Source organism: Actinoplanes sp. NPDC048967 (genome assembly GCF_040649415.1).
Lineage (GTDB): Bacteria > Actinomycetota > Actinomycetes > Mycobacteriales > Micromonosporaceae > Actinoplanes.
This window is the reverse complement of sequence record NZ_JBEZFL010000004.1, coordinates 263,666-320,279: the sequence shown is the minus strand read 5'-3', so window position 1 is coordinate 320,279 and position 56,614 is coordinate 263,666. Positions and strand designations below refer to the sequence as shown.

53 protein-coding genes (1 of these 53 only partly in view) are annotated in these 56,614 nt (G+C 71.9%); 30 read left to right on the top strand and 23 right to left on the bottom strand.

The window, feature by feature from the left end; translation table 11 throughout:
• Positions 1 to 2,488 carry the 3' portion of a vitamin B12-dependent ribonucleotide reductase gene (locus tag AB0C12_RS19210; protein WP_360549660.1) on the top strand. Its footprint begins 395 nt before the window's first position, so the window shows 2,488 of its 2,883 coding nt (coding positions 396-2,883); its start codon lies off the left edge, out of view; its stop codon occupies positions 2,486 to 2,488.
• 72 nt (positions 2,489 to 2,560) lie between these two features.
• On the opposite strand, the gene AB0C12_RS19205 is transcribed toward AB0C12_RS19210, so the two are convergent.
• The gene (locus AB0C12_RS19205) at positions 2,561 to 3,106 is read right to left on the bottom strand and encodes a TIGR03086 family metal-binding protein (RefSeq protein WP_360549658.1); all 546 of its coding nucleotides are present in this window, start codon (positions 3,104 to 3,106) and stop codon (positions 2,561 to 2,563) included.
• Between the two features lie 64 nt (positions 3,107 to 3,170).
• On the opposite strand from AB0C12_RS19205, the gene AB0C12_RS19200 reads away from it, so the two are divergent.
• From AB0C12_RS19200 to AB0C12_RS19190, 3 genes are all read left to right on the top strand, one after another.
• Complete coding sequence (locus AB0C12_RS19200; protein WP_360549656.1) at positions 3,171 to 4,217, top strand: helix-turn-helix domain-containing protein; 1,047 nt, start codon at positions 3,171 to 3,173, stop codon at positions 4,215 to 4,217.
• A 136-nt stretch (positions 4,218 to 4,353) separates the two neighbouring features.
• On the top strand, positions 4,354 to 5,907 hold the full coding sequence (locus AB0C12_RS19195; RefSeq protein ID WP_360549654.1) for a peptide-N4-asparagine amidase: 1,554 nt from the start codon (positions 4,354 to 4,356) through the stop codon (positions 5,905 to 5,907).
• 17 nt (positions 5,908 to 5,924) lie between these two features.
• Positions 5,925 to 7,139, top strand: coding sequence for an MFS transporter (locus AB0C12_RS19190; RefSeq protein WP_360549652.1), 1,215 nt, complete (start codon positions 5,925 to 5,927; stop codon positions 7,137 to 7,139).
• A 51-nt stretch (positions 7,140 to 7,190) separates the two neighbouring features.
• Here AB0C12_RS19190 and AB0C12_RS19185 read toward each other — a convergent pair whose 3' ends face one another.
• Together AB0C12_RS19185 and AB0C12_RS19180 are read right to left on the bottom strand one after the other, a co-directional pair.
• The gene (locus AB0C12_RS19185) at positions 7,191 to 8,105 is read right to left on the bottom strand and encodes an alpha/beta hydrolase (protein WP_360549650.1); all 915 of its coding nucleotides are present in this window, start codon (positions 8,103 to 8,105) and stop codon (positions 7,191 to 7,193) included.
• A gap of 11 nt (positions 8,106 to 8,116) precedes the next feature.
• Positions 8,117 to 8,569 (bottom strand): hypothetical protein, encoded by a 453-nt coding sequence (locus AB0C12_RS19180; protein WP_360549648.1) that lies wholly within the window; start codon positions 8,567 to 8,569, stop codon positions 8,117 to 8,119.
• Positions 8,570 to 8,633: 64 nt separating this feature from the next.
• On the opposite strand from AB0C12_RS19180, the gene AB0C12_RS19175 reads away from it, so the two are divergent.
• Together AB0C12_RS19175 and AB0C12_RS19170 are read left to right on the top strand one after the other, a co-directional pair.
• Entirely contained in the window at positions 8,634 to 8,807 is a 174-nt protein-coding gene (locus AB0C12_RS19175; protein WP_360549646.1) for a DUF5522 domain-containing protein, read from the top strand.
• Positions 8,808 to 8,869: 62 nt separating this feature from the next.
• Positions 8,870 to 9,424 carry a hypothetical protein gene (locus tag AB0C12_RS19170; RefSeq protein ID WP_360549644.1) on the top strand — a complete coding sequence of 185 codons (555 nt, stop codon included), beginning with the start codon at positions 8,870 to 8,872 and terminating at the stop codon, positions 9,422 to 9,424.
• 17 nt (positions 9,425 to 9,441) lie between these two features.
• Here AB0C12_RS19170 and AB0C12_RS19165 read toward each other — a convergent pair whose 3' ends face one another.
• A complete protein-coding gene (locus AB0C12_RS19165; protein WP_360549642.1) occupies positions 9,442 to 10,191 on the bottom strand; it encodes a metal-dependent transcriptional regulator in 750 nt (249 codons plus the stop codon).
• A 279-nt stretch (positions 10,192 to 10,470) separates the two neighbouring features.
• Between AB0C12_RS19165 and AB0C12_RS19160 the strand changes: the two genes are divergently transcribed.
• Together AB0C12_RS19160 and AB0C12_RS19155 are read left to right on the top strand one after the other, a co-directional pair.
• The gene (locus AB0C12_RS19160) at positions 10,471 to 11,655 is read left to right on the top strand and encodes an acetoin utilization protein AcuC (protein ID WP_360549640.1); all 1,185 of its coding nucleotides are present in this window, start codon (positions 10,471 to 10,473) and stop codon (positions 11,653 to 11,655) included.
• Between the two features lie 12 nt (positions 11,656 to 11,667).
• Complete coding sequence (locus AB0C12_RS19155) at positions 11,668 to 14,214, top strand: GNAT family N-acetyltransferase (protein WP_360549638.1); 2,547 nt, start codon at positions 11,668 to 11,670, stop codon at positions 14,212 to 14,214.
• Between the two features lie 3 nt (positions 14,215 to 14,217).
• Here the strand turns inward: AB0C12_RS19155 and AB0C12_RS19150 are convergent, their stop codons facing one another.
• Together AB0C12_RS19150 and sigB are read right to left on the bottom strand one after the other, a co-directional pair.
• Positions 14,218 to 14,595, bottom strand: a complete 378-nt coding sequence (locus AB0C12_RS19150) for a YrdB family protein (protein ID WP_360549636.1) — start codon at positions 14,593 to 14,595, stop codon at positions 14,218 to 14,220.
• A 154-nt stretch (positions 14,596 to 14,749) separates the two neighbouring features.
• Positions 14,750 to 15,706: an RNA polymerase sigma factor SigB gene (sigB, locus tag AB0C12_RS19145; RefSeq protein WP_360550535.1), complete on the bottom strand. Its 957-nt coding sequence runs from the start codon at positions 15,704 to 15,706 to the stop codon at positions 14,750 to 14,752.
• Between the two features lie 310 nt (positions 15,707 to 16,016).
• Here sigB and AB0C12_RS19140 point away from each other — a divergent pair, with 310 nt between their 5' ends.
• Complete coding sequence (locus AB0C12_RS19140) at positions 16,017 to 16,802, top strand: sporulation protein (RefSeq protein ID WP_360549634.1); 786 nt, start codon at positions 16,017 to 16,019, stop codon at positions 16,800 to 16,802.
• On the opposite strand, the gene dtd is transcribed toward AB0C12_RS19140, so the two are convergent.
• Genes dtd through AB0C12_RS19125 form a run of 3 tightly spaced genes read right to left on the bottom strand, consistent with a single transcriptional unit; the run spans position 16,799 to position 18,206 of the window.
• Complete coding sequence (dtd, locus tag AB0C12_RS19135) at positions 16,799 to 17,221, bottom strand: D-aminoacyl-tRNA deacylase (RefSeq protein WP_360549632.1); 423 nt, start codon at positions 17,219 to 17,221, stop codon at positions 16,799 to 16,801. The two genes, AB0C12_RS19140 and dtd, sit on opposite strands and share 4 nt — an antisense overlap.
• Positions 17,209 to 17,853: a phosphotransferase gene (locus tag AB0C12_RS19130; protein ID WP_360549630.1), complete on the bottom strand. Its 645-nt coding sequence runs from the start codon at positions 17,851 to 17,853 to the stop codon at positions 17,209 to 17,211. The genes dtd and AB0C12_RS19130 overlap by 13 nt, the downstream gene beginning before the upstream one ends.
• 17 nt (positions 17,854 to 17,870) lie before the next feature.
• A complete protein-coding gene (locus tag AB0C12_RS19125) occupies positions 17,871 to 18,206 on the bottom strand; it encodes a hypothetical protein (protein WP_360549628.1) in 336 nt (111 codons plus the stop codon).
• Between the two features lie 280 nt (positions 18,207 to 18,486).
• Here AB0C12_RS19125 and AB0C12_RS19120 point away from each other — a divergent pair, with 280 nt between their 5' ends.
• The gene (locus tag AB0C12_RS19120) at positions 18,487 to 19,053 is read left to right on the top strand and encodes an HhH-GPD-type base excision DNA repair protein (RefSeq protein WP_360549626.1); all 567 of its coding nucleotides are present in this window, start codon (positions 18,487 to 18,489) and stop codon (positions 19,051 to 19,053) included.
• Here the strand turns inward: AB0C12_RS19120 and AB0C12_RS19115 are convergent.
• Positions 19,019 to 21,400: a bifunctional diguanylate cyclase/phosphodiesterase gene (locus tag AB0C12_RS19115; protein WP_360549624.1), complete on the bottom strand. Its 2,382-nt coding sequence runs from the start codon at positions 21,398 to 21,400 to the stop codon at positions 19,019 to 19,021. The genes AB0C12_RS19120 and AB0C12_RS19115 overlap by 35 nt on opposite strands.
• A 141-nt stretch (positions 21,401 to 21,541) precedes the next feature.
• On the opposite strand from AB0C12_RS19115, the gene AB0C12_RS19110 reads away from it, so the two are divergent.
• Positions 21,542 to 21,883, top strand: coding sequence for a DUF3099 domain-containing protein (locus tag AB0C12_RS19110; RefSeq protein ID WP_360549622.1), 342 nt, complete (start codon positions 21,542 to 21,544; stop codon positions 21,881 to 21,883).
• On the opposite strand, the gene AB0C12_RS19105 is transcribed toward AB0C12_RS19110, so the two are convergent.
• On the bottom strand, positions 21,880 to 22,761 hold the full coding sequence (locus AB0C12_RS19105; RefSeq protein ID WP_360550533.1) for a PfkB family carbohydrate kinase: 882 nt from the start codon (positions 22,759 to 22,761) through the stop codon (positions 21,880 to 21,882). The genes AB0C12_RS19110 and AB0C12_RS19105 overlap by 4 nt on opposite strands.
• 2 nt (positions 22,762 to 22,763) lie before the next feature.
• Complete coding sequence (locus AB0C12_RS19100; RefSeq protein WP_360550531.1) at positions 22,764 to 23,708, bottom strand: pseudouridine-5'-phosphate glycosidase; 945 nt, start codon at positions 23,706 to 23,708, stop codon at positions 22,764 to 22,766.
• Between the two features lie 205 nt (positions 23,709 to 23,913).
• On the opposite strand from AB0C12_RS19100, the gene AB0C12_RS19095 reads away from it, so the two are divergent.
• From AB0C12_RS19095 to AB0C12_RS19085, 3 genes are all read left to right on the top strand, one after another.
• Positions 23,914 to 24,132, top strand: a complete 219-nt coding sequence (locus AB0C12_RS19095; protein WP_203765641.1) for a DUF3039 domain-containing protein — start codon at positions 23,914 to 23,916, stop codon at positions 24,130 to 24,132.
• 16 nt (positions 24,133 to 24,148) lie between these two features.
• Entirely contained in the window at positions 24,149 to 24,763 is a 615-nt protein-coding gene (locus AB0C12_RS19090) for a TRIC cation channel family protein (RefSeq protein ID WP_360549620.1), read from the top strand.
• Between the two features lie 99 nt (positions 24,764 to 24,862).
• Positions 24,863 to 26,584 carry a DEAD/DEAH box helicase gene (locus tag AB0C12_RS19085; protein WP_360549618.1) on the top strand — a complete coding sequence of 574 codons (1,722 nt, stop codon included), beginning with the start codon at positions 24,863 to 24,865 and terminating at the stop codon, positions 26,582 to 26,584.
• An 816-nt stretch (positions 26,585 to 27,400) separates the two neighbouring features.
• Here AB0C12_RS19085 and AB0C12_RS19080 read toward each other — a convergent pair.
• Complete coding sequence (locus AB0C12_RS19080; RefSeq protein ID WP_125803548.1) at positions 27,401 to 27,640, bottom strand: hypothetical protein; 240 nt, start codon at positions 27,638 to 27,640, stop codon at positions 27,401 to 27,403.
• A 290-nt stretch (positions 27,641 to 27,930) separates the two neighbouring features.
• Entirely contained in the window at positions 27,931 to 29,505 is a 1,575-nt protein-coding gene (locus AB0C12_RS19075) for an RNA polymerase sigma factor (protein WP_360549616.1), read from the bottom strand.
• 276 nt (positions 29,506 to 29,781) lie between these two features.
• Between AB0C12_RS19075 and AB0C12_RS19070 the strand changes: the two genes are divergently transcribed.
• Entirely contained in the window at positions 29,782 to 30,603 is an 822-nt protein-coding gene (locus tag AB0C12_RS19070) for an inositol monophosphatase family protein (protein WP_360549614.1), read from the top strand.
• A 19-nt stretch (positions 30,604 to 30,622) separates the two neighbouring features.
• Here AB0C12_RS19070 and AB0C12_RS19065 read toward each other — a convergent pair whose 3' ends face one another.
• Positions 30,623 to 31,156 carry a LytR C-terminal domain-containing protein gene (locus AB0C12_RS19065; protein ID WP_360549612.1) on the bottom strand — a complete coding sequence of 178 codons (534 nt, stop codon included), beginning with the start codon at positions 31,154 to 31,156 and terminating at the stop codon, positions 30,623 to 30,625.
• Positions 31,157 to 31,541: 385 nt separating this feature from the next.
• Between AB0C12_RS19065 and AB0C12_RS19060 the strand changes: the two genes are divergently transcribed.
• Positions 31,542 to 31,838 carry a DUF4193 domain-containing protein gene (locus tag AB0C12_RS19060; RefSeq protein ID WP_023561654.1) on the top strand — a complete coding sequence of 99 codons (297 nt, stop codon included), beginning with the start codon at positions 31,542 to 31,544 and terminating at the stop codon, positions 31,836 to 31,838.
• A 155-nt stretch (positions 31,839 to 31,993) separates the two neighbouring features.
• Entirely contained in the window at positions 31,994 to 32,851 is an 858-nt protein-coding gene (locus tag AB0C12_RS19055) for a hypothetical protein (protein WP_360549610.1), read from the top strand.
• Here the strand turns inward: AB0C12_RS19055 and AB0C12_RS19050 are convergent.
• Positions 32,841 to 33,323 (bottom strand): DUF3093 domain-containing protein, encoded by a 483-nt coding sequence (locus tag AB0C12_RS19050; protein WP_360549608.1) that lies wholly within the window; start codon positions 33,321 to 33,323, stop codon positions 32,841 to 32,843. The two genes, AB0C12_RS19055 and AB0C12_RS19050, sit on opposite strands and share 11 nt — an antisense overlap.
• A gap of 90 nt (positions 33,324 to 33,413) precedes the next feature.
• Here AB0C12_RS19050 and dut point away from each other — a divergent pair, with 90 nt between their 5' ends.
• From dut to AB0C12_RS19030, 4 genes are all read left to right on the top strand, one after another.
• Positions 33,414 to 33,905 (top strand): dUTP diphosphatase, encoded by a 492-nt coding sequence (gene dut / locus AB0C12_RS19045; protein ID WP_360549606.1) that lies wholly within the window; start codon positions 33,414 to 33,416, stop codon positions 33,903 to 33,905.
• Between the two features lie 45 nt (positions 33,906 to 33,950).
• Positions 33,951 to 34,664, top strand: coding sequence for a DUF3710 domain-containing protein (locus AB0C12_RS19040; RefSeq protein WP_360550529.1), 714 nt, complete (start codon positions 33,951 to 33,953; stop codon positions 34,662 to 34,664).
• Positions 34,665 to 34,809: 145 nt separating this feature from the next.
• Positions 34,810 to 35,187, top strand: coding sequence for an OB-fold nucleic acid binding domain-containing protein (locus AB0C12_RS19035; protein WP_360549604.1), 378 nt, complete (start codon positions 34,810 to 34,812; stop codon positions 35,185 to 35,187).
• Positions 35,184 to 36,005 (top strand): DUF3159 domain-containing protein, encoded by an 822-nt coding sequence (locus AB0C12_RS19030; protein WP_360549602.1) that lies wholly within the window; start codon positions 35,184 to 35,186, stop codon positions 36,003 to 36,005. Before AB0C12_RS19035 ends, AB0C12_RS19030 begins: the two co-directional genes overlap by 4 nt.
• On the opposite strand, the gene AB0C12_RS19025 is transcribed toward AB0C12_RS19030, so the two are convergent.
• Entirely contained in the window at positions 36,002 to 36,682 is a 681-nt protein-coding gene (locus tag AB0C12_RS19025) for a TrkA family potassium uptake protein (protein ID WP_360550527.1), read from the bottom strand. The genes AB0C12_RS19030 and AB0C12_RS19025 overlap by 4 nt on opposite strands.
• A complete protein-coding gene (locus AB0C12_RS19020; RefSeq protein ID WP_360549600.1) occupies positions 36,679 to 37,344 on the bottom strand; it encodes a TrkA family potassium uptake protein in 666 nt (221 codons plus the stop codon). Before AB0C12_RS19020 ends, AB0C12_RS19025 begins: the two co-directional genes overlap by 4 nt.
• 114 nt (positions 37,345 to 37,458) lie before the next feature.
• Here AB0C12_RS19020 and AB0C12_RS19015 point away from each other — a divergent pair, with 114 nt between their 5' ends.
• Positions 37,459 to 39,504, top strand: coding sequence for an APC family permease (locus AB0C12_RS19015; protein ID WP_360549598.1), 2,046 nt, complete (start codon positions 37,459 to 37,461; stop codon positions 39,502 to 39,504).
• The gene (locus AB0C12_RS19010; RefSeq protein ID WP_360549596.1) at positions 39,501 to 40,850 is read left to right on the top strand and encodes a TRAM domain-containing protein; all 1,350 of its coding nucleotides are present in this window, start codon (positions 39,501 to 39,503) and stop codon (positions 40,848 to 40,850) included. Before AB0C12_RS19015 ends, AB0C12_RS19010 begins: the two co-directional genes overlap by 4 nt.
• Here AB0C12_RS19010 and AB0C12_RS19005 read toward each other — a convergent pair.
• A complete protein-coding gene (locus AB0C12_RS19005) occupies positions 40,847 to 42,217 on the bottom strand; it encodes a cation:dicarboxylase symporter family transporter (RefSeq protein ID WP_360549594.1) in 1,371 nt (456 codons plus the stop codon). The genes AB0C12_RS19010 and AB0C12_RS19005 overlap by 4 nt on opposite strands.
• Positions 42,218 to 42,343: 126 nt before the next feature.
• On the opposite strand from AB0C12_RS19005, the gene dxs reads away from it, so the two are divergent.
• From dxs to AB0C12_RS18975, 6 genes are all read left to right on the top strand, one after another.
• Positions 42,344 to 44,269, top strand: coding sequence for a 1-deoxy-D-xylulose-5-phosphate synthase (dxs, locus tag AB0C12_RS19000; protein WP_360549592.1), 1,926 nt, complete (start codon positions 42,344 to 42,346; stop codon positions 44,267 to 44,269).
• A 58-nt stretch (positions 44,270 to 44,327) separates the two neighbouring features.
• Entirely contained in the window at positions 44,328 to 45,644 is a 1,317-nt protein-coding gene (locus AB0C12_RS18995; protein ID WP_360549590.1) for a PQQ-binding-like beta-propeller repeat protein, read from the top strand.
• 2 nt (positions 45,645 to 45,646) lie between these two features.
• Entirely contained in the window at positions 45,647 to 46,972 is a 1,326-nt protein-coding gene (locus AB0C12_RS18990; RefSeq protein WP_360549588.1) for a PQQ-binding-like beta-propeller repeat protein, read from the top strand.
• Between the two features lie 38 nt (positions 46,973 to 47,010).
• Positions 47,011 to 48,327: a hypothetical protein gene (locus AB0C12_RS18985; protein WP_360549586.1), complete on the top strand. Its 1,317-nt coding sequence runs from the start codon at positions 47,011 to 47,013 to the stop codon at positions 48,325 to 48,327.
• Positions 48,328 to 48,420: 93 nt separating this feature from the next.
• Positions 48,421 to 49,113, top strand: a complete 693-nt coding sequence (locus tag AB0C12_RS18980) for a response regulator transcription factor (protein ID WP_360549584.1) — start codon at positions 48,421 to 48,423, stop codon at positions 49,111 to 49,113.
• A complete protein-coding gene (locus AB0C12_RS18975) occupies positions 49,110 to 50,339 on the top strand; it encodes a HAMP domain-containing sensor histidine kinase (RefSeq protein ID WP_360549582.1) in 1,230 nt (409 codons plus the stop codon). The genes AB0C12_RS18980 and AB0C12_RS18975 overlap by 4 nt, the downstream gene beginning before the upstream one ends.
• A 102-nt stretch (positions 50,340 to 50,441) precedes the next feature.
• On the opposite strand, the gene AB0C12_RS18970 is transcribed toward AB0C12_RS18975, so the two are convergent.
• Both AB0C12_RS18970 and AB0C12_RS18965 read right to left on the bottom strand, forming a co-directional pair.
• Complete coding sequence (locus AB0C12_RS18970; RefSeq protein WP_360549580.1) at positions 50,442 to 51,404, bottom strand: DUF2637 domain-containing protein; 963 nt, start codon at positions 51,402 to 51,404, stop codon at positions 50,442 to 50,444.
• Between the two features lie 167 nt (positions 51,405 to 51,571).
• Positions 51,572 to 52,399: a hypothetical protein gene (locus tag AB0C12_RS18965; RefSeq protein WP_360549578.1), complete on the bottom strand. Its 828-nt coding sequence runs from the start codon at positions 52,397 to 52,399 to the stop codon at positions 51,572 to 51,574.
• Between AB0C12_RS18965 and AB0C12_RS18960 the strand changes: the two genes are divergently transcribed.
• Positions 52,379 to 52,594 (top strand): hypothetical protein, encoded by a 216-nt coding sequence (locus AB0C12_RS18960; protein WP_360549576.1) that lies wholly within the window; start codon positions 52,379 to 52,381, stop codon positions 52,592 to 52,594. The genes AB0C12_RS18965 and AB0C12_RS18960 overlap by 21 nt on opposite strands.
• Positions 52,595 to 52,858: 264 nt before the next feature.
• Here AB0C12_RS18960 and AB0C12_RS18955 read toward each other — a convergent pair whose 3' ends face one another.
• Positions 52,859 to 54,919 carry a 3-hydroxyacyl-CoA dehydrogenase NAD-binding domain-containing protein gene (locus AB0C12_RS18955; protein WP_360550525.1) on the bottom strand — a complete coding sequence of 687 codons (2,061 nt, stop codon included), beginning with the start codon at positions 54,917 to 54,919 and terminating at the stop codon, positions 52,859 to 52,861.
• Positions 54,920 to 54,927: 8 nt separating this feature from the next.
• Entirely contained in the window at positions 54,928 to 56,124 is a 1,197-nt protein-coding gene (locus tag AB0C12_RS18950; protein WP_360549574.1) for a thiolase family protein, read from the bottom strand.
• Between the last annotated feature and the right edge of the window lie 490 nt (positions 56,125 to 56,614).

Below are 56,614 nucleotides of genomic sequence, written 5' to 3'. Positions count from 1 at the left end.
GACCTGGATGCTGCTGCACCAGGTGTTCAGCTTCAACTCGCCGGTCTGGTTCAACGTCGGCACCGCCTCGCCGCAGCAGGTCAGCGCCTGCTTCATCCTGTCCGTGGACGACTCGATGGACTCGATCCTGGACTGGTACAAGGAGGAGGGGCTGATCTTCAAGGGCGGCTCCGGCTCCGGCGTCAACCTCTCCCGCATCCGCTCCTCCAAGGAACTGCTCTCCTCCGGCGGCACGGCCAGCGGCCCGGTCAGCTTCATGCGCGGCGCCGACGCCAGCGCCGGCACGATCAAGTCCGGTGGCGCCACCCGCCGCGCGGCCAAGATGGTGATCCTGGACGTCGACCACCCCGACATCGAGGAGTTCGTCACCACCAAGGCCCGCGAGGAGGACAAGATCCGGGCCCTGCGCGACGCCGGGTTCGACATGGACCTCGGCGGCAGCGACATCGTCTCGGTGCAGTACCAGAACGCCAACAACTCGGTCCGGGTGAGCGACGAGTTCATGCGCGCGGTCGAGGAGGGCACGACCTTCGACCTGCGCGGCCGGCTGCACGGCGAGGTCATCGAGACCATCGACGCCAAGAAGCTGTTCACCGAGATCGCCAAGGCCGCCTGGGAGTGCGCCGACCCCGGCCTGCAGTACGACGACACGATCAACGACTGGCACACCAACCCGGAGACCGGCCGCATCACCGCGTCCAACCCGTGTTCGGAGTACATGTCGCTGGACGACTCGTCCTGCAACCTGGCCTCGCTCAACCTGATGAAGTTCCTCAAGGACGACGGCGGCTTCGAGATCGAGAAGTTCGTCAAGAGCGTCGAGTTCGTCATCACCGCGATGGACATCTCGATCTGCTTCGCCGACTTCCCGACCCAGCGGATCGGCGAGACCACGCGGGCCTACCGCCAGCTCGGCATCGGGTACGCGAACCTGGGCGCCCTGCTGATGGCGACCGGCCACCCGTACGACTCGGAGTCGGGCCGCAGTGTCGCCGCCGCCATCACCTCGCTGATGACCGGCACGGCGTACCGCCGCTCGGCCGAGATCGCCGGCGTCGTCGGCGCGTACGACGGGTACGCCCGCAACGCCGACGCCCACAAGCGCGTCATGCGCAAGCACGCCGCGGCCAACGACGAGATCCGTCCCTCGGGCACCGTGGCCACCGCGATCGTCCGGGAGGCCACCAAGCAGTGGCAGAACGGCAACAAGATCGGTGACAAGAACGGCTGGCGCAACGCCCAGGCCTCCGTGCTCGCGCCGACCGGCACCATCGGCCTGATGATGGACTGCGACACCACCGGCGTCGAGCCCGACCTGGCCCTGGTCAAGTTCAAGAAGCTCGTCGGCGGCGGCTCGATGCAGATCGTCAACCAGACGGTCCCCCGCGCGCTGCGCAGCCTCGGCTACCCCGAGGAGCAGGTCGAGGCGATCGTCGAGCACATCGCCGACCACGGCATCGTGGTCGACGCCCCCGGCCTCAAGCCGGAGCACTACGCGGTCTTCGACTGCGCCATGGGCGAGCGGTCCATCGCCCCGATGGGCCACGTGCGGATGATGGCCGCGGTGCAGCCGTTCATCTCCGGCGCGATCTCCAAGACGATCAACATGCCGGAGTCGGCGACCGTCGAGGACATCGAGAACGTTCACTACCAGGGCTGGAAGCTCGGCCTCAAGGCGCTGGCGATCTACCGCGACAACTGCAAGGTGGGCCAGCCGCTGTCGGCGGCCAAGCCGAAGGTGACCGCCGAGACGCCGGCCGCCGAGGTGGAACCGGTCGTGGAGAAGGTCGTCGAGTACCGCCCGGTCCGCAAGCGCCTGCCGAAGAAGCGCCCGTCGGAGACGGTCTCCTTCTCGGTCGGCGGCGCCGAGGGCTACCTCACCGCGTCGTCCTACCCGGACGACGGCCTCGGCGAGGTCTTCCTGAAGATGTCGAAGCAGGGCTCGACCCTGGCCGGGGTCATGGACGCCTTCTCGGTGGCGATCTCGATAGGGCTGCAGTACGGCGTCCCGCTCGAGACGTTCGTCAGCAAGTTCACGAACATGCGCTTCGAGCCGGCCGGCATGACCGACGACCCGGACGTCCGGATGGCCGCCTCGGTGATGGACTACATCTTCCGTCGCCTGGCCCTGGACTTCCTGTCCTACGACGCCCGCGCCGAGCTGGGCATCTTCACCGCCAAGGAGCGCGCGGCGCAGATCCAGGCCGAAGCCGCGGCCGAGGCCTCGGGCGTCGACCTGGCCGGCATGGCGGCGTCCGCGCCGGTCTCCGCCCCGGTCGGTGCCGCATCGTCCCCGACGGCGACGGTGCCCGCGGCCGACGCCGAGAAGAGCGCGCCGTCCCCGGTGGGCTCCTCGACGGAGCTGCTCGAAGTGGTGCTGGGCACGTCGGCCGACGCACCGCTGTGCTTCACCTGCGGCACGAAGATGCGCCCGGCCGGCAGCTGCTACGTCTGCGAGGGCTGCGGCTCGACCTCGGGCTGCAGCTGATCCCCAGGCAATGAGTCAGAAGGGAGCCGGACCTCGTGGTCCGGCTCCCTTTTGGCTGTGGCGCAACTACTGCTACGGCGTCCAGTGCGGGTCGCGGCCGGTCAGCCCCAGCATCCGGTCCAGCACCGGCGCCGTCCGCGGCACCGGCACTTCCTTCCCGTACGCCTGCATCTCCCGCCCCAGCTCGGCCGTCTGAGCCACCTCCTCGTACAGGAAGTCCAGCAGCGTCCCGTCCCAGCTCACCGGCTGACCGGTGGCCCGGGCCAGGTCCCAGCCGTGCACGACCACCTCGCCGATCGCCATCGCGCCGATCATCCGGGCCGGCAGTTCGTGCGGCCCGCCCATCGTGGTCATGCCCTGCCACGCGTCCGGCACCGACCACGCCTCCACGAGCATCTCGAGCTGCCCTTCCACCGGGTCGCTGCCCGGTCGCGGCTCGCCGTCGGAGTGCCGGCTGGCCCGGGCCAGGCTCGGCCCCCAGTGCACCAGGTGGTCGATCAGGCCCTGGACGTCGTACTCCGTGCACGGTGTCGGGGCGGTGAGCTGGTCGGGCCGGATGCCCCGCAGGACGGCCACCGTCGGGGGAGCCGCCAGGGCGATGAGTTCGTGTTCCCGCATGAGCGCCGACGATAGGCGCCGCGCGCGCCGCCGTCTTGAAAAAACGCGACGCTAGGCTGCGGTCATGGTCCGGGACGCGCGCGAGCTGCGCGGCGCGTGGGCCACCTTCCAACGCCACTGGTACGGCGTCCCGGCCGCGGATCTGTCCCCTTTCGTCGCCGGCTACTGGGCCGCGGAGTGGGACCTGTGCGGGCAGCAGCCGTACCAGCAGAAGATCGTCCCGTACCCGAACGTGCAGTTGACCTTCCGCGACGGCGACGCGGTCGTCCGCGGCCCGGAGCGCGGGCATGTCGTCCGGGTCCTCGAAGGCCGCGGCCGGATCTTCGGGGTGACATTCCGCCCGGGCTGCTTCCGCCCGTTCCTGGGCGCGAGCGTCGCCACGATCACCGGCCGCACGCTTCCGGCCTCAGCCGTGTTCGGCCCTGGCCTGCCGCTGGGCCGGCTGAAGGAGGCCGCGTTCGGCCTTGACCTGCCACCGGGCCGGCAGAAGGAGGGGGTCGCGGGCCTGCCGCCGAGCCGGCTGAAGGAGGCCGTGTTCGGCCTTGACCTGCCGCCGGGCCGGCAGAAGGAGGAGGAGGTCGCGGGCCTGCCGCAAGGTCATCAGGAGGAGGTCGCGGGCCTGCCGCAAGGTCACCTGGAGGAGGTCGCGGGCCTGCCGCAAGGTCACCTGGAGGAGGCCGCGGGCCTGCCGCAAGGTCACCAGGAGGAGGTCGAGGACCTGCCGCAAGGTCAGCAGCGGCTGGTCGAGGAATTCCTGCGGGCGCGGCTGCCGGCGCCAGATCCGCTGGCCGAGCAGGCCGCGGCCATCGTGGCCCTGGTGCAGGCCGAGCCGCAGCTCACCCGGGTCGACGCGCTCGCCGCCCGGGCCGGGATCGGGGTGCGCCGGCTGCAGCGGCTGTTCGCCGAGTATGTCGGCCTCGGCCCGAAGTGGGTGATCCGCCGGTACCGGCTGCACGAGGTCGGGGAGCGACTCGCGTCCGGGGCGGACATCGACTGGGTGCGGCTCGCCGTCGAGCTGGGCTACGCCGACCAGGCGCACTTCGTCCGGGACTTCACGGCCATGGTCGGTGAGCCGCCCACCCGCTACGCCGAGCGCTACCCGCGCCGCTGACCCCGGCCCGCTGACCCCGCGCAGCTGACCCGGGCCCGCTGACCCCGCGCAGCTGACCCCGGCCCACTGACCCCGGGGCCCCTGACGCCAGGCAGGAGGCGTTGACAGTCACCGATGTCTCCGGTCGGATGGGGCCGTGAAGACCTTCGCGGCCGCGGCAGCGGTGCTGACCATCCTGACCGGCTCGCCGGCCGTCGCGGCGGACCCGCACGGAGTGCCGGATCCCGTTCCGCCCGCCGAGTTCGGCGCCGACTGGGACGATCCGCGGACCGCCGCGCCACCCGTGGCGGTGCCGGCCGGTGCCGCCTGCACCACGACCATTGTGGACACCGAGTTCCGGGACTTCACGCCGTACACGTCGAGCTATGCGCCGGTCTGCCGCGGGCCGTGGGAAAAGGTTGTGCTGCGCCTGGAAGGCGCGGTCGCGGGCCGGCAGTTCGACCGGCTCGGCTACCTCCGGATCGGCGGGGTGACGGTTTTCAAGACCTCGACGCCGGAGCCGTCGGTGGATGGCATCCGCTGGTCGGTGGAGAAGGACCTCACCGGGTACGCCGCCCTGCTCACCCGCCCGCAGCCGGTCGAGATGCTGATCGGCAACGTGGTGGACGACACCTACACGGGCGTCCTGGACGTGACCGTCAAGCTGACGTTCTACCGCGGGCGGGCCGCGCCGCGACCGGAAGTGCTGGCGGTCGATCAGGCCCTGCCGCGTAACACCGAGCGGCTCTTCGCGGACGTGTACGCCACCGGCTCCGGCGGCGGCTGCGAGGAGTTCTGGTATCTGACCACGCCCACCGGTGTCCCGTACTCCTGTCCGGCTGACAACGGGCCGTACCGGGAGGTTCAGGTCCGCATCGACGGCATCCTGGCCGGCGTCGCGGCGCCCTACCCGCACGTCTACACGGGCGGCTGGTCCAACCCGTATCTCTGGTACGTCCTGCCGGCGCCGCGCGCTTTTGACATCCAGCCGATCCGGTACGACCTGACCCCGTTCGCCGGTCTGCTCACCGACGGTAAGGCGCACGCCATCACGGTGAACGTGCTGGGCGTGCCCGCCGGCCAGAGCGGCTGGGACGTGCCGACGACCCTGCTGGCCTGGCGCGACCACGGCAGCAAGCAGGTCACCGGGCGTCTGGTGGCGAGCCGGGAGCAGCCGCTGGTCAACAACTCCGTGTACACAGCCCCCACTCTCAAGACCACCGGCGGTCACGGTCTCACGGTCACCGGCTACGTCGACACTTCGCACGGCCGCGTCACCACGACCGTCGCCCGCACGGTGACCACCGCCTCCACGCACACGTGGAACGCGGCCGAGACCAACGACGCGCTGCGCGCCGTCTGGACCGACAAAGCGCGGGTCACGGTCCGCCACGGCCGGTCCCGGCCGTCCACCACGACCACGAGCCGCCGGTACGGCATGACGGGCGCGATCACGATCGACGACGCGGACCGCCTCACCACCACCCTGAAGCTGGCGGACGCGGCCACCACGCCGGGCCGCGAGCTGCTGGACACGTGGACGGGCCAGGCGTCGTGGACCCTGAACGTGCCCCGCGATCAGCGCCACGCCACCGGCACTTCGACCGAGCACTACCGCCTGCGCCGGCCCGGCCCCGACTACGACCGCACGATCAGCACCGTCAACGGGACCGTCATCACTGATCAAGTGTCTTACGGTTCGCCACTTTAACGGTTAAGTTCGAGGACGTGACCACAGCCGCCCCCGACCGTCCCCGCCTCGAGTCCGCGAAGGTCGCAGTCGGCGTCACCTTCGGCACGAACGGCCTGGCCTTCGCCGGCTGGCTGGCCCGCGCCCCCGCCGTACGGGAGGACCTGGGCCTGAGCTCCGCCGGGCTGGGCCTGCTGCTGCTCTGCCTCTCCGGGGCGGCCATCGCCGCGATCCCGCTGGCCGGCCCGCTGGTGCAGCGCTTCGGCCCGGCCCGGTCGGTGCTGCTCGGCAGCATGGCCGTGATGCTGGGCCTGGTCGGCATGGCCGCGGGCACCTACCTCGGCTCGGTGCCCCTGGCCGGCGTCGGCCTGGTCCTGCTCGGCGGCGGCAACAGCACCTGGGACGTGGCCATGAACGTCGAGGGCGCGGACGTCGAACGCCGCCTCGGCCGCACCCTGATGCCCCGCTTCCACGCCGGCTTCAGCCTGGGCACCGTGGGCGGTGCCGGGCTCAGCGCGGCCGCGGCGGCCGCCGGCGTCAGCGTCACCACGCAACTGCTCTGCACCGCGCTCGTCGGCACGGTCGTGATGATCGTGACCGTACGGCGCTTCCTGCCGCACGTCGCGACCACGGCTGAGCAACGCTCGGCCGGCCGGGTCCGGGACGCCTGGCGTGAGCCCCGCACCCTGCTGATCGGCCTGATCATGCTGGGCTTCGGCTTCACCGAGGGCACGGCCAACGACTGGCTGGCGATCAGCCTGGTCGACGGCTACCACGCGACGGAAACGGTCGGCGCGATCGGCTTCGGCTTCTTCGTCTCGGCGATGACGCTGGCCCGCCTCTTCGGCGGCACCGCGATCGAACGCTGGGGCCGGGTGCGGGTCCTGCGCGGCACAGCGCTGTCGGCCCTGATCGGCCTGCTGCTGGTGGTGTCCGGCGTCGGCGTGCCGCTGGTCCTGCTGGGCGCCCTGCTGTGGGGTGCGGGGGCGTCACTGGGCTTCCCGATCGGCATGAGCGCGGCGGCCGACGACCCGCTGCGGGCGGCGATCCGGGTGTCGGTGGCGGGCTCGATCGGGTACGGCTCGTTCCTGGCGGGGCCGCCCCTGATCGGCTTCCTGGCCGAACACTTCGGGGTGCTGCGCGCCCTGCTGGTGGTCGTGGCGGCCATCTGCCTGGGCCTGGCCGCCTCGGGCGCGGCCCGGCCCCTCGCGCCGGCCGGAACGCCGGAACCCGAAACCGCCCCCAACCCCTGACCCTGCCTGCCGCTGCCGCTCGGAGCCGCCCTCGACCCCGACCCGAAAAACTCAGTGGCCGCCGCTGAGGAAGTCGCCGATCAGCGAAGCCAGCACCTCCGGCTGCTCGATGACCATCGCGTGCGAGGAGTCCTCGAGCTGCAGGTACCGCATCCGTGGATTGGCCCGGGCACCCGCCGCGGCCTGCTCCACGAGATACCGCCGGTGCGCCGCGTACAGGTCGGCGAAGGGCTCCTGCTCCGGCAGGTCACGGGTGGCCAGCACGGCCAGTGTCGGGGCCGGCGTGGTCGCGTACACCGGACCGAGCTCCAGGCCGTTCATCAGCGCCCGCAGTTGCGCGGATGTCTCGGCGGACGGCCGCATGGTCGTTTCGCCGTCCTTGTGCACCAGGTTGCGCCGGAAGCCCTCGATCCACACCTTCTCGTTGGCGCCCATGTCCCGGGCCGCCATCTGCTGGCGTTCCACCAGGTCCGGCAGCTCCTCCGACGGAATCGTCCGGCCCATCCCGGCGTGCATGGTGTCGAAGACCGTGGTGAGCCGGGCCAGCTCCGCCGCCGCCTTCTCCGGGTCGAGGCCGGGCAGCTGGCCGGGCCGGGTCGGCGGCGGGTTGCCGTCCAGGCTCACCACGCCGGGCGTCTCCGGGTGCCGCTGCCCCCACAGCACGGCCAGCATCCCGCCGAGCGAGTGCCCGACCACCGCGGGCCGGTTGAGCTCCAGCTGCACGGTCACCGCGGCGATGTCGCCGAGCGCCGCGTCCCAGGACCACGGACCGTCGCCGGAGCGCCCGTGCCCGCGCAGGTCCAGCGTGATGACCCGGTGCCGGGGGCGCAGGGCCCGGGCGAGCGTGGTCAGCATGGCCAGGTTGCCGCCGGCGCCGTGCAGGAGCAGCAACGGCGGCTGCTCGCCGCCGAAGTCCCGGACGGCGACAGGCAGCTCACCGGCATCGACCAGTCGATCGTTGATCACAACATCTCTCCTCAAGACTCGCTTTGCAGCCGGTCCCGCACGGCCGCGGAAGGAACTCCACCATCGGGATGACGCGGCAGCCGTCCCCGCCTGACCAGGTCGTGCACACCTTGGCGGGTGATACCGAGCATGGCTCCGGCCGTGGCGTAGGAGACCGACTCCGCGGCCGGATGCCCGACCCGCCGGGCGACCACCCCGCCGAGCGGCGTCCGCCACCAATCGACCGGCGGATCGAAGGGGCCGTCGCCCGGATACAGCGTCGCGATGAGCCGTACGGCCGCTCGCACCGCGGTGGTGTCGTCGCCGTCCAGCATCTGCGTCGCCCACTGCCCGGCGCGATGCCGGACGAGCCGGCGCAGTGCCTCCACCGCGTCGTCGCCTTCGAGCAGGACCTCCAGCGGGTCCAGCAGGCGGATGTCGAGCAGCCGGACGATCTGCTCGATCAGCGCGGTCCTCGACGGCATGCAGGTATGCAATCGCTCCTTGACACCTGGTGTCAAGTGATCGCGGGCTGGCTAGGGTGGGGCGGTGGAGAAGGATCCGCGGATCGAGGCCGCGCACGCCGCCGCGGTCGCCGCCGGTCAGGCCGGTTATCTCGACCCGGACACCGGGCTCTTCGTGCTCACCGCGGCCTTCCTGGCCAAGCGCGGCACCTGCTGCACCCGGGGCTGCCGTCACTGTCCGTACGCTGATCGTTCCTGAGTTGGGGCTTTCGTCCCCAGCCTCGCGCACAGTACGGTGTGCCCCGAAAGGGAGGACCCCTCGTGCGTTCGCGTCTCATCGCCCTCGGCGCGGCAGCCGCGTTGCTGTTTCTGGCCGGCTGCACGGACAAGAAGGACGAGACCGCGGCCATGCCTCCGGTGCAGGTCGTGCAGCAGCCCGCCGCCTCGGCCGGTGGCGCCTGCATCCTCTGGGACTACGCCTTCATCGAGCAGAAGCTGGGCGTCGCCTTCAGCATCGCCGCCTCCGACCAGATCGACGACACCTCCACCTGCGTGGTGCAGACCGAGACCGCCGCCTGGCCGGACCTCGCTCTCTCCGTGGTGGAGAGCACCAAGGCCGACGCCGAGCTGTTCACCGAGGAGCTCATGCCGGCCAAGGCGACCAAGCTCAAGGGCCTCGGCAAGGCCGGCTACCGCCTGGTGACCAAGGCCACCGGCGGGCACGGCCCCACCCTCGAGATCGGCTGGCTCAGCGAGGCCGAGCAGCTGCAGACGCTGCGCTTCACCTTCGCGAAGGACGCGCAGCGTGACGCCGTCGACGACCTCGCGCCCAAGCTGCTCGACCTGGCCAAGGCGATGGACACCACCGACGGCTGAACGAGCGGCCGGACGGCTCAGTGGGCGTCGACGAACACCCGCGACGCCACCTCACGCGGCAGCCGGATCTTGTCGCCGGAGCGGTCGATCGTCACACCGTCGCGCTCCTGCGCCACCGTCACGGTCGCACCCGGGTCGATGCCGGCCGCGTGCAGCTGGCGCAGCACCCCCGCGTTGGTCTGCACGCTCTCGCAGATCCGGCGCACCACGACACTGCCGGTCAGCCCCGGGAAGGCCAGGTTGCGCTCGCCCGCATTGATCACGGTCGAGCTGCTCTCCAGCGGCTCCTCGGCCGGCAGACCGAGCACCTCGAGGCCGGGGATCGGGTTGCCGTACGGCGACCGGGTCGGCTTGTTGAGCAGCTCGTAGACCTTGCGCTCAACGGAGTCGCTCATCACGTGCTCCCACCGGCAGGCCTCCTCGTGGGCCTCCTCGTAGGGCATCCCGATGACGTTGACCAGCAGCAGCTCGGCGAGGCGGTGCTTGCGCATGACCGCCACGGCGGCGACCCGGCCCTCCTCGGTGAGCAGCAGGTGCCGGTCGTTCTCCACGGTCAGCAGCCCGTCGCGCTCCATCCGGGCCACGGTCTGGCTGACGGTGGGGCCGCTCTGGTGCAGGCGCTCGGCGATGCGGGCCCGCAGCGGAGGGACGCCCTCCTCCTCCAGTTCGAGGATGGTGCGCAGGTACATCTCCGTGGTGTCGACGAGGTCTACGTGATGTACCTTCGTGTCGGACTTCTTGGTTGACGTGTTGTGAGTCCGCGCCATCGGTACTGACCTCCCGGAGTAAGCGTGCCTGTCAAGGGTAGTCGAGTGGGGATCTCCTGCCGAATCTCGCGGGCCCGGAGAGCGGCGCCGGCACCCAGCGGGCCGGCTGCCTGACGTCGGCGACCCGGGGCGGCATCGAGCCCGGCCGGCAGATTCGCCCGATTGGTCCGCAACGACGGTGCTCGCACTCTATCCAACCGGGCCGTCCCCGGCTCCACGCCATGCTTCCAGCGTCGGCGCACCCCCGGTTGTTCCCGCCGGCGTGGCAGCATGAGGCTCATGGCGGAGTCGACGGCGGTGGTCTGGGACGAGGCGCTGCTCGCGTACGACATGGGGCACCACCCGATGAATCCGGTGCGGGTCGAGCTCACCATGGCGCTCGCCCGGGAGCTGGGTGTGCTCGACCGCCCCGGGGTGCGCATGGTCGTGCCGGAGCCGGCCGGCGACGCGGCGTTGCTCCGGGTGCACCGGCCGGACTATCTGGAGGCGGTGCGGCTCGCCCCGCACGATCCCTTCTTCCGGGGCTGGGGCCTCAACACCCCGGACAATCCGGTCTTCGAGGGCATGCACGAGGCGAGCGCGCGGATCTGCGGCGCCACCCTGGCCGCGGCCGAGGCCGTGTGGAGCGGCGCGGCCACCCGGGCGGTCAACGTCTCCGGCGGGCTGCACCACGCCATGGCGGCGCGGGCGGCCGGCTTCTGCGTCTACAACGACCCGGCGGTCGCCATCGCGCGGCTGCTCGACCTGGGTGCGGAGCGCATCGCGTACGTGGATGTCGACGTCCACCACGGCGACGGGGTGCAGGCGGCCTTCTACGACGATCCCCGGGTCCTCACCGTGAGCCTGCACGAGACGCCGCTGGCGCTGTTCCCCTTCACCACCGGCTATCCGGAGGAATCGGGCGGCCCGGGCGCCGAGGGCATGTCGGTGAATCTGGCCCTGCCGCCCGGCACCGGCGACGCGGGCTGGTTGCGGGCCTTCCACGCCGTCGTGCCGTCGGTGCTGCGCGCGTTCGCGCCGCAGATCCTCGTCACCCAGTGCGGCGCCGACGCCCACCGGCTCGACCCCCTCGCCGACCTGCGGTTGTCGGTCGACGGCCAGCGCGCCGCCTACATCGCGCTGCGCGGACTGGCCGACGAGCTCTGCGACGGCCGCTGGGTGGCGACCGGCGGCGGCGGGTACGCCCTGGTCGAGGTGGTACCGCGGGCCTGGACCCATCTGCTGGCGGTCGCCACCGGCGAGGCGCTGGATCCGGGCACGGCCATCCCGCCGGCCTGGCGCAAGCTCGCCGCCGACCGCCGTCCCGGTGCGGAAGTGCCGGTCACGCTGACCGACGGCACCACCCCGCCGGTCGAACGCTGGGAGCCGGGCACCACACCGGACCCGGTCGACAAGGCCATCATGGCGACCCGGCGAGTGGTCTTCCCGCTGCACGGGCTGGACCCGCGGGACATCCGGGACTGAGAGGGGAATGCGGTGACCAGAGAGGCGGACGTGCTGCTCTCCGACGGCAGCGCCGTTCATCTGCGCCCGATCCGCCCCGAGGACGCACCGGCCATCGTGGAGTTCCACTCCCGGATGAGTGACCGCACCCGCTACCTGCGTTACTTCTCTCCCTATCCGCGCATCCCGGAACGCGACCTGGCCCGCTTCGTCAACGTCGACCATCACGACCGCGAGGCGTTCGTCATCGTCAGCGGCCCGCGGATCATGGCGGTCGGCCGCTACGAGCGGCTGGGCCCGGAGTCGCCCGAGGCCGAGGTGGCCTTCGTCGTCGAGGACGCGCACCAGGGCCGGGGGATCGGCTCGGTGCTGCTGGAGCATCTGGCCGACGCGGCCCGGGAGAACGGCATCACCCGCTTCGTCGCCGAGGTCCTCCCCCAGAACGGCGGCATGCTGCGGGTCTTCAGCGACTTCGGCTACCAGGTCCAGCGCAGGTACGCCGACGGCGTCGTGCACCTGGGCTTCCCGATCGCCCCCACGGAGAAGTCCCGCGAGGTGCAGGAGAGCCGCGAGCAGCGCACCGAGTCGCGGTCGATCGCGCGGCTGCTGCATCCGCGCGCCGTTGCCGTGTACGGCGCCAGCGCCAGCGGCCAGGGCATCGGCGCGGCGATCCTCGGTCACATCCGCGACGGCGGTTACCCCGGAACGATCGTGCCCGTGCATCGCAGCGCGGAACGGGTGGCCGGGCTGCCCGCGTACAGGTCGGCGGTGGAGGCCCGCGCTGAGGTTGATCTGGCGCTGATCGCCGTACCGCCGGAAGGTGTCGCGGAGGCTGTGGCCGACGCGGCCGCGGCCGGCGCCGGTGGTCTCGTGGTGGTCTCCGCCGGCTTCGCCGAGTCCGGCGTGGAGGGTGCGCTCGCGCAGCGCGCGCTGATCGACGCGGCCCACGCGGCGGGCCTGCGCGTGGTCGGCCCGAACTGCCTGGGAATCGCCAACACCGACCCCGCGGTACGCCTGAACGCCACGCTCGCGCCACGACTGCCGGCAGCCGGCCGGGTGGGCTTCTTCAGCCAGTCCGGCGCGCTCGGGGTGGCGCTGCTGGCCGAGGCGGACCGGCGTGGGCTCGGCCTGTCCAGCTTCGTGTCGGCCGGCAACCGCGCGGACGTCTCCGGCAACGACCTGCTGCAGTACTGGCAGGACGACCCCGGCACCGACGCCGTCCTGCTCTATCTGGAGACGTTCGGCAATCCGCGCAAGTTCGCCCGGCTGGCCCGCCGGATGAGCCGGGTCAAGCCGGTCGTCGCGGTGGCGTCGGCGACCCGCCCGGCCGGGCTGGCCGGGGATCTGCCCGGTCCGGACACCCGCGCGGTCACCGCCCTGTTCGCCCGCTCCGGCGTGATCCGGGTGGACACCGTCGCCGAGATGTTCGACGTCGGCCTGCTGCTCGCCCACCAGCCGCTGCCGGCCGGGCGCAGGGTCGCGATCGTGGGTAACTCGTCGGCGCTGTCCAGCCTGGCCGTGGCCGCGTGCCGGGCCAACGGCCTGACGGTGGCCGACGGCTATCCCCGCGACATCAGCCCGCAGGCGGGCGCCCACGACTTCGCCGACGCGCTGGCCGACGCCGCCGTGGACGAGCGGGTGGACGCCCTCGTGGTGGTCTTCGCGCCGCCGCTGCCCGGTCAGCTCCCGGACGAGGACGCCGACTTCACCGCGGCCCTGGGCAGCGTGGCGATGGCGGGGGAGAAGCCGACCGTGGCGACGTTCCTGCTGGGCACGATGCCCGACCGGGTGCCGGCGTACCCGTCGGTGGAGGAGGCCGTCCGCGCCCTGGGCCGCGTCGCCGGGTACGCCGACTGGCTCCGCCTCCCACCGGGTGTCATGCCCGCGCTGTCCGGCGTGGACCCGTCAGCCGCCGACATCGACGGCCCGCCCGCCGAGCTGCTCGCCGCGTACGGCATCAAGGTCGAGCCGTCCACCTCCGCCACCTCGATCGACGAGGCCCTGGCCGCCGCGGACGCGCTGGGTTACCCGGTCGCGCTGAAGGCGGCCGGTGGCGCCCTGCGGCACCGCATCGACCTGGGCGCGGTCCGGCTGGCCCTGGCCGACGAGGACGACGTCCGCGCCGCCTACCGCGAGCTGGAGTCGGCGTTCGGCCCGCACGTGCTGGTGCAGTCCATGGTCCCGCCCGGGGTGGCGTGCACGATCGAGGTCGTCGAGGATCCGGCGTTCGGCCCGGTGGTCGGCTTCGGCCTCGGCGGGGTGGCCAGCGAGCTGCTGGGCGACCTGGCCTGGCGGGCGGCGCCGCTGACCGACCGGGCCGCCGCCGCGCTGGTCGACGAGCCCCGCGCGGCGCCCCTGCTGCACGGCTACCGCGGCTCGGCGCCGGTCGACCGGGAGGCGCTGGTCGATCTGCTGCTGCGGGTCGGCCGGCTGGCGGACGAGCATCCCCGGGTCCGGGCCCTGTCCCTGAACCCGGTGCTGGCCCGCCCGGACGGCATCACGGTGCTGCACGCCTCGGTGGAGATCGGCGCGGCCGGCGCGCGCCCGGACACCGGCCCCCGCCGCCTGCACAGCGCCTGACCCTCAAAGTGGGACCCGGGGGTCGGGGTGCTCCTCGGTGCGGCCGCCGGTGGTGACGTGCAGCAGGTGCAGGCCGAGCCGGTTCCCGGCGGCGAGGACGGCCAGTGCCGCCGCCAGGATCGGGTGGCCGGTCACCGCCAGAGCGACGGCCGCGCCGCCGAAGACCAGCCATTCCGGTACGAGTCGCAGCGGGTCCGGAAGCGGCCGGCGCGCTTTCGGTGCCACCCACTGTCCCCAGACGACGGCCGCGAGCAGCGGCAACACGATCGCGACGAGCAGCCGCAGCCAGAAGTTCGCCGACGTCTGCCAGCCCCCGTAGGCCAGCGCGGCCAGCGCGCACAACTCCAGCACGAACCGCAGCAGCAGCTGGAAGCCTCGCACCCGGCCCCACCTCCCCGACGACGCTCGTTGCGGCGCCCGCGTTGATTGTCACCGAGGATGCCCGCCGCGTCAGTCGGGAATTCGCCCGACCCGCTCCCGGACACGGCGGAGGCCGGTCGCGCATCGCGACCGGCCTCGTGGTTGGTGCGGGGTGTCAGCTGGCGTAGGCCTCCAGGCGCGACGCCCGCTGCGGGTCGCGCAGCTTGGACATCGTCACCTTCTCGATCTGGCGGATCCGCTCGCGGCTCAGCCCGAACTCGCGGCCGACCTCGTCGAGGGTGCGCTGCCGGCCGTCGTCGAGGCCGAAGCGCAGCCGGATCACCGCGGACTCGCGCTCGGACAGCGTGGAGAGCACGATCTCGACCTCGCCGCGCAGTTCGCTGCGGCCGACGCTGTCGCCGGGCTCGCCGCGCGGGTCGACCGCCGCGACGAAGTCACCGAGGGCGCTCTCGCCGTCCTCACCGACGGCCTGGTCCAGGCTGACCGGCTCCCGGTCGTACGAGATGAGCTCGATGACCTGGAACTCCGGCACGCCCATGGCCTGGGCGATCTCGGCGACGACCGGCTCGCGGCCCAGCGTGGTGGCGAGGTCGCGGCGGGCCCGGACCATGCGGTTGACCTGCTCGACCATGTGCACCGGGATGCGGATGGTGCGGGCCTGGTCGGCCATGGCGCGGGTGATGGCCTGGCGGATCCACCAGGTGGCGTACGTGGAGAACTTGTAGCCCTTGGTGTAGTCGAACTTCTCGACCGCGCGGATCAGGCCCAGGTTGCCTTCCTGGATCAGGTCCAGGAACGCCATGCCGCGGCCGGTGTAGCGCTTCGCGATGCTCACCACGAGCCGCAGGTTGGCCTCGAGCAGGTGGTTCTTGGCGGCCCGGCCCTCGGTGATGATGATCCGCAGCAGCGGCGCCAGGTCGTCGCCCGCCGCGGGGAGCTTCTCCTCCGCGTAGAGGCCGGCCTCGATCCGCTTGGAGAGCGTCACCTCCTCGACCGCGGTCAGCAGGCGGGTGCGGCCGATGCCGTTCAGGTACGCCCGGACCAGGTCGGCCGAGACGCCGCGCTCGTCGATCGCGTCCAAGTCCGCCAAGGGCTCGACACCGTCAGTCATGATGGTCTCGGCAGCAACCGCCGCCGTGGACTCCGTCGCCTTCATCTGCAGGACCACCTTTCAGTCCCCTCCCCGCGTTCACCGAGTCGTGCATTCCCAGCCGCATTCGTGCCGGTGATCACTAGCTTGGCGGCAGGCGCGTTAAGCGGAGGTGAGGCAAGCGTCCAGGTGGCATGAATCGGGGAGAACCCTGAGGTCGCCAACCCGACAACCTGCCCGGCTTGGTGGGACATGTACGTACAGTGACGCAATTCTGTACGGGGCGGGGGCGCTCCATAATCGGCGGCACGGTTCGTGACAAGGAGGATTCGTGGTCTTCAAGCGCATGATGCAGGCGATGGGTGTCGGGGGCCCGTCAGTGGAAACGGTGCTCGCCAACCCCAACTGCCGCCCCGGGGGCTTCCTCGAGGGGCAGGTGCACGTCATGGGAGGCGACCACGCCGTCGACATCGAGTACGTGGCGGTCGGGCTGATGACCCGGGTCGAGGTGGAGAGCGGCGACAGCGAGTACAACACCGACCAGGAGTTCCATCGGCAGCGGCTGACCGGCTCGTTCAAGCTGGACGCCGGCGCCCGGCACGACATCCCGTTCCGCTTCGACGTGCCGTGGGAGACCCCGATCACCGAGGTGTACGGCCAGCACCTGCACGGCATGACGATGGGCCTGCGTACCGAACTCGAGGTGGCCCGGGCCGTCGACAAGGGTGACCTGGACGCGGTGGCTGTGCACCCGCTGCCGGCCCAGGAACGCATCCTGGACGCCTTCCTGCGGCTGGGCTTCCGTTTCAGCCGCGCCGACGTCGAGCGGGGCCGGGTCTACGGCGTGCAGCAGACGCTGCCGTTCTACCAGGAGATCGAGTTCTACCCGCCGTCGCAGTTCGCGGGCCGGATCACCCAGCTCGAGGTCACGTTCATCCCGACCCCGCACAACCTGCAGGTGGTGCTGGAGATCGACAAGCGCGGTGGCCTGTTCACCGAGGGGCACGACGCGTTCGGCCGCTTCGACGTCGACTACCACTCGGTGGACCAGGTCGACTGGACGGCGCAGCTCAACGGCTGGCTGCAGCAGTCCGCCCAGCGCCGCGGCTTCTTCTAGATCTCCAACCAGACGGTTCTCGGGCCCACATTCACGCTCTCCACGAGCATGTGGGCCCGGAACCGGCCGGTCTGCACCGGTGCGCCCCGCTCGCGCAGCGCCTCGACAAAGGCGGTGACCAGCGGCTCGGCCACCTCGGCGGGCGCGGCGGCGGACCAGGTGGGCCGGCGGCCCTTGCGGGCGTCGCCGTAGAGGGTGAACTGGCTGACCACCAGCAGCGGGGCACCGGTGTCCGCGGCGGAGGCGTCACCGTCGAGGATGCGCAGCTCATGCACCTTGCGGGCCAGGGTGGCGGCGGTCGCGGCGGTGTCGTCGTGGGTGACTCCGACCAGCACCAGCAGCCCGTCCTCGATCTTGCCGACCACCTCGTCGGCCACCGTGACACTGGCCCGGCTGACGGTCTGGATCAGGGCGCGCATGCCAGCACCCGGTCCGCCGCGAGGTCGAGCCGGGCCGTGCCGGACAGCTGCCGGTCCCGGAGGCGGACCACCTCGTCCAGCAGCCGGGTCGGTGCGCCGGGGGCCAGCCGCAGGAAGGCGCTCAGCAGCTCGCCGGCAGCGGCCGACCACTCGTGCCCCGGGTCGGCCGCGATCTGGGCCAGGATCAGGGCGGTCAGGCCGGTGTCGAGGTCGGGCTCGCCGGGCCGGGCGTTGCACCAGTCGATCACCACCGGACCCCGGGCGGTCATCAGCACGTTCTCCGGGTGCAGATCCAGGTGCAGCAGCGCGGAGCTGGCCGGCGCCCCCTCCCACGGCGGCAGGGCGTGCAGCCGGCGCAGCAGATCAGCGAGGATCGCGGCGGCCTCCGCCAGTCCCAGCGTGGCGGAGGCGAGCGCCTGGGCCATCGTCGGGCCGTCAAGGCGTTCGAGAATCATGTCGCGGCCGGCCGCCTCGTACACGGCCGGGACGGGATAACCGAGACCGGCGAGGTGACGCATGGCATCAACCTCGCCGGTGACATCGGCGTCACGCCGGTAGCGGCGCAGCACGCGCCGTTCGCCCAGGGCGTACACGTCGGCCTCTCGGCCGGAGGCGAGCAACGGTCCCGTCACCCGCCGACGATAACCGGTCAGTCGACCGCGTTGCTGGTCGCGTCGCTTGTGGCGCCGCCGGTCGAGGTCATCGCGCCGGTAGTGGCGTCACCCGTCGTGGTCGGCGCGACGCCGGGGCCCGAGCGCGGCTTCTCCCTGAAGCTGTTCGGCCCCGCGGTGCCGCCGGTCGTGGTCATGATGCCGCCACCCTCCGGCGGCGGACCGCCGTTGACCAGCTGCTCAGGGTCGGTGCCGGCGGCGATGGTGCTCGACAGGCCCGGGTCGTCGTCACCCTTCTCGGGGCGGTACGTGCTCGGCTCCTCGACTGCCTCGGGAGCGTAGTCGCCGTTGCCGATCTCGCTGTTGTCACTCATGGTCAGGGTTTTGCCCGAACGGCACCGCAGCAAACCGGCCTCAGTAGGAACCCGCGGTCACCGGGCCCGCCGCCGCGGCCGGCTCACCGCGGTGGCTCGCGGCCAGTCGTCCAGGATCGCCTCGGTCGCCGCCACGACCGCGGCGATGTCGTCATGCACGTAGCGGTGGTGAGCTCGGGGCGCAGCAGCGAATGGTCGATCATCGCGGCGACCTGCTCGACGGAGGGCATCACGGTCGTGAGGCGGGCTCGCAGTGCCGGCTGTCCATAGGATGTGGGCCATGACGCTTTCGCTGCCCATCGCCGCCGAGGCCAACGAGCTGCTGGCGAAAGACCCGCTGGCCCTGCTCATCGGCATGGTGCTGGACCAGCAGATCCCGCTGGAGAAGGCGTTCAGCTCGCCCTACGTGCTCGCCCAGCGGCTCGGTCATGCCCCCACCGCCGCCGAGCTCGCCGAGTTCGATCCCGAGCAGCTGGTCACGATCTTCGCCACGCCGCCCGCCCTGCACCGGTTCCCCAAGGCCATGGCCGCCCGCGTGCAGGAGGTCTGCCGGGCCCTGGTCGGCAGCTACGACGGGGACGCCGCCAACCTCTGGCGCGACGCCGCCGACGGCAAGGAGCTGGTCAAGCGGATCGCCGCCCTGCCCGGCTTCGGCAGGCAGAAGTCGCAGATCTTCGCCGCCCTGCTCGGCAAGCAGTACGGCGTCCAGCCGCCCGGCTGGCGCGAGGCCGCCGGCGCGTACGGCGAGGAGGGCTCGCACCGCTCGGTGGCCGACATCGTCGACGCCGACTCGCTGGGCCGGGTGCGGGCCTTCAAGAAGGAGATGAAGGCGGCCGCGAAGGGCTGACCAGCAGCTCGAAGAGGTCCGCCGGGGGCAGCGGCCGGGCGAAGAGGTAGCCCTGCCCGATGCCGCAGCCCAGCATCTGCAGTTCGGCCGCCTGCTCCGCGTTCTCGATGCCCTCGGCCACCGTCTTGAGGTGCAGCACCTGGCTCAGCCGCAGGATCGCCTCGGTGATGCCCGAGCCCTCCGGGGTGCCGTCGAGCTGGGCCACGAAGCTGCGGTCGATCTTGAGGATGTCGACCGGGAGCCGGGTCAGGTAGTGCAGCGACGAGTAGCCGGTGCCGAAGTCGTCGATCGCCACGTGGACGCCGTGGTCGCGCAGTGCCCGCAGTCTGGTGATGCCGGTGCTCTCGTCCACCAGGGCCGACTCGGTGATCTCCAGGCACAGCCGGTCCGGCGCCAGCCCGGTACGCGTCAGCACCCCCAGCACGTCCGCCACCAGCGACTCCTCCTGCAACTGCCGCGGGGACAAGTTGACGCTGACGTACAGGCCGCCCCACTCGACGACCTGGCGGCAGGCCGTCTCCAGCACCCACAGGCCGATGTCGGTGATGGTGCCGCTGCGCTCGGCGATCGGGATGAACCGGGTCGGTGACACCACGCCCAGCCGCGGGTGGTGCCAGCGCAGCAGTGCCTCTACCCCGACCGGACGGGCGTCGGCGAGGTCGACCAGCGGCTGGTAGAGCACGTGCAGCTCGCCGCGTTCCAGGGCGCCGGCCAGGTCCTCGCCGAGCTGGGCGTCGGCCGCGCGGTGGTCGCTCATCGACGGGTCGTGCAGCTGGACGCCGTGGTTGCCCAGGTGTTTGGCCTGGTACATGGCGATGTCGGCGCGGCGCAGCAGCTCCTTCGGGGTGTCGTCGGGCCGGCTGGTCGCCACGCCGACGCTGGCCCGTACCGGTAGCAGGTCGTCACCCAGATGGACCGGCGCCGCGGCCGCCATGGCCAGCACCCGCTGCGCCGCCGCGACCGCCTGATCCGGGCTGGTCACGCCGGTGACCAGCACCACGAACTCGTCGCCGCCGATCCGGGCGGCCACGTCGCCGGCCCGCACCCCGGCCAGTAGGACCTGCGCGAACTCGGTCAGCATGGCGTCGCCGGCGGCGTGCCCGTGCACGTCGTTGACCAGCTTGAAGTCGTCGAGGTCGATGAGCAGCAGGGCGATGTCGGTACGCCGGCCGACCACCTCGGCCAGCCGGGCGTCCAGGCCGGCCCGGTTGGCCAACCCGGTCAGCGGGTCGTGCAGGGCCATCTGTTCGAGTTCGAGCTCGCGTTCGCGCAGCCGGTTCTCGACCTGCTGCCGGCGTTCGATGTCACCGCGCAGCGCCGCCGTGGCCGCGTCGACCTTGCCCATCGCCCGGTTGCGGGCGCCGGTGAGCAGGGCGACGAGCGTGGTGAGCAGCAGTGCGATGGTCATGGCCACGGCGAAGGTGGTCCGCACGATGCCGCGGTCGGTCTCCCGCAGCAGCTGCTCGGTGGGATGCACCTCCAGCTCCCAGGTGCGTAGCCCGGCCGAGACGGTGGCGATCCGGTCGAGGGCGGGGGAGTGGCCCGCCGCGGGTGTCCCGGAGGTGGCGATGGCCCGTTCGACGGCGTCGGTCGGGTCGTCCAGGTCGGCCGCCACCGCCCCGTGGGCCTGCGTCCGCAACGTCTCCGCCAGCAGGTCCCGCCCGTGCACCCCCATGGTCAGCCAGCCGCGGAAAGCGCCACCGATGCGGGCGACCGGCACCGCGAACAGGAACGACAGCTGCCGGTCGGCCACCGGGACAGCCTGGTCCTTGAGCAGCACATAGGCCTGGCTGACGGCGAAACCGCCGACCGTGTACGCGTCCTGCAGCGCCTTGGCGGCCTCGGGCGAGGCGGTCACGTCGGTGCCGGGCCGCGCGGGCACATCGTCGAAGGAGCGGGCGAACACCGCGAACGCGTGCTCACCCTCGGTCGCGGCCGGCCGCAGGGTCAGACCGGTGGCGCCGCGGCCACGCCAGTAGGACTGGGTCGCCGCGACACCGCCGGGCGGGGTGGAGACCACGAAGCCGAGCGACGTGGCGCCGGGCAGGTGACGGTTGCTGATCTTGTTGGTGATCCAGGTGAAGTCACCGGCGGTCAGGTCCGTCTGCGAGCCCAGGGCGATGGCGACGTCGGCCAGGGTGTCGCCGTACCGCTGGATCTGGGTGGTGATCGCCCGGGTGAGGTCGCTGGTGTAGCGGTCCATGAGCTGCGCGGCGTAGCGCTGCTCGGCGTTGCGCGCGTTGCGCCCGGCGAACCCGGCGGTCGTGCAGCCCAGCAGCGCGACCACGACGACGAGGGCGACGCCCGACCAGCGCCGCCGGTTCAGCCCGCAGGGCAACCACCGCACATCCTCCCTGATCGGTAGGACCGCGGACTTTGTGAACGGTTACCGGTCGCTCCGAGCCCCGGCCGCCCGGGGCGGACTGCGTCGATTGTGGGCACCTGCCCGGTAGCGGTGCGAGGATGGGTTGTCGATCGGAGATTCAAGGTGAAGAAGCAGCCGGTGTTGATCACCAACGCCGCTCGCAGCCCGAGCGAACAGCTCCGCAGCCGCCAGATCCGTTACGTGACCATGATGGGTGGCCGGGCCGCCTGCCTGATCATCGGCGCCGTCCTGGTCAGCGTCCGCCCGCCCCTGCTGCCGCTCTGGCTGGTCCTCTGCGCCATCGGGATGGTCTTCCTGCCGTGGGCCGCGGTGCTGATCGCCAACGACCGCCCGCCCAAGAGCCGGGCCAACCCGGCGGCGAGCCCGGCGGTCAACCAGCAGCGGATCCTCGAGCCGGAGGCGGCCGAGGCCATCAAGCAGCGCACCATCGACATCGAGCCCTAAGGCAGCGGTCGCGCGCCTGCCGTCTGCACAGCCGCCGCGCCGAGTGCGGCGCCGGCCGAGAGCGCGGCCGCCGGCTCCGCACCGGCACACCACGCGGTGAGCAGGCCGGCGGCGAATGCGTCACCCGCCCCGGTCGGATCAAGCGCCGGTACGCGCACACCCGCAACCGACCGCAACACCCCGTCCCGGGATGCCCAGACGGCACCATCTGCCCCGAGTTTGACCACCACGTTGACCGCCACCGCGGTCAACGCGGCTGCCTGTTCCTCCGCCGGGCCCGTCCCGCCCAGCACGGCGGCCTCGTCGGCATTGCACAGCAGCAGGTCGACGCCGCGCAGCAGGTCGAGGAACGCCTGCGCGCCGAGCTGCCGCAGCGGCTCGGCCGACGCCGCGTCGACACTCGTGGTCAGTCCCCGCTCCCGGGCCGCCGCCAGCGCGGCCAGCCCACCCGGCCGCGACCCCGCGTGCAGCAGGGGATAGCCGGACAGATGCAGGTGGGTGACGCCCGGCGCGGCCTTGACGGCGGCCGTGACATCCGCCGGGTCCAGCAGCAGCGCGGCTCCCCGGTCGGTGATCATCGTGCGCTCGTCAGCCGAACTGAGCACCACCACGCTGCCTGTCGGTACCCCGGGATGGGCCCGCACCGCGCACCGCACCCCGGCCGCGACCAGCTCGGCGATCCGTTCCCGGCCGGCATGGTCGTCACCGACCGCGGCGATCAGGGTGGCGCCCGCCCCGGCGTAGGCGAGCCAGGCGGCCGTGTTGGCCGCCTGACCGCCCCCGCCGACCAGGATCCGCGCCTCGGTGTCGGAGCCCACGGCGAGCGGCCCGGCGTGCGTGACCAGCACGTCCGTCACCAGGTCACCGACGACCAGCACGCTCACGGCAGCGCGAAGCCCAGGGTGGCCGGGGCCGGGGTGGCCGCGGCCGCGATCCGGGCCGCCAGGGCCGCGTTGCGCAGGATGATCCGCACGTTGACGGCCAGGCTCCGGCCCTCGGTGCTGCTGTGGAAATGCGCCAGCAGGAACGGCGTCACGGCCTTGCCGGTGACCCCGTCCCGGGCCAGCAGCTCCAGCCCCTCGGCCAGGGTGCGGTCGTGCAGGGCCGGGTCGAGCTGTTCGTCGGCCGGCAACGGGTTGCCCAGCACCAGCGCGCCGGCGCCGACGCCCTGGTCAGCCCGGGCCGCGATGACGTCGGCGACCTGCTTCGGGGAGTCCAGCCGCCAGTCGACGTCGAAACCGCCGTCGGTGACGAAGAAGCCCGGGAAGCGGCGGGTGCCGTACCCGGCGACGGAGACCCCGAGGGTCTCCAGGCGCTCCAGGGTGGCGCCGACGTCGAGGATCGACTTGACCCCGGCGCAGACCACGACGATCGGCGTACGGGCCAGCGTGGTCAGGTCGTTGGACTCGTCGAAGGTGCTGTTGGCCTCGCGGTGCACGCCGCCGAGCCCGCCGGTGGCGAAGACTCCGATCTCCGCCGCCGCGGCGATCGCGCTGGTCGCGGCGACCGTGGTGGCCCCGTCGGCGCCGGTGGCGGCGGCGACGGCCAGGTCGCGGACGGAGAGCTTGGCCACCCCGTCGGCGCCGGCCAGGTGCTCGATCTGGTGGTCCTCTAGGCCGACGACGAGCTCGCCGCCGATCATCCCGATGGTCGCGGGGACGGCACCGTTGTCACGGACGGTCTGCTCGATCTCCCGGGCGACCCGCAGGTTGTCGGGCCGGGGCAGGCCGTGCGAGACGATCGTGCTCTCCAGTGCCACCACCGGGCGGCCGTCGCGGCGCGCCCGGGACACATGGTCGCCGTAACGGATGGCATAGCGGCCCATCTGCCGCGTGGAATCGGTCACGATGGCAACGGTACGGTGCCCTGCGGCTCCGTTGTCGTTGGACCGACCAGGCGTGAGGTGTCAGACTTGTGGGTTGGAGCTTCTTCCGCGGTGACCGGGGGGCACGCGGGCCCGGCAACAGCGCCGATTCACCGGTGCTGTGCCGTTGAGCACACAGTCATGAGACTCATGAAGGGCAGATGCCGTGAGCACGCAGATCCTGGAGCGTCCGGAGACCAAGGACGCCGACACCGGTCCCGAGATGTTCCACTACGTGCGCAAAGAGAAGATCGCCGAGAGTGCCGTGATGGGCACCTTCGTGATCGCTCTCTGCGGGGAGAAGTTCCCGGTGACCAAGTCGCCGAAGCCGGGCTCGCCGGTGTGCCCGCAGTGCAAGGAGATCTACGAGTCGATGAAGCACTGACCCCTGGCCGGTTCTCGTGACGGGCGGCTACAGCCTGCTGGTCGCGGACCTGATCGGCGTGGCCGTCTTCGCGGCCTCCGGCGCCAGCGCCGCCGCCGCGAAGCGGCTCGACCTGTTCGGCGTCGGCTTCGTCGGCTTCGTCGCCGCCCTCGGCGGCGGCATCCTGCGCGATCTCGTGATCGGCGCGGTGCCGCCGCTCGCCTTCTCCGACTGGCGGTACGCCGTCACGGCGGTGAGCGCCTCCGTGGCGGTGTTCTACCTGCACCCGCAGCTCAACCGGCTGCGGCGTACCGTGCTGCTCCTGGACGCCGCCGGCCTGGGCCTGTTCACCGTCCTGGGCACGATCAAAGCTCTGGACGCCGGCCTGCCGGCGGTCGGCGCCTGCCTGATCGGCATGCTGACCGGCATCGGCGGCGGCCTGGCCCGCGACCTGCTCACCGGGGAGATCCCGGTGGTGCTGCAACGCGACATCTACGCGGTGGTCGCACTGGGCGGCGCGGCGGCGGTGACCCTGCTGAACAGGCTCGATCTGGCCGGACCGGTGCCGCTGGCGTCGGTCGCGGCCGCGATGACCGGGGTACGGCTGCTGGCGCTGTACCGGCGCTGGTCGGCGCCCGTCGCTGTGCCGTGACCACGGTGGCGGCCCGCCGCCGCTATGCTGGGTTTCGCCTCTGCGGCCGTTGCGCGGGGGCATTTTGCTGTGTGGTGTGAGTCGAGAGGATCGTCGAGCTTGAGTCCGCCCCTGCCGAATCTGGAGACCTTCCCGCCGCTGCGCGCCTGGCAGCGCAAGGCCCTGGTGGAGTATCTGCGTCGGCGCAGCCCCGACTTCATGGCCGTCGCTACCCCGGGCGCGGGCAAGACCACCTTCGCCCTGCGGATCGCCGCCGAGCTGCTCGCCGACGGCACCGTCGAGGCGGTCACCGTGGTCTGCCCGACCGAGCACCTGAAGACCCAGTGGGCGAACGCGGCGGCCCGCGTCGGCATCCAGCTCGACCCGTCGTTCCGCAACGCCGACGTGCACTCGTCCCGCGACTTCCACGGGGCCGTGCTGACGTACGCGCAGGTCGGCATGGCACCGGCGGTGCACCGGCGGCGCACGATGACCCGCCCGACGATGGTCATCCTGGACGAGATCCACCATGCCGGCGACTCCCGCACCTGGGGCGACGGCGTGAAGTCGGCCTTCGAGGAGGCCGAACGCCGGCTGATGCTCACCGGCACGCCGTTCCGCTCGGACGACAACCCGATCCCGTTCGTGGTCTACGAACGCGGCGACAACGGCCTCCAGCGGTCCCGCTCGGACTCGGTCTACGGCTACTCGGACGCGCTGCGCGACGGCGTCGTCCGGCCGGTGCTGTTCATGGCGTACTCCGGCGAGACCCGGTGGCGGACCAACGCCGGCGACGAGCTGGCGGCCCGGCTGGGCGAGCCGATGACCAAGGACCTGGTGGCCCAGGCCTGGCGCACGGCTCTGGACCACCGCGGCGACTGGATGCCCCAGGTGCTGCGCGCGGCGGATGCGAGGCTGTCCCGGCTCCGCGAGCACGGCATGACGGACGCGGGCGGCCTGGTCATCGCCAGCGACCAGCAGACCGCCCGGGCGTACGCGAAGCTCCTCGGCGAGATCACCGGCCAGCCGGCGGTGGTCGTCCTCTCCGACGACCAGGGCGCCTCGGCCCGGATCGCCTCGTTCGCGGTCTCCGACGAGCGCTGGATGGTCGCGGTCCGCATGGTGTCGGAAGGCGTCGACATCCCCCGCCTGGCCGTCGGCGTGTACGCGACCAGCGCCTCGACCCCGCTGTACTTCGCCCAGGCGATCGGCCGGTTCGTCCGGGCCCGCCGCACCGGGGAAACGGCGACGGTCTTCCTGCCCAGCGTCCCGCACCTGCTGGGCCTGGCCAGCGAGATGGAAGCAGAACGCGACCACATCCTGGGCGCCCCGAAAGACCCCGACGGCCTGGACGACGCCCTGTTGGAACGGGCCCAGCGAGCCGAAGACGCCGAGGGCGACCTGGAAAAGCGCTTCGAGGCCCTGTCCGCGACGGCCGAGCTCGACCAGGTGATCTACGACGGCGCCTCGTTCGGCACCGGGGCGCGCACCGGGACGCCCGAGGAAGAGGAATACCTGGGGCTGCCCGGTCTCCTGACGCCCGACCAGGTGAGCGTGCTCCTCGAACGGCGGCAGAGTGAGCAACTGGCGGCCCAGAAGCGGCAGAAGGCGGCTGAGCCAGTCCCGGCCCAGCGGGAGCCGGTGGTGACACTGAGCGCGGGCGAACGCCGCAACAGCCTGCGCCGCCAGCTGAACACTCTGGTGGCGGCCCACCACCACCGCACCAACCTGCCCCACGGCAAAATCCACGCGGAGCTCCGGCGTCTGTGCGGAGGCCCACCGAGCGCCCAGGCAACAATCGAACAACTAGAAGAACGAATCGCCACCATTCAAACGATGTAGGTTTTCTGGCCCGTCAAGCGCCGCCCGTCCAGGCGGACGTGAACATCGACCATGGTCTCCCGGCTCGCGCCGAGGTGGTCGGCGCTCGCCGCGAGTTTGCCCGCAGAAGTCGGCCTGAACTCCAGGCGTCCCACCGTCAGCTCTGTGCAAAAGCTCAACAACCACGCAAAAAGCCGCGGTCACAACGCTGCACGCGCCGGAAGCCGGGGTTCAGACGCGTCGGGCGTCGGGCGTCGGCCCAGGCCGCGGCGGGCTGCGGAATGACGGCCTTGCCCGCGGCGTGGGGGCCGAGCCTGTGAGCGAAGGCGGAGGCGATCGGGTCAGCCCGAGTCCAAGGTAAGTGACGGCGAGGCGGCAAAGTCCCGCACATCGCATGGTGGCCGGTTCGCACGAGCTGAGCGGACTACGCGGCCAAGTGGCCGAGCCAGATGCATGTCCGGGAGGTGGGTGCCCGTGACCGGGCGACCAGGCCCGGAGTGACTGCGTGGCGCTGTGCAGGCCTGTGGCGGAGGCCGATGCGGGCGGCCAGCCGGACCAGAGCCGGCCCCTGCATGGCACGGCAGGCGACTGGTCCGGTCCGGCATGCAGACAGCGGACCCGCCGACTGCGCGAGGCGCGATTAGCCGGTCGGGAGGGCGCAGCGCCCGGAAAGCCCGCGAAGCACCACCCAGCTGTACCACAACGGGCTTGGGGGCGGGGATGACCCACGCAGACATCAAGCCTGACGGGCTGCGTGGGTCATCCCCGCCCCCAAGCCCCCACCAAAAGAAAAAGGGGCGCCCACACCGGGGCGCCCCTCAGATCGTCTGTCGGGGGTTAGTTGGAGTTAGACATCATGTCTGCGCCACGCCAAGAGAACTCCGGGTCCGCCTTGTACTGGACCGTGATCTTCACCAGGTCCTCGGCGTACCTGTTGGCGTGGTGTCCGCAGAACACCAGCTCGCTGCCACCAGCCAGGGTCAAACGGAGCTTTCCGGCTGCATTGCAGCGGTCGCACCGTTCATCGGCTGCTGGTCCGGCCACCGTTCCCGCCGGCGGCGTGAGAGTCGGGGTCATCGCCTTCCTCCTCTGGTCGTCACCGATGAACATGTTCCTCGGCTACTGCTCACCCATGGTGCAACACCCTTGGCCCTAACAGCCTTCCCACTGTGCCCCGGGGGGACCCAAGTCACATGTGGTCCGGCTAGTGTGCCGTGCTCCAAGGGTGCCACGTCAACGATCACTTCTGCACAACGGTCTGATCACCACCGAACGATGTACGGGTGGTGACCAAACAGGCACGGACTGTTGACTGAACGGGGGTAATCCCGTATTGATCAAGGTGTCCGTGCCTGCCGTGGTCAGGATCAGTCCAGGTAGTCGCGCAGGACCTGGGAGCGGGACGGGTGTCGCAACTTCGACATCGTCTTCGACTCGATCTGCCGGATCCGCTCCCGGGTGACCCCGTAGACCTGGCCGATCTCGTCCAGGGTGCGCGGCTGGCCGTCGGTCAGGCCGAACCGCAGCCGCACCACGCCCGCCTCGCGCTCGGACAGCGTCTGCAGCACCTGCTGCAGCTGGTCCTGGAGCAGCGAGAACGACACCGCGTCGACCGCGACGACCGCCTCGGAGTCCTCGATGAAGTCACCGAGCTGGCTGTCGCCCTCGTCGCCGATGGTCTGGTCGAGCGAGATGGGCTCCCGGGCGTACTGCTGGATCTCCAGCACCTTCTCCGGGGTGATGTCCATTTCCTTGGCCAGTTCCTCCGGCGTGGGCTCGCGGCCCAGGTCCTGGAGCAGCTCACGCTGTATGCGGCCGAGCTTGTTGATGACCTCCACCATGTGCACCGGGATGCGGATGGTGCGGGCCTGGTCGGCCATGGCGCGGGTGATGGCCTGGCGGATCCACCAGGTGGCGTACGTGGAGAACTTGTAGCCCTTGGTGTAGTCGAACTTCTCGACCGCGCGGATCAGGCCCAGGTTGCCTTCCTGGATCAGGTCCAGGAACGCCATGCCACGGCCGGTGTAGCGCTTGGCCAGCGAGACCACGAGTCGCAGGTTGGCCTCGAGCAGGTGGTTCTTGGCCCGCTCACCGTCGCGGCCGATCCAGCGCAGGTCCCGCTCGAAGTTGCGCTCGAGCTTCTCCTCGCCCTCGTCGCAGGCGCGCAGCCGCTCGGCGGCGTACAGGCCCGCCTCGATGCGCTTGGCCAGCTCGACCTCCTGCTCCGCGTTCAGCAGGGGGACCTTGCCGATCTGCTTCAGGTAGGCGCGGACGGAGTCGGCCGAGGCGGTCAGCTCGGCGTCGCGGCGGGCCTGCTTGAGCGCCTCGGACTCCTCGTCGTCCCACTCGAAGTCGCCGTCGGTCGCTGTCGCGGCCGCGTCGGTGGCGGCGGCCTGGACCAGGGCGGCTGGCTCCTCCACGACGACGTCCTCGATCTCGGCGGCGAGCTCCTCGGGATCGATCTCCTCGCCCTCGGCCGGGGTCTCGCCCGGCTTGGCGGCCTTGGCCGGGGCCGCCTTGGCCCCCGGGGCGGCCTTGCGCGGCGCGGCGGCGGCCTTCTTGGCGGGAGCTGCCTTCTTGGCCACGGCGGCGGGTGACGGCGCGGCTGCGTCGTCCTCGGCGCCGGGCTGCTTCTGCTCGGGTGCGGCCTTCTTCGCCGGGGCGCGGGTCGCCTTGGCGGTGGTGGCCTTGGAGGCGGGGGTGGCGGCGCGCGCGGCGGCGACCCGGCGGCGGGTGCTCGCCGAGCCGTCGACGACGACCGTGACTCCCGCGTCCACGAGGGCGCGGAGGATCTTCTTGGCCTGGGCCGGCGTGACTTCGGCCGACTCGACCGTCTGCACGACCTCGGCTGACGTGATCTGCCCGCCCGCACCCTGAGCATGGGCGATCAGGGCCTCGGTGAGAGAGCGAACGTCGGCACCGGTCTGGTGGGCTTCTGTCACGAATGACCTTCCGGAGGGCGATGTAACACGGCCATGAACCCAGCGCAGCGCGCGGCGGAACGAGGCTGGCCGGTGTGGTGTGGGAGCCCTCGGGACGCGGACGGGCCCGCTGGCGGCTGTCCGTGAAGCGTGGGCAGGGGTGAATTGTAGCGCCGTCCGGCTAGATCCTCCCGCCGCAGCACGCCACCGGCACGCCGCGGGTGGTCTCGAGGGGGGTACCGGGCCCTCGAGAGGCGTTTGCCGGGACAATGACGACGGCTGAAAGGACGGTCACCAGTGGCTGTTGAACCGGGGACATCGACGCCGGACACCTTACTCGAGATTGCCGTACGGATCGCCCGGGAGGCCGCGGCGACCGCCCGGCGGACCCGGGCCGAGGCGATCACCGACGTGCAGACCAAGAGCACCGACACGGACGTGGTGACGGCGGCCGACCGGGCCGTCGAGCGACAGGTGGTCGCCGCGCTGGCCGCTGAGCGGCCCGCAGACGGCGTGCTGGGCGAGGAGTACGGGGATTCCGCGGAAACGGCCGCCGGAGCCGTACGGTGGATCCTGGACCCCATCGACGGCACCGTGAACTACCTCTACGGCCTCCCGCAGTACGCGGTCTCGCTCGCCGCGGAGGTCGACGGCGTCGTGGTGGCCGGCGTGGTGCTCAATCCGGTCACCGGCGACGAGTGGACGGCGACGCTCGGCGGGGGCGCCTGGCGCGGCGGACGCCGGTTGGCCGGCTCGCTGCGGACCACCCTGGACCAGACCCTGCTCGCCACCGGTTTCGGTTACGACCGGGCGCGCCGGGCCCATCAGGGTGCGGTGGTGGCCGAGCTGCTGACCCGGGTGCGCGACATCCGGCGCTTCGGTGCCGCCTCCATCGACCTGTGCCTGGCCGCCGAGGGCAGCGTCGACGCCTACTTCGAGAAGGGGCTCAACCCGTGGGACCACGCCGCCGGTGGCCTGGTCGCCACGGAGGCGGGCCTGCTGGTGTCCGGACTCGACGGAGCACCGGCCGGGCCGGACATGGTCGTCGCGGCCCCGCCGGCCATCTTCGGCCCGCTGCACGACGCCCTGGTGGAGCTGGACGCCGCGGGTGGTCCCTGAGCCGGCTGGTGAGGCCGGGTCAGGAGTCCTTCTTGGGAGCCGCGCAGGCGCCCGGCGGCAGCTCGGGCTCGCCGAGCTCGACCAGCGACTGGTTGACCTCGGTGGTGGTGGCGAGCTGCTGGAAGCCCTTGCCGACGACCACGTCGACCACCGCGCCCTTGCGCTTGGGGTCGTACTGCGGCTCGGCCTGGTTCAGGAAGTACGCCCGCAGCAGCCAGGCCGAGCCGACCGCCTCGGGGCCGTACCGCATGACCGCGACGTCCTCGACCTTCTTCTTGTTCTCCGCCGGCTTCTGGGTCTTGAAGCGCCGGTTCTTGAACTCGTTGGTCACGCTGTCGGCCAGCCCGGGGGTCTTGGTGCCGTTGAAGACCCGCACGGTGACCTGCTCTGGGTCGTCGGGCAGGGTCAGGTTCGCCATCACCGAGCCGTCGGGGCAGCCGCCGGCGACCGCGTCGCCCTGCGTGTCGCGGACCAACGCCACGACGACGAAGACCACCGCGGCCACGGCGAGCACGCCGACCACGACGAGCGCTCGGACGCGGGCAAAGCTCATGGAACTGGCTCCCGGGGTCAGCTCGATCGACCACCGTCCGGTGCCGGACGGAGTATGCGGTGAGGTTAGCGTCTGCACGCCAAGCCTGCGGAAAGAGGGAATGTTCCCGGCGCGGCGACGATGATCCACGGGCTGCGACCCCTACCTTGATGTCGCCTCGGTCACATCGGGAACAATTGGCCGCCCGCGCGCGTACAAGCCACGCGCGAGGGCGGTAAGGTGCCGCGTTTGCCGGGGCAGTTTCACGAGGGGGTGGGGGCGCCCCGGCGGACGGGCGATCCCTGTTTCAGATCGGGGAAAAAAGTCCGTCGCACCCGGGAACCGAAACGCCGTCGCTGGCGTTACTAACGCCAAGTGACACATCGATACAGGAGAGTGAAAACCGATGGCCACCGACTACGACGCCCCGCGTCGCGACGAGGTCGACCTCGGCGAGGACAGCCTCGAGGAGCTCAAGGCCCGCCGCGCCGACTCGCAGTCGGGCGCAGTGGACGTCGACGAGGTCGAGGTGGCGGAGAGCTTCGAGCTCCCCGGTGCTGACCTGGCCGACGAGGAACTGACCGTCAAGGTGCTGCCGATGCAGACCGACGAGTTCCGCTGCGCCCGTTGTTTCCTCGTGCATCACCGCAGCCAGCTCGCGGTGGAACGCAACGGGGAACTGATCTGCCGCGAGTGCGCCTGACCGGCGCGCCCGCGAGCAGGGCAATCCCCGGTCGTCGTCCGACGGCCGGGTCATGTACCGACCCCTGACGCCCCGGTAGCCGGTTTGCCCCGGCCGCTCCACCGGGTATCAGGCTGACCGTATCGAAGCCAACGGCAGACACGGGGAGGTCGACGATGAGCCGCCCAGACGACAACACGGCACAGTCCGCGGAACCGGGGCGTGAGCTCATCAAGGTCGACCCCGCCGAGCCTGCCGGCCACGGGTCGACCGACCCGGGGGACGCCGGGATCGGCGCGACCGTGGCCGCCCTGACCGCCGACGACCTGGAACCGGCCGGTCGCCGGCGCCTGCTCGGCCGGCTCGTCGGCGATGTCCGCCGGCGCGGTCTCGGCCAGCTGTTCCGGCCGCAGGCCGCCCTGCGCTGGATGGCCGACGTGGTCGCCGACGTGGCACCGCACGTGCCGGTCCGCGACCGAGCCACTCTGCGCCGCCACTACGACGGGCTGGACGGCGACGAGCTCGCCGAACGGCTGATCCGCAACGCCGCCCGGGCGACCGCCGGGGTGGGCGCCGCCGGTGGCGGTGTCGCTTCTCTCGAATGGGCTGCCACACCGACCCTGCTCTCGGCCCCCGTCCTGCTGGCCGCCGAGACCGTCGCCGTCGTGGCCATCGAGCTCAAGCTGCTCGGCGAGCTGCACGAGGTGTACGGCCGCCCGGTCACCGGCAGCGCCGTCGAGCGTGCGACCGCCCTGATCCAGTCCTGGTCCGGCCAGCGCGGCGTCAATCCGCTGGTGCCCGGCGTCGGGGTCGCCACCGTGCTCGGCACCGCGGCCCGCAAGGAGCTGCAGGGCACTCTGCTGCGCCGCTTCGGACGCAACCTGACCACGCTCGGCCCGCTGCTCACCGGCGCGGCCGTGGCGAGTTACCTCAACCGGCGGGCGACCCGTTCACTCGGCGACAAACTCGTCAAGGACCTGCGCCGGCAGGGGCCCGCCGTCATCGAGGGTGAACGCCGGGAGATCAGCTCCTAGCGCGCAGCAGTGCCGTGGCCAGCTCGACCGGGTGCCGGGAGCTGACCACCCAGAACGGGGTCGGATCGGCCGGGTCGTCCAGCAGCACCTGCACCGCGCCCTTGATCCAGGGCCGCTGCACCACGAAGGCCAGCGGGTGCGAGCCCACGCCGAGCACCTCCCGCTTGCCCGCCGCGTCCAGCGGGATCACGTCGGCGATCACGTTCAGCGGCAGCCGGGCGTCGTCGACCTGGAGCTCCGTCGCGGTGACCGCGACCCGGATCCGGTCGGCCCGCCACAGCAGGAAGACGGTCAGCGGCAGCAGTACGGCGAACGGCACCCAGGCGCGCAGGCCGGTGCTGCCCATCCAGATCTCGGCGGCGAGCAGGGCCGCCACCAGCAGCCAGCCCGGCCACGCGAGCCACGGGATGTGCAGGCGCTCGGCGTACGCCGGACGCGGCGCCGCCGTGCGTGCGGAGGCCTCGGATGTCACCCTGGTGAGGGTACGGCGCGCCTCCGTCCGCGGCGACGGCAGGATGGCAGGGTGGGTGCCGCTCGCCCGCCCGCAGGACCGACGCCGATCGTGAGGACCGCTACCGTGACCGAACCCGTGGACATCCAGGTCCGCCGGCTCGACCCCGACCTGCCGCTGCCGGCCTACGCCCACCCGGGCGACGCGGGCGCCGACCTGTACGCCGCCGAGGACGTGGAGCTCGCTCCCGGCGCCCGCCTCCTGGTGCGGACGGGGCTGGCGATCGCGCTCCCGGAGGGCTACGTGGGCCTGGTGCATCCCCGCTCCGGTCTCGCGGTGCGCCTCGGCGTGACGGTGCTCAACGCGCCCGGTACGGTCGACGCCGGTTACCGGGGCGAGATTCTGGTGAACCTGGTCAACCACGACCCGGCCGCGACGGCGAAGATCTCCCGGGGCGACCGGATCGCCCAGCTGGTCGTGCAGCGGGTCGAACGGGCAGTGTTCCACGTGGTCGACGAGCTCGACGGCACCTCCCGGGGTGCGGGCGGGCACGGCTCGACCGGCGGGCACGTGGCTCTGCCGACCGGGCCGGGCCGGCGATGAAGCCCGCGCAGCAGCAGTTCTAGGACGAAGAAGGTGGCAACGCAGATGTTCTCCCGCAAGCGCGGCGGTCCGAAGCACGTGCGCCCGGACGACGCTCCCCAGTCGGCGGCGCTCGCCAAGAGCATGGGCGACGGGCCGGCGCCCGAGTTCGGCCCGTACGACAGCAGGCAGGCGCCCGAGGGTGTGCAGCGGCTGGATCTCGGCAGCCTGCTCATCCCGGCGATCGAGGGCGTCGAGGTGCGGGTGCAGGCCAACCCGGACGGCGGCGTCGAGCAGATCGTGCTCGTGCACGGCAACAGCGCGTTGCAGCTCGGCGTCTTCGCCGCGCCGCGCAGCGAGGGCATCTGGGACGAGGTGCGCGCTGAGATCGCCGCGGCGATGAAGTCCGACGGCGCCGCGCCCCAGGAGTTCGACGGGCCGTACGGCGTAGAGCTGGCCGCCCGGGTCAACACGCCCGAGGGGCCGGCGGATGTCCGGTTCGTCGGGGTGGACGGCCCGCGCTGGATGGTCCGCGCCCTGTTCCAAGGGCTGGCCGCCGCTGACCCGGGACAGGAGGGCGTGCTCGGCGATTGCCTGCGCGGCCTGGTCGTGGTCCGCGACGACGAGGCACGGCCGGTGCGTGAGGCGCTGCCGCTGCGGTTGCCGCGCGAGATGGCCGAGCACGCGGAGGAGCACGCCGCCGACCGCGAGGACCCGACTCCGCCCGACGTGGCCGTGAACGAGCAGTTCCCCGGCACGAACGGCCGCCACGCGCATTGATCGGAACGGCTCCCGGTGAGGTACGTCACCGGGGCCGCTTCCGGCGTACCGTGGGCTTGCGGCACCTGCCCACACTGTGTGCCGTCCGCCGGTACCCCCGCCGGCGCGTTTCCACGGTTCGCCGAGGAGAGGGTGGCACGAGGTCATGTCGACCGATGAGCGCACCGGGCTGCGCCGGTTCTTCGAACGGCTGACCGCGTCCGAGGCCGAGCTGGACGCGCAGGAGCTGCAGCGCGACAGTGCCAAGTGCGGTGCCATGCCCGCCGGTCAGTGCCATCGGGGTCAGGTCGTCTCGGTGTCGGGCCGGCTGCGCACGGTGGCGTACACTCCCCGCACCAACCTGCCGACGCTCGAGGCCGACCTCTACGACGGCAGCGACGTGGTCACGCTCGTCTTCCTGGGCCGCCGTTCCATCGTCGGCATCGAACCGGGTCGTCAGCTCACCGCCCGCGGCCGGATCGCCCTGCGCGACGACCGCAAGGTCATCTACAACCCGTACTACGAGCTGGAGGCGCCCCGGTGACACCCGGCAGCGAACCCCGTCACGCCGCGCACGAGTCAGTGGAGGACCGGGTCGCCGAGGAGGTCGTCGAGGAACTCGTCGGGGAGTTCGTCGACGAGCTCGATCCGCCGCCGGTGCTGCCGTCGGCCGGCCGGACGGAGGAGCCCGAGGAGTCCTTCCCGTCGATGAGCGAGCAGATCTCCGAGCAGCTGGGCGGGGTCCGCGGGCTCATCGAGTCCAGCGTGCCGGTGCTGGCGTTCGTGGTGCTCAACGTGCTGCTGGGTGAGGCCGGGCTGGATCTGGCCAAGAAGACCGCGCTGTACTGGGCGATCGCCGGCAGCGTCGGCTCGGCCCTGGCCATCGGGATCTACCGGCTGACCCGCAAGCAGCCGATCCGGCACGCGGTCAACGGGCTGTTCGGCATCGCGATCGGTGCGTTCCTGGCCTGGCGCACCGGTGACGCCAAGAACTTCTACCTGCCGGGCATCCTGCTGACCCTGGGCCAGGTGGTCGTCCTGATCGCCTCGGTGGCGGTCCGCCGGCCGATCATCGGCTACGTCTGGGGCGTGCTGGCCAACGGCGGCAAGCACGACTGGTTCGACAACCCCCGCCTGTTCCGTACCTTCCAGTGGCTGACCCTGGTCTGGGCGGCGTCGCTGTTCATCCGCGCGGGCGTGCAGGGCTGGCTCTACCTGGCCGACCAGGCGAACGCGATCGGCGTGGTCCGGATCCTGATCAGCTGGCCGATCTACGCCGCGACCTTCGCCTTCACCGCCTGGGCGGTGCATCGGGTGACCTCCGCGCAGGCGGCCGAGGCCGAGGCGGCGGAGGCCTCCTAACCCAGCTCGCGGGTGTTGCCGAGCACCACCGCGCGGACCGCGTCCTCGACCTCCGAGGTGCAGACGAAGATCAGCTCGTCGCCGGCCTCCAGCGGGTCGTCCGGCGTGGGGACCAGCACGCGCTTGCCGCGCAGGATGGCCACCAGGGCGGAGTCGCGCGGCATCGGCACGGAGCGCACCGGCTCACCGACGTACGGGGCGGTGGGCGGCAGGGTGATCTCCACCAGGTTGGCCTCGCCCTGCCGGAAGGTCATGATCCGGACCAGGTCGCCGACGGTGACCGCCTCCTCGACCAGCGCCGCCATCAGCCGCGGCTTGCTGACCGCGACGTCGACGCCCCACTGCTCGGTGAACAGCCACTCGTTCTCGGCCCGGTTGACCCGGGCGACCACCCGGTTGACCGCGAACTCGGTCTTGGCCAGCAGCGAGCAGACCAGGTTGGCCTTGTCGTCGCCGGTGGCCGCCACGACCACGTCGCAGTTGGCCACGTCGGCCTCCTCCAGGCTGCTGACCTCGCACGCGTCGGCCAGCACCCACTCGGCCTCGGGCACCCGCTCGGGCCGCAGCTGGCGGGGCTGACGCTCGATGAGCATCACCTGGTGGCCGTTGCCGATGAGTTCCTGGGCGATCGAGCGGCCCACGTTGCCCGCGCCCGCGATGGCGATCCGCATGGTCAGTGACCCCCCAGCCCGGAGCCCGCGGCGCTCGCGAGCACGTCGGCGACGATGTCGTCGGTGACCAGCATGAAGACCTGGTCACCGTCCTGCAGGACGGTGGACGGGGTGGCCAGCGAGCCGATCCCGAACCGCATCAGGTACGCCACCCGGGCGCCGGTGGCCTCCTCCAGCGCGGCGAGCGTCTGCCCGACCCAGTCGCGGTGCAGCGGCGCCTCGACGATCGACACCGAGCTCGTCGGGTCGCGGAACACCTCGACGGTGCCCTCCGGGACCAGGTGGCGCACCATCCGGTCGGCGGCCCAGCGGATGGTCGCCACGGTCGGGATGCCCAGCCGCTCGTAGACCTGGGCCCGCTTGGCGTCGTAGATGCGGGCGACGACCCGCGACACGCCGAACGTCTCGCGGGCCAGCCGGGCCGAGATGATGTTGGAGTTGTCGCCGCTGGACACCGCGGCGAAGGCGTCGGCCCGCTCGATGCCGGCCGAGCGCAGCACCTCGCGGTCGAAGCCGATCCCGGTCACCGTGATGCCGCCGAACTCGGCCCCCAGCCTGCGGAAGGCGTCGGCGTTCTGGTCGATCACGGCGACCGAGTGGCCGCGCGCGTCGAGCTTGTTCGCCAGGGTGGAGCCGAGCCGGCCACAGCCCATGATCACCACGTGCAAGGTTTTGCGCCTTCCCGCTGGATGCGTACCTAGGCAGAGCGTGCCATGCGGCGGCGACGGCCGTTGGCCGGGGCGGCCGACGGCGTGGCGTGCACAGCCGTACGCTTGGCGCTTGTGGCAAGTTCGACGTCCTTAGCGAAGCGGCTCCTGCTCGGCCGGCCGTTCCGTTCCGACCGGTTGCAGCACACGTTGCTGCCCAAGCGGATCGCGCTGCCCGTCTTCGCCTCGGACGCGCTGTCCAGCGTCGCGTACGCGCCCGACGAGATCCTGCTGACGCTGTCCATCGCCGGGGCCGGGGCGTTCTTCTACTCGCCCTGGATCACCCTGGCGGTCGCGATCGTCATGGTCACCGTCGTGGCCAGCTACCGGCAGAACGTGCACGCGTACCCGTCCGGCGGCGGCGACTACGAGGTCGCCACGGTGAACCTCGGGCCGCGCTTCGGGGTCGCGGTGGCCAGCGCGCTGCTGGTCGACTACATCCTCACCGTGGCGGTGTCGGTCAGCGCCGGCGTGTCCAACCTGGGCTCGGTGGTGCCGTTCGTGGCCGAGCACAAGATCGGCATCGCGCTCGCGGCCATCGCCGTGCTGACCGCGCTCAACCTGCGTGGGCTGCGCGAGTCCGGCACCGCGTTCGCCGTCCCGACGTACCTGTTCATCGTGGTCATGCTCGGGATGATCGCCACCGGCCTGGTCCGGGTCTTCATCCTCGGGCAGGACCTGCGCGCGCCCAGCGCCGACATCGTCATCGACGCCGAGACCCACCACCTGACCAGCTTCGCCTTCGTCTTCCTGCTGCTGCGGACCTTCTCCTCGGGCTGTGCCGCGCTGACCGGGGTCGAGGCCATCTCCAACGGCGTGCCCGCGTTCAAGCCGCCGAAGAGCAAGAACGCCGCGACCACGCTGATGCTGCTGGGCGGCCTGGCGATCGTCATGCTCTTCGGCATCATCATGCTGGCCCGGGCCACCCACCTGCAGTACGTCGAGGACCCGCTGGTGCAGATCGTCGGCGGGCCGCCCAACTACGTGCAGAAGACGGTGACCGCCCAGCTCGGCGAGACGGTCTTCGGCAGCGGCTCGATCCTGCTGTACGTGGTCGGCGCGGTCACCGCCCTGATCCTGTTCCTGGCGGCCAACACCGCGTTCAACGGCTTCCCGGTGCTCGGCTCGATCCTGGCCCAGGACCGCTACCTGCCGCGCCAGCTGCACACCCGCGGGGACCGGCTGGCGTTCAGCAACGGCATCATCTTCCTGGCCGTCGCCGCCATGGTGCTCATCGTGTCCTTCGAGGCCGAGGTCACCCGGCTGATCCAGCTCTACATCGTCGGCGTCTTCGTGTCCTTCACGCTGTCGCAGGCCGGCATGATCCGGCACTGGAACAGGCTGCTGCGCACCCAGCGTGATCCCGGCGCCCGGCGCCGGATGATGCGCTCGCGGGCGATCAACACCTTCGGCATGGCGCTGACCGGCGCCGTGCTGATCGTCGTGCTGATCACCAAGTTCCTGCTCGGCGCGTGGATCGCGATCGTCGCCATGCTGGTCATCTACGCCGGCATGCTGGGCATCCGCAAGCACTACGTACGCATCGCGCAGGAGCTCGAGCCCAGTGACGAGCGGCCGGTGCTGCCGTCCCGCAACCACGCCGTCGTGCTGGTCAGCAAGGTGCACAAGCCCACCCTGCGGGCGGTGGCGTACGCCCAGGCGACCCGGCCGGACACGCTGACCGCGGTCACGGTCAACGTGGACGACAAGGACACCCGGACGATCCAGGCCGAGTGGGAACGCCGGCAGATCCCGGTGCCGCTGACCGTGGTGGACTCGCCGTACCGGGAGATCACCCGGCCGATCATCGACTTCGTCAAGAGCGTGCGCCGCGGCTCGCCGCGCGACGTGGTCACGGTCTTCATCCCGGAGTACGTGGTCGGCCGCTGGTGGGAGAACCTGCTGCACAACCAGAGCGCGCTGCGGATCAAGACCCGCCTGCTGTTCGAGCCCGGGGTGATGGTGACCAGCGTCCCGTGGCAGCTGCAGTCGAGCCAGGACCGCGACCTCGACCGGCTGGACCGGGACCTGAGCCGCGCGCCGGCCCGCGGTCCGCGTACCCGTCCCAGCGGTGTGCCGGCCGGCACACCGGCCGCCGACCCCCCGGAAGAGCCGAAGTGAGCGACGAACTGTTCGAGGGTGACCGCGTCGAGGTCACCGTCGGTGCGCCCGCGCACGGCGGGCACTGCGTGGCCCGGATCGGCGGCCCGCACGGCCGGGTGGTGTTCGTCCGGCACGCGCTGCCGGGGGAGCGGGTCACGGTCGAGCTGACCGAGCTGCACAAGGGCTACCTGCGCGGGGACGCGGTGGAGATCCACGAGGCCGCGCCGGAGCGGGTGACGCCGCCGTGCGCGTTCGCCCATCCCGGTGGCTGCGGTGGCTGCGACCTGCAGCACGTGGCGCCCGAAGCGCAGCTGGAGTGGAAGACCGCCGTCGTCAAGGAGCTGCTCGGCCGGATGGGCGGCCTGAGCGGGGAACGGATCACCGAGCTGGACGTCCGCGTCCGGCCGCTGCCGGGCGGCCCGCTGGGCTGGCGGTCGCGGGTCCGGTACGCGGTGGACGCCGCCGGCCGGCCCGGGCTGCTGCAGCACCGGTCGCATGAGGTCGTACCCGTCGATCGTTGCCTCATCGCCCACCCGGACCTGCAGAAGCTCGACGTGACCGGCCGGTTGTGGCCGGAGGCGGCCGCCGTCGAGGTGGTCGCGTCGACCGGCGGGGACGTCAGCGTGCTGGCCCGACCGGCCGCCGCCCCGCTGCTGGAGGCGGCCGGGACTGTGCCGCCCGGCGCCCGCACGCCGGGCGGCAACGGCACGGTCGCCGCGCCGGAGCCCGTGCCGGTCGGCGACTCGCTGCTCGACGAACACACCGGCAGCGCCCCGGTGCTGATCGAGGGCCCGGCCGAGGTGCGTGAGCTGGCCGCCGGCCGGGAGTGGCGGGTGCCGCCGGAGGGTTTCTGGCAGGTGCATCCGGCGGCCGCGGACACCCTGGTGGGCGCGGTGCTGGAGATGCTCCAGCCGGCCGAGGGCGAGATCTCCTGGGACCTGTACGGCGGTGCCGGCCTGTTCGCCGCCGCACTGGCCGAGCGCACCCGGGCCCGCACCACGGTCGTCGAGTCGGCGGCGGTGGGAGTGGCGGCGGCCCGCACCAACCTGGCCGACCTCACCGGTGTCGAAGTGGTGTCGGCCAAGGTGGACGTGGCCCTGGCCCGGCGCCGGGTCACCGGTCCGGTCGACCTGGTGGTGCTGGACCCGCCCCGGACCGGCGCGGGCGCGAAGGTGGTCCGGGCGATCACAGCGGCCGGCCCGCGCGCGGTGGCCTATGTGGCGTGCGACCCGGCCGCGCTGTCCCGGGACGTGCAGACCTTCGCCGCCGAGGGGTGGCAGCTGGCCGAGCTGCGGGCGTACGACTGCTTCCCGATGACCCAGCACATCGAGTGCGTCGCCCTGCTGGTGCCCGCGGCGGCCTAGGGCCGCTCCGCGGCCGGCTCGGCCGCGCGCTCCTCGTCGCGGGGCTCATGGGTGTCGTGCGGGTCGTCGTCGTAGGTGGTCTCGTCGAACGGCGCCTCGCCGGACAGCACCCGTCGGGCCTGGTCCTGATCGATCTCGCGGGTCCAGGTGCCGACCAGCACGGTGGCGACCGCGTTGCCGGCGAAGTTGGTCAGCGCGCGGGCCTCGGACATCAGCCGGTCGATGCCGACGATCAGCCCCACGCCGGGCACCAGGTCCGGGCGGTGGCTCTGCAGGCCGCCGGCCAGGGTGGCCAGGCCCGCGCCGGTGACCCCGGCGGCACCCTTGGAGGCCAGGATCATGAACAGCAGCAGGGAGATCTGCTCGCCGACCGACAGCGGGTTGTCCAGCGCGTCGGCGATGAACAGGGAGGCCATGGTCAGGTAGATCGCGGTGCCGTCGAGGTTGAACGAGTAGCCGGTCGGCACCACGATGCCGACCACCGGGCGGCTGACGCCCAGGTGGCCCATCTTGGCGATCAGCCGGGGCAGCGCCGATTCCGACGACGAGGTGGACAGGATGAGCAGGAATTCGCGGGCCAGGTAGCGCAGCAGCTTGAAGATCGACATGTGGGCGACCAGCCGGAGCAGCACGCCCAGGACCACGAAGACGAAGAGCAGGCAGGTCACGTAGAAGCCGATCATGATGCCGGCCAGGCTCTTGAGCGCGTCGACGCCGGTCGCGCCGACCACGGCGGCCATCGCGCCGAACGCGCCGATCGGGGCCAGCCACATCACCATCGCCAGGATCTTGAAGACCAGCCGCTGGAAGACCGAGACGGCCCGGATGACCGGCTCGCCGCGCGCGCCCATCGACTGCACGGCGAAGCCCACCAGCAGGGCGACCAGCAGCGTCTGCAGGATCTCCCGGGTGGCGATGGCGTTGAGCAGCGAGGGCGGGATGATGCCGAGCACGAACTCGACGCCGGACTCGGCCTCGCCGCTGACCTGGGCGGCACCGGTCTCGGCGAGCTCCTGGCTGAGGTTGAGCCCGGCGCCGGGGTGCAGGATGTTGCCCACCACCAGGCCGATGGCCAGCGCCACCGTGGACATGATCAGGAAGTACCCCAGGGCCAGCCCGCCGACCTTGCCGACCTGGGCCGCCTTGCGGATGGAGCCGACCCCCAGCACGATCGTGCAGAAGATCACCGGCGCGATCATCATCTGGATCAGCGCGACGAAGCCGGTGCCCAGCGGGCGCAGGTCCTTGCCGAGCTCCGGGAAGAGGAAGCCGACCGCGATGCCCAGGGCCATCGCCACCAGCACGGAGATGTAGAGGATGTGGCTGCGGTCGCGACGCCGCGGAGGGCTGGCTGCATCGACGGTCATGGCTCCTTCCTACCGGAGAACGTGATCTGAGTCACCACGAGCCGCTTGTGCAGGTTTTGTGGAGGACGTCTCTGTGACCGTTTGCGCCGGATGCGCGCGGGCGATCCGCCGATAGACTGACTCCTCATGAGCGAGCGCAGTGATCAGACGACGGCCGGCATCCTCCCGGGCATCAAGACCCCCGGCGATCTCAAGCGCCTCGATCCCGATCAGCTGACCCTGCTCGCCGCGGAGATCCGCGACTTCCTGGTCGTCAAGGTCTCCCGCACCGGCGGCCACCTCGGCCCCAACCTCGGCGTCGTGGAGACCACGCTGGCCCTGCACCGGGTCTTCGACTCCCCGCGCGACCGGGTGCTCTTCGACACCGGCCACCAGGCGTACGTGCACAAGATGGTGACCGGCCGTCAGGACGGCTTCGACCGGCTCAAGCAGCGCGGTGGCCTCTCCGGCTACCCGAGCCGGGCCGAGAGCGAGCACGACATGATCGAGAATTCGCACGCCTCCACCGCCCTGTCGTACGCGGACGGCCTCTCCAAGGCGTTCACGCTGCGCGGCGAGGACCGGCACGTGGTGGCCCTGGTCGGCGACGGCGCGCTCACCGGCGGCATGTGCTGGGAAGCGCTCAACAACATCGCCGCGGCCAAGAACCGCGTGGTCATCATCGTCAACGACAACGGCCGCTCGTACGCGCCGACCATCGGCGGGTTCGCCGACCATCTCTCCACGCTGCGCCTCAACCCCGGCTACGAGCGGGTGCTCGACCTGGTCAAGGACGCGCTGGGCTCGACCCCGGTGGTCGGCAAGCCGGTCTACGAGGTGCTGCACGCGGTCAAGAAGGGCATCAAGGACGCGGTCAGCCCGCAGCCGATGTTCGAGGACCTCGGCATCAAGTACATCGGGCCGGTCGACGGGCACGACGTGCAGGCCATGGAGTCGGCGCTGCGCCGGGCCAAGGGTTTCAACGCCCCGGTCATCGTGCACGCCGTGACCCGCAAGGGCTACGGCTACCGCCCGGCCGAGGACGACGAGGCCGACTGCCTGCACGGCCCCGGCGCGTTCGACCCGCAGACCGGCGTGCTCACCGCGAAGCCCTCGGTGAAGTGGACCAACGTCTTCGCCGACGAGCTGGTCGCCATCGCCGACGAGCGGCCCGACATCGTGGGCATCACCGCCGCGATGGCCGAGCCGACCGGCATCGTCGCCCTGCAGAAGAAGTATCCCGAGCGCACCTACGACGTCGGCATCGCCGAGCAGCACGCGGTCACCTCCGCCGCCGGTCTCGCCATGGGCGGCCTGCACCCGGTGGTCGCCGTCTACGCGACGTTCCTCAACCGGGCCTTCGACCAGGTCCTGCTGGACGTCGCGATGCACGAGCTGCCGGTGACCATCGTGCTGGACCGGGCCGGCATCACCGGCCCGGACGGCCCGAGCCACTACGGCATCTGGGACATGAGCGTCTTCGGCGCCGTGCCGGGCCTGCGGATCGCCGCCCCGCGCGATGCCGCCACCCTGCGCGAGGAGCTGCGCGAGGCGGTCGCCGTCGACGACGGCCCGACGATCGTGCGCTTCCCGACCGGCTCGGTCGCGGCCGACCTCCCGGCGCTGCGCCGGGTCGGCCCGGTCGACGTGCTGCGCGAGGACGAGCGCAAGGACATCCTGCTGGTCGCGGTGGGCGCGTTCGGCAAGCTGGGCATGGAGGTCGCCGAGCGGGTCGCCGAGCAGGGGTACGGCGTCACGGTCGTCGACCCGCGCTGGGTCCGCCCGGTGCCGATCGAGCTGGCCGGGCTGAGCCGGGGGCACCGCCTGGTGGTGACCCTGGAGGACGGCATCCGGGCCGGTGGCGTGGGCGAGGCCGTCGCGAGCACCCTGCGCGACGCCGGCGTCGACGTGCCGCTGCGTGACCTGGGGGTGCCGGCCGGCTTCCACCCGCACGGCAGCCGCGCCGAGATCCTCGCCGCGCTGGGTCTCACGGCGCAGGACGTCGCCCGCGACGTGACCGAGTGGGTCTCGCAGTTGGAGGACCCGGCCGCGGAGCACCAGCCACAGCGCTGAGCGCCCGGCCGCTGAAGGTCAACGAGCCATTTCGTTATCTGCCCGTTACCTTTGGGGCATGGCGGCGGAGACATTCGGCGGCAATACGGTAATCATCGATCTCGGCCTGGCCCGGGGCGAGCCGGAGGAGTACGCCCGGCCGGCTCGCTCCACCACGCCGGACTGGTTCGCCCCGGTGCTGCTGGCGGTCATCGTGCTGCTGTCGTCAGCGGCCTCGGCGGCGCCGCCACCACCCGCGTTGACGGCCGTGCTGACGCTGCCGTTCGGCCCGGCCGATCCGTACACACTGACCGATCGGGGCGACCTGCTCGCGCAGACCTACGGGACGCTCAGTTCGTACGACCTGGGTGACGGGCGGCTCAACTGGCAGGCCGGTTCCGCGTCGCCGACGTACCGGCTGCGCACCGGCGCCGATCTGGTGCTGATGCGGCCGTGGTCGGGCAATCAAGGCGACCCGGGCACCACGGCCGTCTCGCTGCGGACCGGCGCTGCCCAGTGGCGGCGTTCCGGCAACGTCGTCACCATCCCCGGCTCCAGCGCCCTGCTCGCGGTCTCCGGGGTCCGCAGCTCCGGTTCGGGACGACGGGTGCAGGGTCCGGTCGACGCGGTCGGGCCCGCCACCGGCACCACCCGCTGGCAGGTGCCCGTCCCCTCGACCGCCGTGCTGATGGGCGTGCCGGGGCCGGACGACAGCGGGCCACGGATGCTGCTCATGCACGACAACCGCACCGCCGCCGTGCACGACCTCGACACCGGCCGCCTGCTCACCAGCGCCGAGCTGCCGCCCGCCGACTACGGCCCCGACAACCCCAGCGTCGCGGGCGGGCTGCTGGTGCTGCGGCACCCCACTCCCACCGGCCGGATGGTCACCGCCTTCGACCCGGTGACGCTGCACCAGCGCTGGAGCCGGCCCGCCGGGTTCGCGTTCGGGGTCAGCCCCTGCGGAACGCTCATCTGCCTCACCGGACCGGACGGGGTGCGCGCCGTCGAGCCCGGCGGCGGCCTCCAGCGCTGGTTCCAGCCCGGCTGGCGCAGCATCGAGCAGCGGGGTGCGACGGTCATCGCGTACGGGACGCCGGCCGGGGAGACGGACCCGGTCGGCATGATCGATCCGGCGACCGGGCAGGTGCTGGTCGACCTGCACGGCTGGCGGCTGGTCTCCGGCCCCGGCGGCGGCGACCACCTGCTCGTGACCAGGCTGGTCGACTCGGGAAGCCGTACCATGGTCGCGGTCGCCGCCCCCGGTGGCGCGCGACCGGAGCTGCTGGCCGATCTGCCGGCCGGCACCGGCGACTGCCAGTCCGTGCCCGACCGGCTCGTCTGCCGGGAGTCGACCGGTGAACTGGTGGTGTGGGCCTACCGGCGGAAGGAGTGAGCGTGGCGCTGATCGAGCTGAGCCTCGAGACCCCGGCTCCGCCCGCTCCGGCCACGCCGCCGCCCGCGTACTTCTACCGCCGCGCCGGTCTCGCCCTGGCTGCCCTGCTCCTGTTCGCGCTCGGCGGCGCGGCTCCGCCGGCCGCCACGATCTGGCAGCGCGTCGGCGCGGTGCCGGTCCCGGCCAGCGGCGATCACCAGCTGATCGGCGGCATCCTGTACGCGATGGATCTCGACGCCCAGCCACGGACGCTCACCGCCTGGCAGACCCAGCCGCTGCGCCGGCTCTGGAGCCACCGGAGCAGCACGAACGAGGACCCGTTCTTCGTGGCCGAGGCGACACCCGACATCACCGTGGTGCGCGCCGGGCGCAGCGTCACCGTGCTCGACGCCCGCACCGGAGCCGTGCGATGGACATCACCGGTGGCCGTGCAGCCGGTCAGCGACACGGTCGCGTACGTGGAGGAGGAGATCTTCCGCCCCGGCACCGAGTACGACCCGGCGTCCGGCGACCCCGGCCAGCTCTACGGCACCAACAGCGGGTCCCTGCACACCGAGCCGGCGCGGCGTACGGAGCTGCGCGGCCTCGACCTCAGCACCGGGACCCGGCGGTGGACGCTCAGTTTCCCGGGCTCGGTCTTCACCGCCTGGACGGCCGACCCGGGCAACGGCGTGGTGGTGCTCTCCTCCGACAAGCTGAGGCTGATCTCCCCGGCGACCGGTGAGGTGCTGCGGGAGCGGGCCGTGCCCCTGCTCGACGGCGTACGGGCCGAGGCGGGCGAGGTCGTCGGGAACACGGTGCTGGTGCACTACGGCTCCTTCGGCACGGGCGGGCCGGTGATCGCGTACGCGCTGGACACTCTGGCGGAGCTCTGGCGGCAGAACAGACCGGACCCGGCCGGCAACTCCAGTGTCTGCTCCGGGCTGCTCTGCGTCAGCAAGGTCGAGGAACTGGTCGTGCTGGACCCGCGTACCGGTGCCGACCGCTGGCGGATCGCCGACACGGACCTGATCGCGTTCGGCCCCGACGCGGTGCTCGAACTGCAGGGGATGACCACTCCGGTGCGGACCGCCGACGCCGGCACCGGCCGGCCGCTGATCGACCTCTCCCCGTGGCAGTACCAGTTCCCGGTGCAGGCCGGCGGCGCCTTCCTGCTGAGCCACCTGAACAGGGACCGGACCACCGCCTTCGGTCTGCTCCGGCCGGGCGCCACCGAGGTTCAGCTGCTGGGCCGCCTGCCCGACATGACCGTGCAGTGCCAGGCCGCCCCCGGAGTGGTCGCCTGCCGGGTGGGGGACCGGGTCGAGGTGTGGGCCTTTCGCGCCTGACCCACGCGGAAACCGGTTGCCGGGCGCACAATGACGGCGTGGGCGACGTCCTGATCGACCTCGGCGAGCAGCACGGCACGCTGCCGAGCGAGACCGTGGCGTCCCGCAACCGGCCGCACCGCTTCCGGGCCGCTCTGGCTGCCCTGTCCACCGTCCTGCTGGTCGTCCTGGGCGGCGCGGCGGCCCGGGCGGCCCCCGTCGGACCGGTCATCGTGCCGGCCCGCCTCGGCGACAACATGTTCGTCGAACAGGACCGCCTCTACGTCGTCAGTGCCGGCCCCGAGAGCAACGACCCCGCGATCCAGCACAAGATCGTCAGCACGTACGCGCTGCCGGCCGGGGGACTGCAGTCGCGGACCACGGTCGCCGTCACCGGGGCGATCTTCCAGGTCACCTCGGTGGGGTCGACGGTGCTGGTGTCGTATCAGGTCGACACCGTCGGCGCCGAGGCGACGGTGGCGCTGACGGCCGGCACCGACCGGGCGCTCTGGCGGGCCCCGGCCCGGTTGCTGAGCGTCTCGGTGCCGGACCACCTGGTGCTGCTGCGGGAGAACAGCCCCCAGTACGGCGACCTGCACTGGTTCGGTCTCGACCTGGTCACCGGACGCACCCGCTGGTCCTTCGAGCAGCCGTCCCAGGGCTACACGACCCCGGCCGCCGTCACCGACGGCTTTCCGCACCGGCTCATCACGGCGACCACGGACGGCCACATCGAGGTCCGCGACACCGCGACCGGCACCCTGGTCACCGAGGGCGACGCCGACGCGCCGTCCGGCTGGTCCCGGCGCGGCATCACCGTGTGGCCCACCGGCGACCTGGTCCTCATCGGCGGGCTCGGCGGGATCACCGCGTACACCCTGGCCGGGCTCGTCCCGCGCTGGCACAGCACCGTCGAGCTGTCCGGGCGCTGGGTGCAGGACTGCCTCGACGCCATCTGCGTCTTCGGATACCGCGGCGGGGTGCAGGCCCTCGACCCCGGCACCGGCCGGCTGCGCTGGACCGAGAAGCGCTGGACGACAGCCGCCGAAGCCGGGACGTATCTGCTGGTCAGTGGCAACGAAGGGCTGGAGGGCAGCTACCCGCTGGCGGTGGTCGAGCCGGGCACGGGTGCCGTGCACGGCGACTTCGGCGCCTGGCGGGCCGCCGGGCCACCCCGGGCCGACGGGACTGTGGTCGGGCTGCGGCAGCGCATCGGCGACGACGTCGTCTTCTACGCGCTGCTCGACCCGGCGCGGCTCACCGTACGGGTGCTCGGCACGGCCACCACCGTCTCCGGCGACTGCCAGGCCACGACCGACGTGCTCGTCTGCCGCCGCATCGACGCCGCCGTCGCAATCTGGCCCCTGACCGAGTAGTAACTGCCCGGTAGCCTGCACTCACGGCCTCTTTACGGGCCGGCGGCAAGGCTGTGCGGTGGATCCACATTTTTCGAACGCGGAGGGCCCCGGGTGCGCGTGCTGGTGGTGGAAGACGAGCGGAACCTCTGTGACGCGATCGCCCGGGGGCTGCGCCGCAAGGGGATGGCGGTCGACGTCGCGTACGACGGACTGACCGGGCACGAGATGGCGTACGTGACGCGCTACGACGTCGTCGTGCTGGACCGGGACCTGCCCGGCATGCACGGCGACGAGATCTGCGCCGCCCTGGTCGCCTCCGGGGCGCTGACCCGGGTGCTGATGCTCACGGCCAGCGTCACCGTGGCCGACCGGGTCGAGGGGCTGCAGCTCGGCGCCGACGACTACCTGCCCAAGCCGTTCGCGTTCGAGGAGCTGGTGGCCCGGGTCCAGGCCCTCGGCCGGCGGGCCACCCCGGCCGCGCCGCCGGTGCTGACCGTCGGCGACCTGATCCTCGACCAGGCCCGCCGGGTGGTCACCCGCGGCGGCGCCCCGATCGACCTGACCAACAAGGAGTTCGGCGTCCTCGAGGAGCTGCTCAAGGCCCGCGGCGGGGTGGTCTCCAGCGAGGAGCTGCTCGAACGCGTCTGGGACGCCAACACCGACCCGTTCACCACCACGGTCCGCGTCACGGTGATGACCCTGCGCAAGAAGGTCGGCGACCCGCCGCTGATCGAGACGGTGGTCGGCGCCGGCTACCGAGTGCCCGAACCCGTCGTGGTGCTGCCCGCCGGCGGCGCGGTATGACGGTCTACGCCAGCCGGCGCGAGAAGATGCGGCTGCGGCCCACCTTGCGGCTGCGGCTCACCCTGCTCAACGGCATCCTGCTGGTCGGCGCCGGCGCGATCCTGGTGCTGCTGGCCTGGCTGCTCGTCGGCGACGCCCTGCACCCGTCGGACCAGCTGCAGCCCGGCACCCAGGTGGTGCTCGACAACGGCAACCGCCTCGACGCGCTCACCTGGCAGACCCAGCTGGTCGACCGGGCGTCCCAGGAGTTGCTGATCAAGGGCCTGATCGCGCTCTTCGCCATCGGCATCATCGGCATCGCGGGCGCGTACGCGGTGGCCGGCCGGGCGCTGCGCCCGCTGCACTTCGTGACGGCGACCGCCCAGCGCCTCGGCGAGGAGACGCTGGACCAGCGCATCCGCTACTCCGGCGCGGACGACGAGGTGGCCGAGCTGGCCCGCACCTTCGACGCGATGCTCGACCGGCTGGCCGGGGCGTTCGAATCCCAGAAACGCTTCGTCGCCAACGCGTCCCACGAGCTGCGCACCCCGCTGGCGGTCATGCGCACCGAGATCGACGTGACGCTCAGCGACGACGAGGCCGACGTGGCCGAATACCGCCGGATGGCCAAGGTCGTCCGCAACGCCTCCGAACGCGCCAACGGCCTGGTCGACGCGCTGCTGGTGCTGGCCCGCAGCGAGGCCCAGTCCGGGCGGCGGCTGGTCCGCAAGGTGCCGGCCGACCTGGCGACCAGCGTCTACAACGCGCTGTCAGCGGTCAAGGCCGAAGCGGAACGGATGAAACTCGACGTGACGACCGACCTGCAGGCGGCGCCGGTGGTCGGCGACCCTAGCCTGCTGGACCGGCTCGCCGGCAATCTGATCGAGAACGCGATCCGCTACAACCACCTGATGGGCAAGCTCTGGCTGCGCACCGAGAACGAGGACGGGCACGCCCGGCTGGTGGTGGGGAACACCGGCTACGAGGTGGAAGCGGGGGATGTGCCGGGGTTGTTCGAGCCGTTCCGCCGGGGCGGATGGGAGCGGACCGGGTCCCGGGGGTCCGGTCTGGGGCTGTCCATCGTCCGGGCGGTTTGTGACGCTCACGGCGGGACTGTGTCGGCGGTTGCCCAGGCCGGTGGCGGGTTGGAGGTCACCGTGCGGTTGCCGGCGGCTGACACCACTCCCGTTGTTGCCGCTTCCGCTACCGTTCCTCGGGCCAAGGGGCTTGGGGTCGCGCCTGGGTGAGGTTTTGGGGGCGGGGATGGCCCACGCAGCTCGTCAGGCTTGATATCTGCGTGGTCCATCCCCGCCCCCAAAACCTGTGCCGGTCTTGCTGGGGGATCCTTTTCAGGCCGCGAGGCGCAGGTCGGTCTGGTCTGCTTGGCGGCGGATGGTGCGCCAGCGGGAGACGCTGATGCCCAGTTGCGCCGCCAGGTCGGCTTCGGTGATGGCCGGGTGGGCGGCCTGGATCTTCGCGGCCGCCTCCAGGGTCTGGACCGGGGTCCGGCGGGATCTGGTCGGGGGCTTCGCATCGTTGGTGGGCTTGGTGGCCCTGGGCGCGACGGTCTTGGTGGCGGGGGTCTTGGCGGCGGTGGCCTTGGTGGTCGGTGCCGATGCCGGTGCCGTGACTCTGCCCTGGCGGGTCAGGGTGGGTGCGAAGGCGGAGACCTCGGCGCCGCGGGTTTTCGGCAGCGTCTTGCGTGGCAGTGCTGCCGCTACTTCGGCAAGTGCTGCCGTTGTCGTGGGGCCGCGGCGGGTGTTGGCGGCCGAGGGCACAGGGATCAGGCCGGGCACGCCCAGGCTGTCGTCGCGGCCGCCGTCCTGGGCCACCTGGGCGCCGGCCACCTGAGTGCCGGCCACGGGGGTGTCGGCCGGGGGAGTTGTCGGCCGGGTGTCGGTGGCCCGGGCTTCGGTCTCCAGGGCGGTTATGCGGCCGGCCAGTTCGACGAGGCAGATGCTGGCCACGACGATCAAACCGTCCACCGACAGGGGCAGGAGGTAGGGGGAGGCGCCGGTTTCGCCGTAGCGGGCTGCTACGCCCGCCATGTGCCAGTAGGAGACCCAGGCTGCGATGCCCGCGATGGTCGCCGTGGCGATCAGGCGGGCGAAGGCCAGGGAGCGGCGGTGGACCGGGACCCGCGAGATCAGCTCGACCGTCAGCAGCAGGGCGAGCGGCGGCCAGGCGGCGATCGCCTGGCTGATCGGGTTGTCCAGGGCGTGCAGAATGTTCGCGACCACGGAGGCCGCGACGCCCAGGACCAGGGTCGCTCGCACGGCCCAGCGGACACGGCGAAGTTGCGGGAGTACCACCGGACGCTCCTTGCCAGCTCGAAACGAAGAACCGGGACCCGTGCGGGACCCGGCCGATCATCCTGTCGCGTCGATGTTTCGGTACGGCATCGATGAGCGCAACCTGATAGACCGCGTCGCGTTCGTGTCAGGAGTGATGCGAACGTGTGACGCGGCCTATCGGCGTGTCAGTTTGACTTCTTCTCGACTTGGCCCCGTAGCTTGATGAACTCCTTCTTGGCGTCGCTCAGCGCGGTGAAGTACCAGAACACCAGGCCGGAGCTGCCCTCGTCCGCCCAGCCGCACATCACCAGGGGTGCCCCGCCGGCGTTGCCCTTGGCGCACTTCGCCGCGCCACCGAGCGGTCCGGCCGGGATGCTGGCCACACCGGTCAGTTTCAGCTCGGAAACCCCCCGCCCGGTGAAGGCGCTGTCCAGCTCCTTCTTCGGGTCGGGCACCAGCGTCTTGGCCGCCACCACCACGACGATGTCCTGCTTCGCCGGCGTGCCGTAGAGCGCACCGACGGTCTGGGTGGCGCCGGGCACCAGCGCGAGACTGCTCTCCAGCTGCTCGACCCGGTCCGCGAAGGCCGGATCGGTCACCTTGGGCCGGCCACCGAGCGTCTTCGGCTCGACGATGCTGATGGTGGCGGTGGGCGTCGCCGGCTCGGTCGGCCGGGGCGGCTGGGTCGTCGGAGCGGCTGAGGAGATCACGTCGGCGATGCCCTCGGCGGTGTTGCGGCCGGCCAGGTAGACGGCGGTGCCGCCACCGACGCAGAGGACCAGCACCAGCGCGATCGACACCAGGGTGATCGGCAGCGCCCGCGACTTCTTCTTCGGCGGCGGGAAGCCCGGCATCGGCCCGGGCTGCGGGTAGCCGGGCTGCGGGTAACCCGGCTGCTGGTAGCCGGACTGGGCGTACTCCGGCTGGTTGTAGTCGACCTGGGTGTAGTCCGGCGGGGGGTACGACGGCGGCCCGTAGGCCGGCTGCGGGGGATGACCCGGCTGCGGGGGCACGGAGGCGGGCACGTCGGGGTTCGGCTGGCCCGGGTACGGCTGACCGGGATACCCCGGCTGACCCGGGTACGGCTGACCCGATCCCGGCGGACTCGACCAGGGCTGCTCACCACCCGGCGGCTGCCCCGGATAGCCCTGCCCGGGCTGCGGCTGGCCAGGATAACCCTGCCCAGGTTGGGGCTGGCCGGGCTGTGACGGGCCCGGATAAGCCTGACCCGGCTGGGGTCGGCCCGGGTAGGGCGGCCCGGGCTGGGACTGGCCGGGGTGGGGCTGGCCCGAGTAGGGCTGGTTCGGCGGCTGCGACATCAACGCTCCATCGATCGGGCTACAGCACGTCGGAGCCTAGTCGTCGGCCGGGGCCGGTGGTCATCGGCGTACCGGCTGGTTGCCGCTGGTACGGAAGACGTCCCCGCGCCAAGGGGCAGGCGCGGGGACGTCGGTCCGTTCACGGACAGCGCGTCAGGCGGGCACGCTCGCCACGCCCGGCGGCAGGAAACGCTTGCCGGTCACGCGCTCGGAGGTGCCGCTGCGGTCCAGGTACGGCGTCACGCCGCCCAGGTGGAACGGCCAGCCGGCGCCCAGCAGCATGCACAGGTCGATGTCCTGCGCCTCGGCCACCACACCCTCGTCCAGCATCAGCCGGATCTCCTGCGCCAGCGCGTCCAGCGCCTGGCGGCGTACCTCGTCGCCGGTCAGCGGGGCGGAGCCGCCCTCGACCAGCTTGACCACCTCGGGGTTGATCTCGTCGTCGACCATCAGCGGCAGGCCGGCGTCGACGATCTTGCGGAGGTTGGGGCTGTCGCCGAACCGGTCCGGGAACGCCCGGTGCAGCGTCTCGCCCACGTGCAGCCCGACCGCCGGGCCGACGAGCTGGAGCAGCGCGATCGGGCGCATCGGCAGGCCCAGCGGGTCCAGCGCCGTGTCGACCACGTCCAGCGGGGTGCCGGCGTCGATCGCGCTGAAGACCTCGCTGGTGAAGCGGGTCAGCAGCCGGTTGACCACGAACGCCGGGGCGTCCTTGACCAGCACCGACGACTTGCGCAGCTCCTTGCCGACCGCGAACGCCGTGGCCAGCGTCGCGTCGTCGGTGCGCTCGCCCTTGATGATCTCGAGCAGCGGCAGCACCGCGACCGGGTTGAAGAAGTGGAAGCCGACGACCCGCTCGGGGTGCTCGAGGTCGGCGGCCATCTCGGTCACCGACAGCGAGGACGTGTTGGTCGCCAGGATCGCCTCGGGCGTGACGATCTTTTCCAGCTCGGCCCAGATCTGCTTCTTCAGGTCGAGGTTCTCGAAGACGGCCTCGATCACGAAGTCGGCGTCGGCGAAGACGGACTTGTCGACCGAGCCGCTGACCAGGCCGCGCAGCTTGGCCGCGGTGCCCTCGTCCATCCGGCCCTTGCCGACCATCTTGTCGATCTGGCCGCGGACGTAGTCGACGCCCTTGTCCACCCGGGTCTGGTCCAGGTCGGTCATGACCACCGGCACCTGCAGGCGGCGGGCGAACAGCAGGGCCAGCTGCGAGGCCATCAGGCCGGCGCCGACGATGCCCACCTTGGTGACCTTGCGGGCCAGCGACTTGTCCGGCACACCCACCGGGCGCTTCGCGCGGCGCTGCACCAGGTCGAACGCGTACAGGCTGGCGCGGGACTCGTCGCCCATGATCAGGTCGGCGAGCGCCTCGGTCTCCGCGGCAGTGCCGTCCTCGAACGAGGCGTCCTTGGCCAGGGCGAGCAGCTCGAGAGCCTTGTTGGCCGACGGGACAGCGCCGTGCAGGCGCTCGTCGAGCTGCTGCTTGGCGAAGAAGAGCACGCCCTCCCACATGTCCTTGTCGACCTCGGGGCGCTCAACCGTGACCTCACCCTTGACGACGCCGGTGGCCCACTCCAGCGAGCGCTCGAGGAAGTCGGCGGCCTCGAAGAGCTCGTCGGCGATGCCCAGCTCGCGGGCCTGCTTGGGCCGGAGCACCTTCTGGGTCAGCGGGTTCTGCAGGATCACCTGGGCCGCGCCCGGCACGCCGATCAGGTTGGGCAGCAGCTGGCTGCCGCCCCAGCCGGGGACCAGGCCGATCGCGACCTCGGGCAGGCCCAGTGCGGCGGCCCCGGTCGACACCGTGCGGTAGTGGCAGTGCAGCGAGACCTCGAGGCCACCGCCGAGTGCCGCGCCGTTGATGAACGCGAACGTCGGGATGCTGCTGTTCTTGAGCCGGGCGAAGACCGCGTGCCCCAGCTCGCCCAGGGCGACGGCCTGCTCCCGCTGGGTGATGAACGGCATGCCGGTGATGTCGGCGCCGACGCAGAAGATGTACGGCTTGCCGGTCAGCGCGATGAACGCCGGCTCAGCCTCGGTGGCCTTGGTGATCGCCTCGTCGAGCGAGCGCAGCCCGGCCGGGCCGAAGCTGTTCGGCTTCTTGTAGTCCAGGCCGTTGTCGAGGGTGATCAGCGCGGCGGGCCTGTCCAGCCCCGGCACTTTCACGAGACGCAGCAGCGCCTTGGTCACGACCTCGTTCGGGTATTCAGGCAGAGCCGTGGTCACTTGTCCGCACCTTCCCAGTGGGGGTTCTCCCAGATCACAGTGCCGCCCATGCCGATGCCGATGCACATGGCGTTGATGCCGTACCGCACCTCGGGGTGCTCCTCGAAGTGCCGGGCCAGCTGGGTCATCAGCCGCACGCCGGAGCTGGCCAGCGGGTGGCCGATGGCGATCGCGCCGCCCCACGGGTTGACCCGCGGGTCGTCGTCGGCGATGCCGAAGTGATCGAGGAACGCCAGGACCTGCACCGCGAACGCCTCGTTCAGCTCGAACAGGCCGATGTCGTCGATGGTCAGCCCGGCCAGACGCAGCGCCTTCTCGGTGGAGGGGATCGGGCCGTACCCCATGACCTCGGGCTCGACGCCGACGAAGCCGTAGCTGACCAGCCGCATGGCGACCGGCAGGCCCAGCTCGCGGGCGGTGTCCTCGCTGGCCAGCAGGGCCGCGGTGGCGCCGTCGTTGAGGCCGGCCGCGTTGCCCGCGGTGACCTTGCCGTGCGGGCGGAACGGGGTCTTGAGGCCGGCGAGCTTGGCCATCGAGGTCTCCCGCGGCGCCTCGTCGGCGGTGGCCAGGCCCCAGCCCTGCTCGGCGTCGCGCACGGCCACCGGGACCAGGTCGGGCTGGAGCTTGCCGTTCGCGTACGCCTTGGCGGTCTTCTCCTGCGAGGCCAGCCCGAACGCGTCGGCCCGCTCCTTGGTGATGCCCGGCAGCCGGTCGTGCAGGTTTTCCGCGGTGGCCCCCATGACCAGGGCGGACGGGTCGACGAGCTTCTCGGCCAGGATCCGCGGGTTGGGGTCGACGCCCTCGCCCATCGGGTGCCGGCCCATGTGCTCGACGCCACCGGCGATGGCGACGTCGTAGGCGCCCATGGCGATGCCGCCGGCGACGTTGGTCACCGCGGTCATGGCGCCGGCGCACATCCGGTCGATGGCGTAGCCGGGCACGGTCTTGGGCAGCCCGGACAGCAGCGCGGCGGTCCGGCCGATGGTCAGGCCCTGGTCGCCGATCTGCGTGGTGGCGGCGATGGCCACCTCGTCCACCCGCTCGGGCGGCAGCTGCGGATTGCGCCGCATCAACTCGCGGATGCAGCGGATCACCAGATCGTCGGCGCGGGTCTCGGCATACATGCCGCCCGCCTTGCCGAACGGGGTGCGGACGCCGTCGACGAAGACGACCTCGCGGCTTACTCGGGGCACAACAAGCCTCCTTGCAGGCGGGGACTCCATGCTACTCGCCGGTAACATTGTTGCCTACCCGGCTCCCGCTTTGAAGCTATGTGAGAAATCGAATTCACGCTGTCGGTCGGGGGGGGGGTGGGGGTCGGGGCGGGGATCGGGGCAAGATCAAATTCCAGGTCGTGTCGTGCCTGGTTGCATGGTGCTGACCGTCGCTCCCGCCGAGACCGGTCGCTGCGCTCCCTGCCAGGTGCGGGACCACTCGCCCTCGCCCGCCCAGCGGGCACCCCCCGGCTTCGCCTCCACCTTGCCCGCTCGGCGGGTCCCCTCGGCTTCGCCTCCACCTTGCCCGCCTGGCGGGGACCTCCCGGCTTCGCCTCCATCTCGCCTGTTTGGCGGGTCCCCTCGGCTTTGCCTCCGCCTTGCCCGCTCGGCGGGGGTCTCTCGGCTTTGCCTCCGCCTTGCCCGCTCGGCGGGGGTCTCTCGGCTTTGCCTCCGCCTTGCCCGCTCG

Coding starts and splice junctions, on each gene's coding strand:
- AB0C12_RS19205 (WP_360549658.1), bottom strand. CDS start 3,106: ATGCGGGAACACGAACTCATCGCCCTGGCGGCTCCCCCGACGGTGGCC.
- AB0C12_RS19200 (WP_360549656.1), top strand. CDS start 3,171: ATGGTCCGGGACGCGCGCGAGCTGCGCGGCGCGTGGGCCACCTTCCAA.
- AB0C12_RS19180 (WP_360549648.1), bottom strand. CDS start 8,569: ATGCCGTCGAGGACCGCGCTGATCGAGCAGATCGTCCGGCTGCTCGAC.
- AB0C12_RS19165 (WP_360549642.1), bottom strand. CDS start 10,191: ATGGCGCGGACTCACAACACGTCAACCAAGAAGTCCGACACGAAGGTA.
- AB0C12_RS19160 (WP_360549640.1), top strand. CDS start 10,471: ATGGCGGAGTCGACGGCGGTGGTCTGGGACGAGGCGCTGCTCGCGTAC.
- sigB (WP_360550535.1), bottom strand. CDS start 15,706: ATGACTGACGGTGTCGAGCCCTTGGCGGACTTGGACGCGATCGACGAG.
- dtd (WP_360549632.1), bottom strand. CDS start 17,221: ATGCGCGCCCTGATCCAGACCGTCAGCCGGGCCAGTGTCACGGTGGCC.
- AB0C12_RS19125 (WP_360549628.1), bottom strand. CDS start 18,206: ATGAGTGACAACAGCGAGATCGGCAACGGCGACTACGCTCCCGAGGCA.
- AB0C12_RS19120 (WP_360549626.1), top strand. CDS start 18,487: ATGACGCTTTCGCTGCCCATCGCCGCCGAGGCCAACGAGCTGCTGGCG.
- AB0C12_RS19100 (WP_360550531.1), bottom strand. CDS start 23,708: ATGGGCCGCTATGCCATCCGTTACGGCGACCATGTGTCCCGGGCGCGC.
- AB0C12_RS19080 (WP_125803548.1), bottom strand. CDS start 27,640: ATGACCCCGACTCTCACGCCGCCGGCGGGAACGGTGGCCGGACCAGCA.
- AB0C12_RS19065 (WP_360549612.1), bottom strand. CDS start 31,156: ATGAGCTTTGCCCGCGTCCGAGCGCTCGTCGTGGTCGGCGTGCTCGCC.
- AB0C12_RS19060 (WP_023561654.1), top strand. CDS start 31,542: ATGGCCACCGACTACGACGCCCCGCGTCGCGACGAGGTCGACCTCGGC.
- AB0C12_RS19055 (WP_360549610.1), top strand. CDS start 31,994: ATGAGCCGCCCAGACGACAACACGGCACAGTCCGCGGAACCGGGGCGT.
- AB0C12_RS19040 (WP_360550529.1), top strand. CDS start 33,951: ATGTTCTCCCGCAAGCGCGGCGGTCCGAAGCACGTGCGCCCGGACGAC.
- AB0C12_RS19035 (WP_360549604.1), top strand. CDS start 34,810: ATGTCGACCGATGAGCGCACCGGGCTGCGCCGGTTCTTCGAACGGCTG.
- AB0C12_RS19005 (WP_360549594.1), bottom strand. CDS start 42,217: ATGACCGTCGATGCAGCCAGCCCTCCGCGGCGTCGCGACCGCAGCCAC.
- dxs (WP_360549592.1), top strand. CDS start 42,344: ATGAGCGAGCGCAGTGATCAGACGACGGCCGGCATCCTCCCGGGCATC.
- AB0C12_RS18995 (WP_360549590.1), top strand. CDS start 44,328: ATGGCGGCGGAGACATTCGGCGGCAATACGGTAATCATCGATCTCGGC.
- AB0C12_RS18975 (WP_360549582.1), top strand. CDS start 49,110: ATGACGGTCTACGCCAGCCGGCGCGAGAAGATGCGGCTGCGGCCCACC.
- AB0C12_RS18960 (WP_360549576.1), top strand. CDS start 52,379: ATGACCCGGCTGCGGGGGCACGGAGGCGGGCACGTCGGGGTTCGGCTG.